This is a genomic window from Nocardioides sp. NPDC101246 (genome assembly GCF_044767415.1).
GTDB lineage: Bacteria > Actinomycetota > Actinomycetes > Propionibacteriales > Nocardioidaceae > Nocardioides.
Window position 1 is genome coordinate 54,964 of sequence record NZ_JBIWNX010000018.1, and the last position, 54,773, is coordinate 109,736.

General features: G+C 68.6%; 57 protein-coding genes (2 of these 57 only partly in view). 39 read left to right on the plus strand and 18 right to left on the minus strand.

Going from position 1 to position 54,773, the window contains the following annotated elements:
- On the minus strand, positions 1–262 hold the start of the coding sequence (locus ACIRON_RS26485; RefSeq protein WP_402997112.1) for a dolichyl-phosphate-mannose--protein mannosyltransferase. Its footprint begins 1,523 nt before the window's first position; 262 of the gene's 1,785 nt are visible here — the first part of the coding sequence; its start codon is at positions 260–262; its stop codon lies beyond the left edge, outside the window.
- Between the two features lie 33 nt (positions 263–295).
- Here ACIRON_RS26485 and rsmI point away from each other — a divergent pair, with 33 nt between their 5' ends.
- Positions 296–1,138, plus strand: a complete 843-nt coding sequence (rsmI, locus tag ACIRON_RS26490; RefSeq protein ID WP_402997115.1) for a 16S rRNA (cytidine(1402)-2'-O)-methyltransferase — start codon at positions 296–298, stop codon at positions 1,136–1,138.
- A 101-nt stretch (positions 1,139–1,239) separates the two neighbouring features.
- Positions 1,240–2,061 (plus strand): TatD family hydrolase, encoded by an 822-nt coding sequence (locus ACIRON_RS26495; protein ID WP_402997118.1) that lies wholly within the window; start codon positions 1,240–1,242, stop codon positions 2,059–2,061.
- Positions 2,062–2,131: 70 nt separating this feature from the next.
- On the opposite strand, the gene ACIRON_RS26500 is transcribed toward ACIRON_RS26495, so the two are convergent.
- Entirely contained in the window at positions 2,132–4,462 is a 2,331-nt protein-coding gene (locus ACIRON_RS26500) for an immune inhibitor A domain-containing protein (protein WP_402997120.1), read from the minus strand.
- A 480-nt stretch (positions 4,463–4,942) separates the two neighbouring features.
- On the opposite strand from ACIRON_RS26500, the gene ACIRON_RS26505 reads away from it, so the two are divergent.
- From ACIRON_RS26505 to ACIRON_RS26515, 3 genes are all read left to right on the plus strand, one after another.
- Positions 4,943–6,100, plus strand: a complete 1,158-nt coding sequence (locus tag ACIRON_RS26505) for a ubiquitin-like domain-containing protein (RefSeq protein WP_402997125.1) — start codon at positions 4,943–4,945, stop codon at positions 6,098–6,100.
- A gap of 141 nt (positions 6,101–6,241) precedes the next feature.
- Positions 6,242–7,111, plus strand: a complete 870-nt coding sequence (gene rsmA, locus ACIRON_RS26510; RefSeq protein WP_402997127.1) for a 16S rRNA (adenine(1518)-N(6)/adenine(1519)-N(6))-dimethyltransferase RsmA — start codon at positions 6,242–6,244, stop codon at positions 7,109–7,111.
- Positions 7,108–8,010 (plus strand): 4-(cytidine 5'-diphospho)-2-C-methyl-D-erythritol kinase, encoded by a 903-nt coding sequence (locus ACIRON_RS26515; RefSeq protein WP_402997129.1) that lies wholly within the window; start codon positions 7,108–7,110, stop codon positions 8,008–8,010. Before rsmA ends, ACIRON_RS26515 begins: the two co-directional genes overlap by 4 nt.
- 124 nt (positions 8,011–8,134) lie before the next feature.
- Here the strand turns inward: ACIRON_RS26515 and ACIRON_RS26520 are convergent, their stop codons facing one another.
- Positions 8,135–8,947: an IclR family transcriptional regulator gene (locus tag ACIRON_RS26520; RefSeq protein ID WP_091051548.1), complete on the minus strand. Its 813-nt coding sequence runs from the start codon at positions 8,945–8,947 to the stop codon at positions 8,135–8,137.
- Between the two features lie 218 nt (positions 8,948–9,165).
- On the minus strand, positions 9,166–10,428 hold the full coding sequence (locus tag ACIRON_RS26525; protein WP_402997132.1) for a TetR/AcrR family transcriptional regulator: 1,263 nt from the start codon (positions 10,426–10,428) through the stop codon (positions 9,166–9,168).
- 107 nt (positions 10,429–10,535) lie between these two features.
- Here ACIRON_RS26525 and ACIRON_RS26530 point away from each other — a divergent pair, with 107 nt between their 5' ends.
- The gene (locus ACIRON_RS26530; RefSeq protein WP_402997135.1) at positions 10,536–12,329 is read left to right on the plus strand and encodes an ATP-binding cassette domain-containing protein; all 1,794 of its coding nucleotides are present in this window, start codon (positions 10,536–10,538) and stop codon (positions 12,327–12,329) included.
- A 117-nt stretch (positions 12,330–12,446) separates the two neighbouring features.
- On the opposite strand, the gene ACIRON_RS26535 is transcribed toward ACIRON_RS26530, so the two are convergent.
- A complete protein-coding gene (locus ACIRON_RS26535; RefSeq protein WP_091051555.1) occupies positions 12,447–12,935 on the minus strand; it encodes a MarR family winged helix-turn-helix transcriptional regulator in 489 nt (162 codons plus the stop codon).
- Positions 12,936–13,043: 108 nt separating this feature from the next.
- Here ACIRON_RS26535 and ACIRON_RS26540 point away from each other — a divergent pair, with 108 nt between their 5' ends.
- The 4 genes from ACIRON_RS26540 to ACIRON_RS26555 all read left to right on the plus strand — a co-directional run bounded on the left by ACIRON_RS26540 (position 13,044) and on the right by ACIRON_RS26555 (position 15,151).
- Entirely contained in the window at positions 13,044–13,841 is a 798-nt protein-coding gene (locus ACIRON_RS26540) for a methyltransferase domain-containing protein (RefSeq protein ID WP_402997139.1), read from the plus strand.
- On the plus strand, positions 13,838–14,218 hold the full coding sequence (locus tag ACIRON_RS26545) for a VOC family protein (protein WP_402997141.1): 381 nt from the start codon (positions 13,838–13,840) through the stop codon (positions 14,216–14,218). The genes ACIRON_RS26540 and ACIRON_RS26545 overlap by 4 nt, the downstream gene beginning before the upstream one ends.
- A gap of 149 nt (positions 14,219–14,367) precedes the next feature.
- Positions 14,368–14,634 carry a metal-sensitive transcriptional regulator gene (locus ACIRON_RS26550; protein ID WP_008362591.1) on the plus strand — a complete coding sequence of 89 codons (267 nt, stop codon included), beginning with the start codon at positions 14,368–14,370 and terminating at the stop codon, positions 14,632–14,634.
- 49 nt (positions 14,635–14,683) lie between these two features.
- Positions 14,684–15,151 carry a hotdog fold domain-containing protein gene (locus ACIRON_RS26555; RefSeq protein ID WP_350829608.1) on the plus strand — a complete coding sequence of 156 codons (468 nt, stop codon included), beginning with the start codon at positions 14,684–14,686 and terminating at the stop codon, positions 15,149–15,151.
- 141 nt (positions 15,152–15,292) lie between these two features.
- Here ACIRON_RS26555 and ACIRON_RS26560 read toward each other — a convergent pair whose 3' ends face one another.
- The 4 genes from ACIRON_RS26560 to ACIRON_RS26575 form a co-directional block, all read right to left on the minus strand.
- Positions 15,293–16,207, minus strand: a complete 915-nt coding sequence (locus ACIRON_RS26560; protein WP_402997145.1) for an amino acid ABC transporter permease — start codon at positions 16,205–16,207, stop codon at positions 15,293–15,295.
- Entirely contained in the window at positions 16,207–16,896 is a 690-nt protein-coding gene (locus ACIRON_RS26565) for an amino acid ABC transporter permease (protein WP_402997148.1), read from the minus strand. Before ACIRON_RS26565 ends, ACIRON_RS26560 begins: the two co-directional genes overlap by 1 nt.
- A gap of 73 nt (positions 16,897–16,969) precedes the next feature.
- Positions 16,970–17,788, minus strand: coding sequence for a glutamate ABC transporter substrate-binding protein (locus ACIRON_RS26570; RefSeq protein WP_402997150.1), 819 nt, complete (start codon positions 17,786–17,788; stop codon positions 16,970–16,972).
- A 78-nt stretch (positions 17,789–17,866) separates the two neighbouring features.
- Positions 17,867–18,643 carry an amino acid ABC transporter ATP-binding protein gene (locus tag ACIRON_RS26575; RefSeq protein WP_091051573.1) on the minus strand — a complete coding sequence of 259 codons (777 nt, stop codon included), beginning with the start codon at positions 18,641–18,643 and terminating at the stop codon, positions 17,867–17,869.
- A gap of 123 nt (positions 18,644–18,766) precedes the next feature.
- Between ACIRON_RS26575 and miaB the strand changes: the two genes are divergently transcribed.
- Entirely contained in the window at positions 18,767–20,269 is a 1,503-nt protein-coding gene (gene miaB, locus ACIRON_RS26580) for a tRNA (N6-isopentenyl adenosine(37)-C2)-methylthiotransferase MiaB (protein ID WP_402997154.1), read from the plus strand.
- Positions 20,270–20,375: 106 nt separating this feature from the next.
- Positions 20,376–21,308 carry a zinc metalloprotease gene (locus tag ACIRON_RS26585; protein ID WP_402997157.1) on the plus strand — a complete coding sequence of 311 codons (933 nt, stop codon included), beginning with the start codon at positions 20,376–20,378 and terminating at the stop codon, positions 21,306–21,308.
- An 81-nt stretch (positions 21,309–21,389) separates the two neighbouring features.
- Here the strand turns inward: ACIRON_RS26585 and ACIRON_RS26590 are convergent, their stop codons facing one another.
- Together ACIRON_RS26590 and ACIRON_RS26595 are read right to left on the minus strand one after the other, a co-directional pair.
- A complete protein-coding gene (locus ACIRON_RS26590; protein ID WP_402997160.1) occupies positions 21,390–21,929 on the minus strand; it encodes a hypothetical protein in 540 nt (179 codons plus the stop codon).
- A 255-nt stretch (positions 21,930–22,184) separates the two neighbouring features.
- Entirely contained in the window at positions 22,185–22,379 is a 195-nt protein-coding gene (locus ACIRON_RS26595) for an antitoxin (protein ID WP_160025434.1), read from the minus strand.
- Positions 22,380–22,498: 119 nt separating this feature from the next.
- Here ACIRON_RS26595 and miaA point away from each other — a divergent pair, with 119 nt between their 5' ends.
- From miaA to ACIRON_RS26640, 9 genes are all read left to right on the plus strand, one after another.
- Entirely contained in the window at positions 22,499–23,431 is a 933-nt protein-coding gene (gene miaA / locus ACIRON_RS26600; RefSeq protein WP_402997273.1) for a tRNA (adenosine(37)-N6)-dimethylallyltransferase MiaA, read from the plus strand.
- Positions 23,428–24,357, plus strand: a complete 930-nt coding sequence (locus ACIRON_RS26605; RefSeq protein ID WP_402997163.1) for a helix-turn-helix transcriptional regulator — start codon at positions 23,428–23,430, stop codon at positions 24,355–24,357. Before miaA ends, ACIRON_RS26605 begins: the two co-directional genes overlap by 4 nt.
- 52 nt (positions 24,358–24,409) lie before the next feature.
- The gene (locus ACIRON_RS26610; RefSeq protein WP_091051590.1) at positions 24,410–25,039 is read left to right on the plus strand and encodes a pyridoxamine 5'-phosphate oxidase family protein; all 630 of its coding nucleotides are present in this window, start codon (positions 24,410–24,412) and stop codon (positions 25,037–25,039) included.
- Positions 25,039–25,890: a diaminopimelate epimerase gene (gene dapF, locus ACIRON_RS26615; protein WP_402997167.1), complete on the plus strand. Its 852-nt coding sequence runs from the start codon at positions 25,039–25,041 to the stop codon at positions 25,888–25,890. Before ACIRON_RS26610 ends, dapF begins: the two co-directional genes overlap by 1 nt.
- A gap of 60 nt (positions 25,891–25,950) precedes the next feature.
- On the plus strand, positions 25,951–26,727 hold the full coding sequence (locus tag ACIRON_RS26620) for an SDR family NAD(P)-dependent oxidoreductase (protein ID WP_091051594.1): 777 nt from the start codon (positions 25,951–25,953) through the stop codon (positions 26,725–26,727).
- Between the two features lie 103 nt (positions 26,728–26,830).
- Positions 26,831–28,459, plus strand: coding sequence for a VWA domain-containing protein (locus ACIRON_RS26625; RefSeq protein ID WP_402997170.1), 1,629 nt, complete (start codon positions 26,831–26,833; stop codon positions 28,457–28,459).
- A gap of 72 nt (positions 28,460–28,531) precedes the next feature.
- On the plus strand, positions 28,532–30,016 hold the full coding sequence (hflX, locus tag ACIRON_RS26630) for a GTPase HflX (RefSeq protein ID WP_402997172.1): 1,485 nt from the start codon (positions 28,532–28,534) through the stop codon (positions 30,014–30,016).
- A 165-nt stretch (positions 30,017–30,181) separates the two neighbouring features.
- Positions 30,182–30,934: an SGNH/GDSL hydrolase family protein gene (locus ACIRON_RS26635; protein ID WP_402997174.1), complete on the plus strand. Its 753-nt coding sequence runs from the start codon at positions 30,182–30,184 to the stop codon at positions 30,932–30,934.
- A gap of 10 nt (positions 30,935–30,944) precedes the next feature.
- Positions 30,945–32,939 carry an ATP-dependent DNA helicase gene (locus tag ACIRON_RS26640; RefSeq protein WP_402997177.1) on the plus strand — a complete coding sequence of 665 codons (1,995 nt, stop codon included), beginning with the start codon at positions 30,945–30,947 and terminating at the stop codon, positions 32,937–32,939.
- A gap of 27 nt (positions 32,940–32,966) precedes the next feature.
- Here ACIRON_RS26640 and ACIRON_RS26645 read toward each other — a convergent pair whose 3' ends face one another.
- Together ACIRON_RS26645 and lexA are read right to left on the minus strand one after the other, a co-directional pair.
- Positions 32,967–34,463 carry an MXAN_6640 family putative metalloprotease gene (locus tag ACIRON_RS26645; protein WP_402997180.1) on the minus strand — a complete coding sequence of 499 codons (1,497 nt, stop codon included), beginning with the start codon at positions 34,461–34,463 and terminating at the stop codon, positions 32,967–32,969.
- Between the two features lie 304 nt (positions 34,464–34,767).
- Positions 34,768–35,535: a transcriptional repressor LexA gene (gene lexA, locus ACIRON_RS26650; protein ID WP_091051610.1), complete on the minus strand. Its 768-nt coding sequence runs from the start codon at positions 35,533–35,535 to the stop codon at positions 34,768–34,770.
- 182 nt (positions 35,536–35,717) lie between these two features.
- Here lexA and ACIRON_RS26655 point away from each other — a divergent pair, with 182 nt between their 5' ends.
- Positions 35,718–36,095 carry a LysM peptidoglycan-binding domain-containing protein gene (locus tag ACIRON_RS26655; RefSeq protein ID WP_091051613.1) on the plus strand — a complete coding sequence of 126 codons (378 nt, stop codon included), beginning with the start codon at positions 35,718–35,720 and terminating at the stop codon, positions 36,093–36,095.
- 116 nt (positions 36,096–36,211) lie between these two features.
- Here the strand turns inward: ACIRON_RS26655 and ACIRON_RS26660 are convergent, their stop codons facing one another.
- Entirely contained in the window at positions 36,212–37,084 is an 873-nt protein-coding gene (locus ACIRON_RS26660; protein ID WP_402997184.1) for a hypothetical protein, read from the minus strand.
- Between the two features lie 398 nt (positions 37,085–37,482).
- On the opposite strand from ACIRON_RS26660, the gene nrdR reads away from it, so the two are divergent.
- The 4 genes from nrdR (at position 37,483) to ACIRON_RS26680 (ending at position 42,098) form a co-directional block, all read left to right on the plus strand.
- Complete coding sequence (gene nrdR / locus ACIRON_RS26665) at positions 37,483–37,983, plus strand: transcriptional regulator NrdR (RefSeq protein WP_402997186.1); 501 nt, start codon at positions 37,483–37,485, stop codon at positions 37,981–37,983.
- A gap of 175 nt (positions 37,984–38,158) precedes the next feature.
- Positions 38,159–41,080 (plus strand): vitamin B12-dependent ribonucleotide reductase, encoded by a 2,922-nt coding sequence (locus ACIRON_RS26670; RefSeq protein WP_402997189.1) that lies wholly within the window; start codon positions 38,159–38,161, stop codon positions 41,078–41,080.
- A gap of 82 nt (positions 41,081–41,162) precedes the next feature.
- Positions 41,163–41,720 carry a GrpB family protein gene (locus ACIRON_RS26675; RefSeq protein ID WP_402997192.1) on the plus strand — a complete coding sequence of 186 codons (558 nt, stop codon included), beginning with the start codon at positions 41,163–41,165 and terminating at the stop codon, positions 41,718–41,720.
- 27 nt (positions 41,721–41,747) lie between these two features.
- On the plus strand, positions 41,748–42,098 hold the full coding sequence (locus tag ACIRON_RS26680; protein ID WP_402997194.1) for an HIT family protein: 351 nt from the start codon (positions 41,748–41,750) through the stop codon (positions 42,096–42,098).
- Positions 42,099–42,135: 37 nt separating this feature from the next.
- On the opposite strand, the gene ACIRON_RS26685 is transcribed toward ACIRON_RS26680, so the two are convergent.
- The 3 genes from ACIRON_RS26685 to ACIRON_RS26695 are packed head-to-tail and all read right to left on the minus strand — an operon-like array spanning position 42,136 to position 43,764.
- Positions 42,136–43,137, minus strand: coding sequence for a hypothetical protein (locus ACIRON_RS26685; RefSeq protein ID WP_402997196.1), 1,002 nt, complete (start codon positions 43,135–43,137; stop codon positions 42,136–42,138).
- A 30-nt stretch (positions 43,138–43,167) separates the two neighbouring features.
- Positions 43,168–43,338, minus strand: a complete 171-nt coding sequence (locus ACIRON_RS26690) for a hypothetical protein (protein ID WP_402997199.1) — start codon at positions 43,336–43,338, stop codon at positions 43,168–43,170.
- A gap of 36 nt (positions 43,339–43,374) precedes the next feature.
- On the minus strand, positions 43,375–43,764 hold the full coding sequence (locus ACIRON_RS26695) for a carboxymuconolactone decarboxylase family protein (RefSeq protein ID WP_402997200.1): 390 nt from the start codon (positions 43,762–43,764) through the stop codon (positions 43,375–43,377).
- Between the two features lie 108 nt (positions 43,765–43,872).
- Here ACIRON_RS26695 and ACIRON_RS26700 point away from each other — a divergent pair, with 108 nt between their 5' ends.
- The 12 genes from ACIRON_RS26700 to ACIRON_RS26755 all read left to right on the plus strand — a co-directional run bounded on the left by ACIRON_RS26700 (position 43,873) and on the right by ACIRON_RS26755 (position 53,616).
- Entirely contained in the window at positions 43,873–44,292 is a 420-nt protein-coding gene (locus tag ACIRON_RS26700) for a DUF302 domain-containing protein (protein ID WP_402997202.1), read from the plus strand.
- Positions 44,276–44,536 (plus strand): metal-sensitive transcriptional regulator, encoded by a 261-nt coding sequence (locus tag ACIRON_RS26705; RefSeq protein ID WP_141802705.1) that lies wholly within the window; start codon positions 44,276–44,278, stop codon positions 44,534–44,536. Before ACIRON_RS26700 ends, ACIRON_RS26705 begins: the two co-directional genes overlap by 17 nt.
- 214 nt (positions 44,537–44,750) lie before the next feature.
- Entirely contained in the window at positions 44,751–45,800 is a 1,050-nt protein-coding gene (locus tag ACIRON_RS26710) for a hypothetical protein (RefSeq protein ID WP_402997205.1), read from the plus strand.
- Positions 45,801–45,872: 72 nt separating this feature from the next.
- Positions 45,873–47,885 (plus strand): MDR family MFS transporter, encoded by a 2,013-nt coding sequence (locus tag ACIRON_RS26715; protein WP_402997207.1) that lies wholly within the window; start codon positions 45,873–45,875, stop codon positions 47,883–47,885.
- Positions 47,886–47,938: 53 nt separating this feature from the next.
- Complete coding sequence (locus ACIRON_RS26720) at positions 47,939–48,241, plus strand: hypothetical protein (RefSeq protein ID WP_091051636.1); 303 nt, start codon at positions 47,939–47,941, stop codon at positions 48,239–48,241.
- On the plus strand, positions 48,241–49,443 hold the full coding sequence (locus tag ACIRON_RS26725; protein WP_402997210.1) for a WXG100 family type VII secretion target: 1,203 nt from the start codon (positions 48,241–48,243) through the stop codon (positions 49,441–49,443). Before ACIRON_RS26720 ends, ACIRON_RS26725 begins: the two co-directional genes overlap by 1 nt.
- Before the next feature lie 7 nt (positions 49,444–49,450).
- Complete coding sequence (locus tag ACIRON_RS26730; protein WP_402997213.1) at positions 49,451–49,813, plus strand: hypothetical protein; 363 nt, start codon at positions 49,451–49,453, stop codon at positions 49,811–49,813.
- Between the two features lie 2 nt (positions 49,814–49,815).
- Complete coding sequence (locus ACIRON_RS26735) at positions 49,816–50,241, plus strand: hypothetical protein (protein WP_402997215.1); 426 nt, start codon at positions 49,816–49,818, stop codon at positions 50,239–50,241.
- Positions 50,238–50,684 (plus strand): hypothetical protein, encoded by a 447-nt coding sequence (locus tag ACIRON_RS26740; protein WP_402997217.1) that lies wholly within the window; start codon positions 50,238–50,240, stop codon positions 50,682–50,684. The genes ACIRON_RS26735 and ACIRON_RS26740 overlap by 4 nt, the downstream gene beginning before the upstream one ends.
- 112 nt (positions 50,685–50,796) lie before the next feature.
- On the plus strand, positions 50,797–51,168 hold the full coding sequence (locus ACIRON_RS26745) for a hypothetical protein (RefSeq protein WP_402997218.1): 372 nt from the start codon (positions 50,797–50,799) through the stop codon (positions 51,166–51,168).
- Positions 51,168–52,934, plus strand: a complete 1,767-nt coding sequence (locus ACIRON_RS26750; RefSeq protein WP_402997221.1) for a M91 family zinc metallopeptidase — start codon at positions 51,168–51,170, stop codon at positions 52,932–52,934. Before ACIRON_RS26745 ends, ACIRON_RS26750 begins: the two co-directional genes overlap by 1 nt.
- A 4-nt stretch (positions 52,935–52,938) precedes the next feature.
- The gene (locus tag ACIRON_RS26755; RefSeq protein ID WP_402997224.1) at positions 52,939–53,616 is read left to right on the plus strand and encodes a hypothetical protein; all 678 of its coding nucleotides are present in this window, start codon (positions 52,939–52,941) and stop codon (positions 53,614–53,616) included.
- Here the strand turns inward: ACIRON_RS26755 and ACIRON_RS26760 are convergent.
- Positions 53,594–54,034 (minus strand): TY-Chap domain-containing protein, encoded by a 441-nt coding sequence (locus ACIRON_RS26760; protein WP_402997226.1) that lies wholly within the window; start codon positions 54,032–54,034, stop codon positions 53,594–53,596. The genes ACIRON_RS26755 and ACIRON_RS26760 overlap by 23 nt on opposite strands.
- A 135-nt stretch (positions 54,035–54,169) precedes the next feature.
- Between ACIRON_RS26760 and ACIRON_RS26765 the strand changes: the two genes are divergently transcribed.
- On the plus strand, positions 54,170–54,773 hold the 5' portion of the coding sequence (locus ACIRON_RS26765; RefSeq protein ID WP_402997228.1) for an NPP1 family protein. The gene runs 173 nt beyond the window's last position; only the first 604 of its 777 coding nucleotides appear in the window; it begins with the start codon at positions 54,170–54,172; its stop codon lies beyond the right edge, outside the window.

The following is a 54,773-nucleotide window of genomic DNA, read 5'->3' on the forward strand; positions in this document are numbered from 1 at the left end:
GCGCGTAGCCGAACTCGAGCAGCGCCCAGGCGTCCTTGGCGTAGTAGGTCTCGTCGAAGGCGAAGACCTTCGGGGTGCCCAGGTGCCACAGCCGCAGCAGGAACGCGAGCGCGGTGATCCCGATCGTCGCCAACCAGCCGGCGCGAGGCGAACCGCTGATGCGGCGCCGGGCGCGTTCCCAGGCGTTCGGGAGCAGGTGACCCGAGGGGGTGCTTCCCAACCCCTCCATGGGCTCATCGGCCCTGGTCACCGTCGTTGTCACGAAGGCACCTTATAGGCCTGCGACAATATCGGGGTGGTAGATCCAGAGGACGGCGTGCTCATCTTGGCGGCAACCCCGATCGGGCGTGTGGAGGATGCCCCACCCCGTTTGGCTTCGGAGCTGGCCGTCGCGGATGTCATCGCAGCTGAGGACACCCGTCGCCTGCGTCGGCTGACGACCGATCTCGGCGTCGAGATCAAGGGCCGCATCGTCTCCTACTTCGAGGGCAACGAGAGTTCACGTACGCCGACGCTGCTCGCCGATCTCCTCGACGGCAACCGGGTGCTGCTGGTCACCGATGCCGGCATGCCGTCGGTCTCCGACCCCGGCTACCGCCTGGTCGCGGCGGCGGTCGAGAAGGACGTACGCGTCACCGCGGTGCCCGGCCCCTCCGCCGTCCTGACCGCCCTGGCCGTCAGCGGCCTCCCCGTCGACCGGTTCTGCTTCGAGGGCTTCCTGCCCCGCAAGGCCGGCGAGCGCTCGAGGCGTTTGGCGAGCCTGGCCAAGGAGGAGCGCACCATGGTCTTCTTCGAGGCCCCCCACCGCACCGAGGCCGCCCTGGCCGCCATGCGCGACGCCTTCGGCGACGGCCGCGCCGCCGCCGTCTGCCGCGAGCTGACCAAGACCCACGAGGAAGTACGCCGCGGGGGACTGGCCGAGCTCGTCGACTGGGCCGCCGAGGGAGTACGCGGCGAGGTCACCATCGTCGTCACCGGCGCCGACCCGTCCGCCGAGATCGGCAGCGACCCCGAGAGCCTGCGAGCGGCGGTGGCCGACCTACAGGAAGACGGCCTGACGAAAAAGGAAGCCATTGCGGAAGCGGCCAAGCGAGCTGGCGTCCCCAAGCGCGAGGTCTACAACCTGATCCACGCCTAGCCGAGTCGGCGCATCTGCACGGCGAGCGCCAGCGAGCATCGTGCCGATGCGCCGACTCGGCGGGCTCCGAGGAGACAGCACGTGGTCCGTACGATGCTCGTGTGAGCTTTCCACCGCTTCCCGAGCCGCTGCCCGCACCGGTCGTCGACAACCACACCCACCTCGACATCGTCCGCGGCGAGGAGAGCCTCCCGGTCGCGGAGGCGCTGGCGCAGGCGGCGGCGGTGGGGGTGACCAGGGTGGTGCAGATCGGCTGCGACCTGCCCGGCGCGCGCTGGGCGGTCGAGGCGGCCCAGACGTACGACAACATGGTCGCCGGGGTGGCGCTCCATCCCAACGACGCTCCTCGCCAGCCCGATCTCGAGGCCGCGCTCGACGAGATCGAGAAGCTGGCCGGCGCGCACGACAAGGTGCGCGTGGTGGGGGAGACCGGGATGGACTTCTTCCGCACCGACGAGGAGGGCCGCGAGACCCAGGCCTACTCGTTCCGGCGCCACATCGACATCGCCAAGCGCCTCGACAAGACCCTGATGATCCACGACCGCGACGCCCACGACGCGGTGCTCGAGGTGATCGACAGCGTCGGCCCGCCGGAGCGCTGGGTGATGCACTGCTTCTCCGGTGATCCCGAGTTCGCCCGCCAGTGCCTCGACCGGGGCGCGTACCTCTCCTTCGCCGGCACCGTGACGTTCAAGAACGCGCAATACCTGCGCGACGCCCTCGCGATCACTCCGCAGGACCGCATCCTGGTCGAGACCGACGCCCCGTTCCTGACGCCCCACCCGCACCGAGGCGCGATCAACTCCAGCTACATGATCCCGGCGACGATGCGGGTGATGGCCGAAGTACGCGGCGACGACCTCGAGGCGCTCTGCAATGCCGTCAACGCCAACACCGAGACCGCCTTCGGCGGCACCTGGTGAACGACTGAGCACCAACACGGGAAGGGCCCGAGGCGATCGCCTCGGGCCCTTTCTCGTTGCTGGGATCAGGTCAGGAGACGCTGATCTTCATCGTGCCCTTGCGCTCGTCGGAGGAGAGCACCTGGATCTTCACGCCGCTACCGGCGGTCTTGGTGGAGTGCGCCGGGTTGGTCGCATCCCAGTAGGCCGTCTCGGAGCTGTCGTAGAAGGTCGGCACGCTCTTGCGCCGCGGCACGTCGAGGACGTTGTTCGGCGCACCGGCGACCTCGTTCTCGAGGTGGAGGCGGTCGGTACGGTCGACGTCGAAGGTCGAGTCGTAGCCCTGGATCCGGTTGCGCGACAGGGTGCCGTTCGACCACTTCTGGACGCCGGAGGTGGAGTCGACGACCAGCGCCTGGCCACCACCGGGGTGCTCGGAGGTGTTGTTGTCGCCGTAGGCGCCGTTCTGGTACCAGACCAGCAGGCCGTCCTGGTAGGCGTAGTGGTCCACCTTGTCAGGCGCGGTGACCCCGTAGCCGAAGTTGTACGGACCCTCGGCCAGCGTCTTGTCGTAGCCCTTGTACTGCCGGTTCTCGGCGATGTAGAAGCGCGGGTACGTCGAGGTGTAGGTGCCGTCGGTGATGCCCATGTACTCCTTGACGGTCCAGTCCGCGAAGGACGAGAAGTCCGTCGTGTAGGCCGAGCCGACCGAGAGGTCGTCGATGGCGAAGCCGTAGTAGGCGACGCCGCCGTCGTTCGCGGTGCGGAAGCGGAGCTTCACGCTCTGACCGGCGTACGCCGAGAGGTCGGCGGTCAGGTCGACGTACTCGGTCGGGTCGTGGTCGGCGCAGTTGCCCTCACAGGTGCTGTCCGAGGTGCCGTGGATGCCGTTGTTGTACTCGGCCGAGGACAGGTTCGTCGCCAGCGGGGTCGACCAGGTGGTGCCGCCGTCGGTGGAGGCCTCCAGGAAGGTGAAGTCGTACTCCGCCTCGAGGTCGTACTTCACCTTCGCCGAGAGCGTGCCACCGTCGGGCACCGTGATCGACGGGCTGACTGCGGTAGCCGTGCGGTCGTCGCCCTTGCCGGAGTAGAGGAACGACTTGCCGGACGTGCCGGAGCCGACGTCGTGGGTGGTCTCGCCGTCGGGGAGGTTGACCACGAGCGCCTGCGGCGTCTTGTTGCCGGTGTCGTGGAAGCTCGGCCCAAGCGTCAGCTTCTTCTTGTCGCCGGCGTCGACCGTGTCGTAGTTGAGCCAGCCGAGGAAGAGCTTCTCGGGAGCGCCCATGTGGTTCGGGGTGGTGCCGATGGTGCCGTCACCGTGACCGAGCCACGAACCCGAGCTCATCAGGGTCCAGAAGCCGGTGCCGTTCTCGCCGCCGGCGGTGTCGTAGAAGTCCGGCAGACCGAGGTCGTGGCCGAACTCGTGGGCGAAGACGCCCAGGCCGCCGTTCTCGGGCTCAGTGGTGTAGTCGCGGATCCAGATGTCGGTGTTACCGATCTTGACGCCGCCGGCCTTCGGGAAGTCGGCCGGGCCGTCGGAACCGGACGCGTTGGCGGCCCAGCGGTGCGACCAGATGGTCCACGGGTCGGCGCCGGCCTCCTCCCCTTCGCCGGAGTGGATCGCCTGGAAGTGGTCGATGTAGCCGTCGGCCTCGTTGAAGTTGCCGTCGCCATCGAGGTCGTAGCGGTCCCAGATGTCGTAGTCCTGGAGGTACGCGGTGATCTCGGCGTCAGTCTTGCCCGCCGCCTTCTGCGCGTCGTACCAGGCGTTGGCGCTGTCCTGGACGTAGTTCTTCATCGCGGTGGCGGTCTCGTCGCCGGTCGCGCTCTGGTAGTAGGACTCCGCGTGCGGAAGGGTCACCCAGTCGCTGACGTCACCCTGGAGGTCGAAGCGGCCGCTCGACATCTCCTTGTAGACGTTGTGGAACGACTCCTTGCCCTTCTTCTGGTTGAAGAACATGTCCATGTAGTGCTCGCGGGCGAAGTCCTCCTCCCAGTAGGTGGAGTTGTCGTCCTCGGCGGGCGGGGCGATCTCGTTGTGGAGCGGGCCCGAGGTGTTCTCGGGGAAGGCGGGGTTGCCGCCCTCGCCGAACTCGACCAGGAAGCTCAGCAGCTGGGACTTCTCGGTGGGCTCGTGCTCCACCCAGTGGGTGTTCTTGCCCGAGCCCATCTTGACGACCTGGCTGCCGTTCTTGGTGACCGTCTGCTTCTCGCCCGTGGCAACCGCGGTGGCGGCGTTGGTCTTGAGCTCGCGGCGCTTGGTGTTGAGCGCGTCGGGCTTGTCGTCGACCTTCTGCTTGACGGCCGCCGCAGCAGGGGTCCCCTCGGTCTCGACGGCGATCGCCGACGAGTGAGTGAGAACCACTGGCGTCACGCCTGCGACCGCGAGTGCGGCCAGCGCGCTGATAACGCGTCTGTTCATCGTTCCTCCGGAGTCTGGTGACATCGCGCACATCTGCCTTACCCGAGAACTGACCGGCACGACGGGCCATCACGACACAGATGGCTTCGGAGTACAACACCAAGCAACGCAGTTACCTGTAAAGGATTTGTCGCCTATTGGCCAGCGGGCACGATATTTCGTGGCGGGATTACGACATGCGCGGTGATCAACCCGCTTGACCAGCGATTTCGACGTGTTGAATCGCACACCTGTTATTCACTGCGACAGGTATTGACAGCGCTCCCTGGCCATCATTTGATGCCGAGATTGCATGCTTGTAATTGCCTGCTGATCGGTCAGGGGACTTGCATTTAACCGACCGCATTTGTTCCGCTGTCCGGCGAGATAGCCGGGATCGGGACAGATCCGGACGGTGTTGGGGGTGGGCCTCAGCGCGTAGATCACCAGATCTCGCAACACCGTTCGCCCGTGCCCGGGGACACCGAACATCGGAGCATCGTGCCCCCCAGCAGCACCAACTCGTGGTTCCGCAACATCGCTTCAACCCGACGCCGTAAGGCCGTTCTGGTCGGCGGACTCGCCGCCGCAGTGGTCGCCGCAGGCGGCGCAGCGTACGGGGTCAAGACCGCCCAGACCGATGTCATCGTCTCGGTCGACGGCAAGGCCAAGGACGTCAGCGTCAACGCCGACACGGTCGGTGAGGTCCTCGAGGCCGAAGGCATCGAGATCGGCGACCGCGACGCGGTCGCCCCATCGCTCGACACCGAGGTCGAGGACGGCAGCGCGATCAGCGTCCGCTACGCCCGTCAGCTGAGCCTCGAGGTCGACGGCAAGTCCCAGGACCACTGGGTCACCGCGACCACCGTCGGCGGCGCGCTCGCCGAGCTCGGCCGTGAGTACGACCGAGCCGAGCTCTCGACCAGCCGTGGCGCCTACATCGGCCGCGACGGGATGTCGCTCGACGTCATCACGCCGAAGGCCGTCAAGGTCGCGCTGGCGGGGAAGAAGACCAAGAAGGTCAGCGTGACCGCGCTGACCGTGGGCGATGCGCTCAAGGACCTCGGTGTCGAGCTCGAGCCTCGGGACCAGGTCTCCCCGGCCTCCGACAAGGCTCTGAGGACCGGTCAGAAGATCGTCTTCACCGACTTCTCCGCCAAGAACCGGAAGGTCGCCCGCGAGGCGGTCGAGGCTCCGGTCAAGGAGATCGAGGACTCCTCGATGGCCAAGGGCGAGACCGAGGTCGTCGAGGAAGGCTCCGACGGAGTCCGTTCGGTGACCTACCGCATCTTCTACAAGAACGGCGAGGCCGTCTCCCGCAAGGTCCTCGAGCAGAACGTCATCGAGAAGGCCGAGACCCGGGTGGTCAAGGTCGGCACCAAGGAGGAGGCCCCCGCGGCCAACTTCGCCGGCGGCAACACCGTCTGGGACCAGCTCGCGCAGTGTGAGTCCGGTGGCAACTGGGCGATCAACACCGGCAACGGCTACTACGGCGGGCTGCAGTTCAACGTGCAGACCTGGCAGGCCTACGGCGGCTCCGGCCTCCCGAGCGAGAACAGCCGCGAGACCCAGATCGCGATCGCGACCAAGGTCCGCGACGCCAACGGTGGCTACGGCTCCTGGCCGGCCTGCTCGCAGAGCCTCGGCCTGCCGCAGTAACCGCGACCCGGCGCATCTGTCCCGGAATCCGGGCTCGAGTCGGCGCGTCTGTCCCAGCAACGTGGGACAGACGCGCCGACTCGGCGTTGTGGGGCGGGACAGATGCGCCGACTCAGTGGTGTGGGGCCTACGCTGTGTGACATGACCGGCCGCACTCCGACGCGCATGTTGGGGCCCGCGGAGGTCCGGGCGCTCGCAGCCGAGCTCGACCTGCGCCCCACCAAGCAGCGTGGGCAGAACTTCGTCATCGACGCCAACACCGTGCGCCGGATCGTGCGCGAGTCCGGTGTCGGCGCCGACGACGTCGTGGTCGAGGTCGGCCCCGGCCTCGGGTCGCTCACCCTCGCCATCCTGGAGACCGGCGCGACGGTGACCGCGATCGAGATCGACGAGGTCTTGGCGCAGCGGCTGCCGAGAACCATCCAGGAGTACGCCCCCGACCAGGCCGACGCGTTCAGCCTGCTCCGCGCCGACGCCCTACGGGTCGACTCCGTCCCCGGTCCGCCGCCGACGGCGCTGGTCGCCAACCTGCCCTACAACGTCTCCGTGCCGGTCCTGCTGCACCTGATGTCCCTGCTGCCCTCGCTGCGCCACGGGCTGGTGATGGTGCAGGCCGAGGTCGCCGACCGGCTGGCCGCCAAGCCCGGCTCCAAGGTCTACGGCGTCCCGTCGGTCAAGGCCGCCTGGTACGCCGAGGTGCGCCGCGCCGGTGCGATCGGCCGCAACGTCTTCTGGCCGGCGCCGAACGTCGACTCCGGGCTCGTCTACTGGCGTCACCGCGAGCCGCCGTCGACGACGGTCTCGCGCGAAGAGGTCTTCGCGGTCATCGACGCCGCCTTCGCGCAACGTCGCAAGGCGCTGCGCGGCGTACTCAAGCCTCTGGCCGGCTCTGCCGACGCCGCCGAGAAGGCGCTGGTGGCGGCCGGGATCGACCCGCTCGCGCGGGGCGAGGCGCTGACCATCGCGGACTTCGTACGCATCACCGAATCGCTTCAAAGGGTTCCCTCATGACGATCACCGTCCGCGCCGCCGCGAAGTTCAACCTCCACCTCGGCGTGGGTCCGGTCCGTGAGGACGGGTTCCACCCGCTGGCGACCGTCTACCAGGCGATCGGGCTCTACGACGACGTCACCGTGAGCGAGGCCGCCGAGTGGCAGGTCACGCTCACCGCGGAGGACCACATCGCGCTGGCGGAGGTCCCGGCCGGTGACGACAACATCGTCGTGCGCGCAGGCAAGGCGCTCGCCGCTCACCACGGCATCGACAAGGCCGCGAAGGTCGCGATCCACAAGGGCATCCCGGTCGCCGGCGGACTCGCCGGCGGGTCCGCCGACGCCGCCGCGACGCTCGTCGCCCTGGACCGGCTGTGGTCGCTGGAGACGCCCGACGAGGATCTGCTGAGCCTGGCGGGGCAGCTTGGCTCCGACGTACCATTCGCGCTCATCGGTGCCACCGCCATCGGCGGCGGCCGTGGCGAGATCGTCGAGCCGGTCACCGACAACGGCGCCTGGTGGTGGGTCGCGGTCGGCAACGAGCAGGGACTGTCGACGCCGTCGGTCTACCGCGCCTTCGACGAGCACGCCGGGACCGGGGTCGGCGACCCGCAGGTGCCCGAGAGCCTGCTCATGGCGCTGGAGAAGGGTGATGCGGAGCTGCTCGCCGAAGCGCTCACCAACGACCTGCAGGCGCCGGCCCTGGCGCTACGTCCCGACCTCGCCCAGACCTTCGCGGACGGCGCCGAGGCAGGCGCCCTGGCCGTGCAGCTCTCCGGTTCGGGCCCGACGGTCCTGATGCTCTGCCGCGACGCCGCACATGCCCGTGAGGTCGCCGGAGCGATGCAGGCCAAGGCGTACGACCGCGTCTGGACCGCCCCGGGCCCGGTCGCCGGTGCCCACCTGGTCACCTACTGACCCACCCCGCCGAGACGTCACCCCGGTCGGTCGAGACGTCAGGTACGTCGGTCGAGACGTCAGCGCATGACTTCTCGACCGACGAAACCGACGCCTCGGCCGACGTACGTGACGTCTCGTCGGGTCAGGCGGCGCTGGAGACGACCTCGTCGGAGATCGCTGCGGCGGCACGGCGCAGGTGGCGGGTGATGCTGGCCGCGTTGAAGCCGGCGGCACCGCCGGAGACGGAGACGGCGGCGATCGCACGGCCCTCGATCATGATCGGGACCGCGGCGCAGACGATGCCGAGCTGGGCCTCCTCGCGGTCGAAGGCGATGCGCTCGCTGTTGGCGCGGCGGAGCTCGGCGAGGAACTTCGCCGGGTCGCCGTGCGAGTGGCGGGTGCGCCGCACCAGACCGGACTCGAGCACGGCCGCGATGTGGTTGCGGTCGCTGAACGAGAGGATCGCCTTGCCGAGCGCGGAGCAGGCGGCGGGAGCTCGCCCGCCGACGTACGTGTCCGGCTGGATGCCACCGCGACCGGTGATCTTCTCCAGGATGACGATGTCGGTGCCTTCGAGGATGGCGAGGTGCACGGTCTTGCCGGTCGCCACGTAGAGCTCGGCCAGATGCGGCATCGCGGTCTCGCGGATGCCCTGCGGGCGGCAGATCTGGACCGCGTTGCCGAGCTCGAAGAGCCGCCGGCCGAGTACGTAGTGGCGGCCGATGCGCTCGACGTACCCGCTCTGCTCGAGGTGACGCAGGAGGCGGAAGGCGGTCGACTTGGGAAGGCCCGCGGTGCGAGCGATCTCGCTGACACCGAGCTTCGGGCCGGCTCCGAGAAATGCCTCCAGGATCTGGAGGGCCTTCGTCGCAGACGGGGTCGCCGAAGAGGTCGTCCTCGGGGCACCTTCATGGTCGTGCTGACTAGCCAGGGTGGGGATAGCAGTGACGCTCATGGGGGGATCTCCTTAATGAGACGGAGGCACCACGAAGGGGGGATCTGGGGCCTCCAACTCTCTGTGACAGCAGTCACTGTAACGATCGTTCCGGAGGTTGTGGAGCAAATGTTGGATAAATCTCATTCCTGACCTGCGGAAATAGATGACACGGCATACAGTTCGATGCGTTTCCGCCCGTTAGCGCCGTAAACCTTCTGTGGACCTACGGTAGTAGGTCAGTGGCTGATCTGTGTATGAAACGGCGTCGCCGTCACCAGTCGCGCCAGCAGGTCCGAGGTCGTGGCCGGTGGCATGTCGGCGCTGTCGAGCGCCTCGGCAAAGAGAAGTCCGTCTGCGATCACGAGCACCAGCGCCGCCATCTCGTCGGCGTGCGCGGGCCCGTCGTCGCCGAGCGCTCCGCGGAACCATCCGGCGAAGTCGTCTCGCGACTGGCGGCGTACGGCAAGGAACCGGTCGCGGCCGGGAAGCGGCTCGGGCCGCGTCGGGAGCACCAGCATCAGGCCGATCCGCAGGAACGGGGGCAGCCGGTGCAGGCTGGCCACCAGCGGCCTCAGCAACAGGGGGAGATCAGTGGGGCAGTCGCCGTCCGCGCTCGGCGGCTGCCACGAGGACTGGGCGCTGCTCCAGGCGCGGTAGGAGTCGTCCACCGCGGCCGAGAACAGGTCGTCCTTGTTCGCGAAGTGCCAGTAGACCGAGGAGGCTGGCAGCTCCGCCGCCGCACAGATCCGGCTGATCGAGGCGCCCTCGTAGCCGCTCTCCGCGGCTACCTCCAGCGCTGCTGCGACGAGCTTTTCGCGGCTGCTGCTCCTGCCCTCGTACGTCACCGGCGGCAGGTCCACGGGCTCCGGGACGGCCGCCGGGTCCTGCTTCCGGAGATGGTCCGCGACCTCGGCCAGCCCATCGGCGAGACGTCGCCGGAGCGGCTCGAGGTCGGCCTGCTCGTCGGTCTGGGCGTGGACGAAGAGACCGTCGTGCGCGGCGAGCGTCAGCCGCGCGAGGGTCTCGATGTGCGGGGCCGGAAGGTCGACCGCCTCGGACCACCACCGCTCGAACTCGGCCATCGTCTGGGTGCGGATCTGGAGGAAGCGCTCGCGCGGACCGTCGCCGACCGTCGGGCCGGACTCGAGGGCGAGCATCAGGCCCATCCGCCACCAGTCGGCCTTGGCGCCGTGGGTGTCCGACGTCGTACGCCGCAGGTTGGCCAGCAGCCCTTTGCGCAGGTCGTTGTCGATCGGTGCCGGCTCCCACCGCGGGGCGACGTGGTGCCAGCGGGTGTAGCCGTGCTCGAGCGCCTCGGCGAGGAGCTGGTCCTTGTTGGAGAAGTGCCAGTAGAGGGAGGACGGCGGGAGGCCAGTCGCGCGGCGGACCTGCGCCATCGTCGTGCCGACATAGCCGCGCTCGGCGGCCAGCCGCAGCGCTGCTTCGAGGATCATCTGACGCGAGCCATGGGTGTGCTCGCGGAGCGTCTTCTCGGCCATTGCACCGAGTCTAAGCAGGTCAGCGGGTCTTCGTCCGCCCGGCGTGCCGCTGGATGGCCGCCGCGATGCGGCCTGCCTCACCGCCCTCGGGGACAATGGGAGGCGATATGGCGAACCTCCTCAACCTCGAGCACGTCTCCAAGGCGTACGGCATCCGGCCCCTCCTCGACGACGTCTCCCTCGGCATCAACGCCGGCGACCGGGTCGGCATCGTCGGCCGCAACGGCGACGGGAAGACGACGCTCCTGCAGGTGATGACCGGTCTCGAGGAGCCTGACTCCGGCCGCGTCTCGCGCCAGCGGGGCCTGCTCGTCGGGTTCCTGCACCAGGGTGACCAGCTGGTCGACTCCCACAGCGTCCGCGAGGCGGTGCTCGGCGGGCGGTCCGACCACGAGTGGGCCGGCGTCCCGGCGCTGCGGGAGATCGTGGAGCAGCTCCTGGCCGGGATCGACCTCGACCGGGCGGTGATGGGGCTGTCCGGTGGTGAGCGTCGGCGCTGTGCCCTGGCCGAGCTGCTGCTCGGGGAGCACGACCTGATCGTCCTCGACGAGCCGACCAACCACCTCGACGTCGAGGCCGTGGCCTGGCTCGCCGCACACCTGGCCGCGCGCTCGTCCGCTCTCGTCGTGGTCACCCACGACCGCTGGTTCCTCGACGCGGTGTGCCAGTTCACCTGGGAGGTCCACGACGGTCAGGTCGACGCCTACGAGGGTGGCTACGCCGCCTTCGTGCTCGCCAAGGCCGAGCGGTCCCGTCAGGCCGCCGCCACCGAGGTACGCCGCCAGAACCTGGTCCGCAAAGAGCTGGCCTGGCTGCGCCGCGGCGCCCCGGCGCGTACCTCCAAGCCGAAGTTCCGCATCGACGCCGCCAACCAGCTCATCGAGGACGTACCTCCGCCGCGCGACCGCTTCGAGCTGCAGAAGTTCGCCGCCCAGCGGCTCGGCAAGGACGTCATCGACGTCGAGGACGTCGACCTGTTCCGCGGGGAGCGGCAGCTGCTGTCGCACGCGACCTGGCGCATCGGTCCGGGGGACCGGATCGGCATCGTCGGCGTCAACGGCGCCGGCAAGACCTCGGTGCTCTCGCTCCTGGACGGCTCCCTCCCGCCTGCGGTGGGGAAGGTACGCCACGGCCGCACCATCGCTCTCCAGCACCTGACCCAGCAGCTCGACGACCTCGATCCGGAGGCACGGGTCCTCCCGACCGTCGAGTCGATCAAGCGGGTCACCAAGACGACCGACGGCCAGGAGCTCTCGGCGACCTCGATGCTGGAGCGCTTCGGTTTCACCGGCGACAAGCTGGTCACCCGCATCGGCGACCTCTCCGGCGGCGAGCGCCGCCGCTTCCAGCTGCTGCGCCTGCTGCTGACCGAGCCCAACGTACTGCTGCTCGACGAGCCGACCAACGACCTCGACATCGAGACCCTCAACGTCCTCGAGGACTTCCTCGACGCCTGGCCCGGCACCCTGATCGTCGTCTCCCACGACCGCTACTTCCTCGAGCGGGTCACCGACTCCGTCTGGGCCCTTCTCGGCGACGGCCAGATCTCCATGCTCCCGCGCGGTGTCGACGAGTATCTCGAGCGCCGCCTCCCCATCCCGGCCGAGACGTCAGCCCCGCAGGCCGAGGCGTCGCTCGCGTCGGCCGAGACGGCAGCGCCCGGCCCGTCGAAGGCCAAGCCCGGCTCCGCCGACGAGCGGGCGGCGAAGAAGATCATCGCCAGGATCGACAAGCAGCTCGAGCGGATCGGCGAGCAGCAGCAGAAGCTCGAGCTCGCGATGGCCGAGTCGGTCAACGACTACACCCGGCTCGCCGAGCTCAGCGCAGAGCTGGATCAGCTCGCCGCGGAGAAGGACGACCTCGAGCTCGAGTGGCTCGAAGCCGCCGAAGTCCTGGAGTAGCGTCCAGCGCGCCGAGTCGGCGCAAACTGACGAGATCAACCGCCGAGTCGGCGCGTCATGACGCGCCGACTCGGCGGGGTTTTCGGTCAAGATGAGCCGACTCGGCGCGGTTGTTGGTCAGGATGAGAAGGGGACCAGCAGACGGCGCAGCAGATCGGTGAGGTGACTCTGCTGGTCGTCGGAGAGGCTGTCTAGGAACTCCCGCTCGGCCGCGAGCAGGGCCTCGAAGGCGCTGTCGACGGTCGCCTTGCCGTCGGGCGTGAGCCGAACGAGGACACCGCGGCGGTCCGCCGGATCCGGCAGTCGCTCGACCAGTCCGCGGGAGGCGAGCCGGTCGACGCGGTTGGTCATGGTCCCGCTGGTCACCAGGGTCTCGCGCAGCAGTCTGCCGGGGGAGAGCTCGTAGGGGTCGCCCGCTCGGCGCAGGGCGGCGAGCACGTCGAACTCCCACGACTCGATCCCGGAGCCGGAGAACGCGTCGCGTCGAGCGAGGTCGAGGTGACGCGAGAGGCGGGAGAGACGCGAGAAGATCTCGACGGGCCCCAGGTCCAGGTCTGGCCGCTCGTGTGCCCAGGCCTCGCTCAGGTCGTCGACTTCGTCGCGCATGGCGAGAGCCTAGCCCAAACTCGCCTCATCGAGAATCTTGACATCGAGACAAGTCGGCGAGACGATCTGGATATCTTGACATCAAGAGAAATCGAGAGGACGTACGCCATGACCGCATGGGATCCCGAGCGCTATCTGACCTACTCCGACGAGCGGGGCCGTCCCTTCGTCGATCTCCTTCGCCGGATCGACGCGGATCGTCCGAAGACGGTGGTCGACCTCGGCTGCGGTCCCGGCAACCTGACCGCCCTCGCGGCCGGCCGCTGGCCGGAGGCCAGTGTCGTCGGACTCGACTCCAGCGCGCCGATGATCGACAAGGCACGCGCGACCATCGACGGCGTGGACTTCGCGGTGGCGGACCTGCGCGACTGGGCCGACTCGGTGGTGCCGGGATCGGTCGACGTACTCCTCTCCAACGCCACCCTCCAGTGGGTCCCCGGCCACCTGGACCTGCTCCCGTTGCTCGCCGGCGCGGTCGGGGAGGGTGGCTGGTTCGCCTTCCAGGTCCCGGGCAACTTCGACGAGCCCAGCCACAGGCTCCGCGAGGAGCTGGCCGCCGAGGAGCCCTACGCCGAGCACACCCGCCACCTCGAGGCGCCCGGGTCGCACGACCCGGCCGACTACTACGACGTGCTGGTGCGGGAGGGCTTCGAGGTCGATGCCTGGGAGACGACGTACCTCCACGTGCTGACCGGGGAGGACCCGGTCTTCACCTGGATCGCCGGAACGAGCCTCCGCCCCAATGCCGCCGCCCTGGAGAAGGCCGGTCTCTTCGAGCCCTTCGCCGAGGAGCTCAAGAACCGTCTGGCACAGGCCTATCCCGTACGAAACGATTCGGTAGGAAACAGTTTCGTCCTGCTCCCGTTCCGCCGAGTCTTCGTGGTCGCCCGCAGACTGGAGGCATGATGCGCATCCATCACGTACAGGTCGGTATGCCCGCCGGCCACGAGGACGAGGCCCGGACCTTCTACGCCGACGGCCTCGGGCTGTCCGAGGTGCCGAAGCCGGCCGAGCTGGCCAAGCGCGGTGGCGCCTGGTTCCGCTCGCCGGGCGGCGCGGAGATCCACCTCGGCGTCGAGGACCCGCACCGACCGCAGGCCAAGGCCCATCCTGCTCTGGCGGTGGAGACCGAGGCAGACCTCGAGAGCATGGGCGCGAGGTTGGCGAGCCTGGGCTTCGATGTCGACTGGAGCCAGCGCCACAACGCCGACGGATTCCAGCGCTTCCATGTCCGCGATCCGTTCGGCAACCGCGTCGAGATCGTCTGGCAGACGGGCAACTAGCACGAAGTTCGGTCTTGTGTGGGCGAAAACTGGAATCAACCAAAAAGAACCGTAACGCCCACTGGTCTGGACCGTTGTCCCCCGGGGGATACAACAACGAGCCAGGAATGATGCCAGAAACGATGGAAGGCAAGACTTTGACTGACGACGTGACCGTCCCCCAGCCTCGGGACGCGGAGACGACGAGCGTGGTCAATCGAGTCCGCCGGGCTCAGGGCCAGCTCGGCGGCGTGCTCCGCATGATCGAAGACGGCCGCGAGCTCGCCGATGTGGTCGGCCAGCTCAAGGCAGTGACCAGGGCCCTCGACAAGGCGGCCTTCGCGCTGCTCTCCAACGAGCTGCGCCGCGCGCACGCCGACGGAGATCGCCCGGAGCAGATCGAGGAGCTCGAGAAGGTCTTCCTCTCCCTCTCCTGATCTCGGGCCAGGAGAGGGGAGGAGGTTACCCTCGGGTAACCTGACTGCCATGAGCCAGCTCTACGACCTCTGGAAGTCCTTCAACCGTGTCCCCGTTGTAGGCAAGAGAGCATTCTCGGTCGCATTCGCGAAGAAGGCGCCCTACTTCGGGTCCATCCACCCGCTGGTCAACCAGCTGCGACCCAACTACGCCGAGGTCATCGTCCCGAACCGCAAGGGCAACCACAACCACATCGGCACCGTTCACGCCATCGCGCTGTGCAACGGTCTCGAGATGGCGATGGGTGCCCTTGCGGAGGTCACCATCCCGCGCGACAAGCGCTGGATCCCCAAGGGGATGACCGTCTCCTACACGGCCAAGGCCTCCACCGACATCACCTGCATCGCGGAGACCGACCAGGAGCAGTGGGACACCGCCGACGGTGACCTCGCGGTGCGCGTCAAGGGCATCCGCGAGGACGGCACGGTGGCCATCGAGGGCACGATCAACCTCTGGGTGACTCCGAAGAAGAAGTAAGGGCTGGTAGACGACTGAGCGAGGTCGAGCGGCGAGCTTGCTCGTCCGCTCGGGCCGAGCGAGGGAGTCAGCTCGCGAAGCGAGCACGCAACGGCCCGCTGCCCCGAGGAGGGGCAGCGGGCCGTTGGTATGTCCGGATTCTCAGGCGCCGGGCCCGGCGCCACCGACGTTGGCGGCGTTCGCCTTCTGAACGAGCTCGGCCTCGGCGGCGACCGGGTCGATCGCGCCGGCGTGACCGACCGGTGCCGCAGTGCGTGCCACACGCCGGGTGCGTGCTTCGGCGTAGTTCGCAGCGAGGCCGAGAAGCGTGTTGAGCGCGATGTAGATCAGCGCGACCACGATGGCCGCGGGAATCAGGTTGTCGTAGTTGCCCTCGATCTTGTTGATCTGATTGAGCAGTTCGTTGTAGGCGAGGATGTAGCCGAGCGCGGTGTCCTTGAGCAGCACCACGAGCTGAGCGATGATCGCCGGCAGCATCGAGCGCACGGCCTGCGGAAGCAGGATGGCACGCATCACCTGACCGGGCGAGAGCCCGATCGCGACACCGGCCTCCGACTGCCCTTTCGGTAGAGCGCCGACACCCGCGCGGATCACCTCGGCCAGCACCGAGCCGTTGTAGAGCATGAGGCCGAGGACGACCGCCCAGAAGACGCTGGTCTCGAGCCCGAGCGGCTGCTGCATGAAGTAGATGAACATCATCAGCAGCAGCATCGGGATGGCACGGAAGAACTCCACGATCACACCGCTGGGGACGCTGATGATCCGGCTCCGCGAGAGGCGGCCGACTGCTAGGACGAACCCGAAGGTGAGCGCGAGCACCGCACCGACGGCGAAAGCGCTCAGGGTGCCGATGAGACCGGGGATGAGGAAGTTCTCCCAGACCGGCGCCTCGAGGAATGGCTTCCACTTCTCGGCGTCCCACTGCCCGGTTTCGTCGAACTTGGAGTAGACGAACCAGGCCACCCAGGCCAGGACCAGGAGGGCGATGGCCGAGTAGATCCAGTTGAGCGCCTTGCCGCGGGGGCCGGGGGCGTCGTACAGAACTGAGGCGCTCATTATCGGATCACCGCGAATCGCTTGGCGGCCCAGCCGGCGATGAAGCCGATGGGCAGGGTCAGGATCATGAAGCCCACCGCGAAGATGATGAAGATCAGCAGGATCTGGTCGGAGTTGCGCTCCATCAGCGACTTCATCTGCCCTGACGCCTCGTTGACCATGGTGGCGGTGGTGACACCGATGGTGACGGCGACGGTCGTGTTCTTGGTCATCGCGATCAGTACGCTGGCGAGCGGGTTGATCACCGACCTCAACGCCTGGGGAAGGACGATCAGGCGAAGGTTCTGGGTGAAGGTCAGCCCGATCGCGCGCGCCGCCTCGGCCTGTCCGAGCGGCACCGTGTTGATGCCCGAGCGCAGCACCTCACACACGAAGGTCGAGGTGTAGACGCTGAGCGCGAGGACGGCCAGCCAGAAGTTGTTGCGGTAGATCAGGTCCTCGTCGAAGCTGAGGCCGAGCTGATAGCTCAGTCCGAAGAGCGTGAAGAACATGACCAGGGTCAGCGGAGTGTTGCGGAACGTGTAGACGACGGCCGAGCCGATCCAGCGCAGCACGGGAACCGGTGAGACCCGGAACGTCGCGAGCACCACGCCGAGCAGCAGCGAGAAGATGCCGCTGAAGAAGGCGAGTCTCAAGGTCAGCCCGAACGAGGTCAGGATGGCTGACCCGCTCTCGGAGATGAGGTCCATTGGTCCTTCCAAATTTCTTGCGCTGGACGCGGCGACGGGGCAGGGGAGCAGACTCCCCTGCCCCGCGGGTGCCTCAGTAGCGGTCGACGGCCGGCGGCTCCGGCAGCGCGTAGCCGGACTCACCGAGGTTGTCGTTGAACGCCTCTTCCCAGGCGCCGTCCTCGAAGGACTGCTCGATCAGGTCGTTGATCTTGTCGCGGTCCTCGCTGCCCTTGGGCAGGCCGACGCCGTAGTTCTCCTCCGAGAAGGGAGCGCCGACGATCTTGAACTTGCCCGGCGACTGCTGGGCGTAGCCCGCCAGGATGATGTCGTCGGTGGTCATGGCGTCGAGCTGGCCGCCCTCGATCGCGGTGACGCACTTGCTGTAGGTGTCGAACTCCTGCAGCTGGACGCCCTTGGAGTACTCGTCCTTGACCTTCTGGGCCGAGGTCGAGCCGGTCACCGAGCAGAGCTTCTTGCCGTCGAGCGACTCGGGGCCGGTGATGTCGGTGTTGTCGGCGGCGACCAAGAGGTCCTGGCCGGCGATGTAGTACGGGCCGGCGAAGTCGACCTCGGCCTTGCGCTCGTCGGTGATCGAGTACGTCGCCAGGATCATGTCGACGGTGCCGTCCTTGAGGAACGTCTCGCGGTTGGCGGAGACGGCCTCGACCCACTCGATCTGGTCGTCGTCGTAGCCGAGGCCCTCGGCGATGTACTCGGCCATGTCGACGTCGAAGCCGGAGTAGTCACCGTCGGCCTCCTTGAACCCGAGGCCCGGCTGGTCGAACTTGATGCCGATCTTGATCTTGTCGCCGCCGGCGTCGGAGCCGGTGTCGTCGTTGCCACCACAGGCAGCGAGCGAGCCGGCGAGCGCGAGGACGCCCGCGACCGCGGCGATCTTCTGGAACTTCATCGAATCCACCTTCTGGAATGAGTGTTGAGTGTCATGCGGGGGTCTGCGAGCCGACGGCTCACCCGAGAGACGTACGTTTCAGTGCTTGAGGATCTTGCCGAGGAAGTCCTTGGCGCGCTCGGACTGCGGGTTGTCGAAGAACTCGGCCGGGGTGTTGGACTCGACGATCTGGCCGTCGGCCATGAAGACGACACGGTCGGCGGCGACGCGAGCGAACCCCATCTCGTGGGTGACCACGATCATGGTCATGCCCTCCTTGGCGAGGCTGACCATCACGTCGAGCACCTCCTTGACCATCTCCGGGTCGAGGGCGGAGGTGGGCTCGTCGAAGAGCATCACCTGCGGCTTCATCGCCAGCGCCCGGGCGATCGCGACGCGCTGCTGCTGACCGCCGGAGAGCTGGGCCGGGTATTTCGCGGCCTGGGCGCCCACGCCGACGCGGTCGAGCAGCTTCTTGGCCTCGGCCTCAGCCTCGGACTTCTTCAGCTTGCGCACCTTCATCGGGCCCAGCGTCACGTTCTGCAGGATCGTCTTGTGGGCGAAGAGGTTGAAGCTCTGGAAGACCATCCCGACCTCGGCCCGCAGCTTGGCCAGGCCCTTGCCCTCGGCGGGCAGCTCCTTGCCGTCGAGCGTGATCGTCCCCGAGTCGATCGTCTCCAGTCGGTTGATCGTGCGGCAGAGGGTCGACTTCCCCGAACCCGAGGGCCCGATCACCACGACGACCTCGCCACGCTTGATCTCCATGTTGATGTCCTGGAGCACGTGCAGGTCGCCGTAGTGCTTGTCGACGTGGTCAAGAACCACCAGGGCGTCGCCCGAGGGTGCGCTGGCGGGTTCGGTGTCAAGCACGGTCATGCCGCAGACCTAACCACATCCTGCATTGCACATCCATGAATTGGTCCCCGGTATCGGTTACAAGCGGATAACTGGTCGGGATTTCCTGCCGTTGCACCTGATCGCCGTACTCTTGAGGACGCTATGACCGTGTCCACCGCCTCGAGCTCCGCATCGGCCCGTACGTACGAAGTCCGCACCTACGGCTGCCAGATGAACGTCCACGACTCCGAGCGCCTCTCGGGTCTGCTCGAGGATGCCGGCTACCTGAAGGCGACCGAGGGCACCCAGGCCGACGTGGTCGTGTTCAACACGTGCGCGGTCCGGGAGAACGCCGACAACAAGCTCTACGGCAACCTCTCCCACCTGGCCCCGATCAAGGAGGCCAACCCGGACCTCCAGATCGCCGTCGGCGGCTGCCTCGCGCAGAAGGACCGGGCGACGATCACGAAGAAGGCGCCGTACGTCGACGTGGTGTTCGGGACGCACAACATCGGCTCGCTCCCGGTGCTGCTCGAGCGGGCCCGGGTGCAGGAGGAGGCCCAGGTCGAGATCCTGGAGTCCCTCGAGGTCTTCCCGTCCACGCTGCCGACCAAGCGCGAGTCTGCCTACGCCGCCTGGGTGTCGGTGAGCGTGGGCTGCAACAACACCTGCACGTTCTGCATCGTCCCGAGCCTGAGGGGCAAGGAGAAGGACCGGCGCCCGGGCGAGATCCTCGCCGAGATCGAGGCGCTGGTCGCCGAGGGCGTCACCGAGGTCACCCTGCTGGGCCAGAACGTCAACGCCTACGGTGTGGAGTTCGGCGACCGGCAGGCCTTCTCGAAGCTGCTGCGCGCCTGCGGCGAGATCGAGGGCCTGGAGCGGGTCCGGTTCACCAGCCCGCACCCGGCTGAGTTCACCGACGACGTCATCGAGGCGATGGCAGAGACGCCCAACGTGATGCCGTCGCTGCACATGCCGCTGCAGTCCGGCTCCGACCGGGTGCTGAAGGCGATGCGCCGCTCCTACCGGTCGACCAAGTTCCTCGGCATCATCGAGCGCGTCCGGGCGGCGATCCCGCACGCGGCGATCACGACCGACATCATCGTCGGCTTCCCGGGGGAGACCGAGGAGGACTTCCAGGGCACCCTGGACGTGGTCCGCGAGTCGCGTTTCTCCTCCGCCTTCACGTTCCAGTACTCCAAGCGTCCGGGCACGCCGGCCGCCGATCTCCCCGACCAGATCTCGCCCGAGGTGGTCAAGGACCGCTACGGCCGGCTCGTCGACCTCGTCAACGAGATCGCCTACGAGGAGAACAAGAAGAACGTCGGACGTACGCTCGAGCTGATGGTCGCCGAGGGGGAGGGCCGCAAGGACTCCGAGACCCACCGGCTCTCCGGTCGCGCTCCCGACAACCGGCTGGTGCACTTCAACGTCGCCGGCGCCGAGGGCGTACGCCCTGGCGACATGGTCAAGGTCGAGATCACCTACGCGGCCCCGCACCACCTGGTCGCCGACAACCCTGTGCTCGAGGTACGCCGCACCCGTTCCGGCGACGCCTGGGAGGCGCGTCAGGGCCGTCCCGAGCCCGAGGCCGCTTCGGTCGGGCTCGGCATGCCGTCGGTCGGCGTACCCGCTCCGCTGCCGGCCGCCCCCGCCTGCGGCTGATCCTGCGGCACTCGGTTGCGCGAACAGCAAATTCTCCGTAACGCCGTTCCGCCCGGGGGTATTTCTGCTCTAGCCTGAGGCAACTTGTCTCAGGAAGGGATACCCAATGTCGATTCCCAAGCTGGCCGGCAGAGCAGTCGCGATGAGCGCGCTCGGAGTTCTCGTGGCATCAGGTCTGGCAGCCGCGGCGCCCGCATCCGCGATGCAGGCGGCCGCAGGAGGCGATGCCTGCTTCGACCCGCACGACGTCGGAGCCGCCCGCGTCGCCGAAGGCACCAAGCAGGTCCGTGACACGAACCACCTGACCGCGAAGCAGGCAGACGCCAAGGAGAAGGCGCTCAGCTCCGCTCTGGCCACGCAGGGGAAGAAGAGCGGCAACGCCACCCTCGGCCCGACGACGATCCCGACCTACATCCACGTCATCCAGGAGAACGCCACCACCGGCGCCGTCCCGCAGGCGAACATCGACGCCCAGATCGACGTGCTCAACGCGGCGTACGCCGGCACGCCGTTCTCCTTCGAGGTGGCCGGCCAGGAGACCACGATCAACCCGGCCTGGTATCCGATCATCTCCGGTTCGACCGGGGAGCGGGACATGAAGGCATCCCTGCGTCAGGGCGGTGACAACGCGCTCAACGTCTACATCGGCGAGATCGACGACGGTCTGCTCGGCTGGGCGACCTTCCCGACCAAGAACATCGGGTCGCAGGACGGTGTGGTCATCCTCGGCGAGTCGCTGCCGGGCGGCTCGGCGGCGCCGTACGACGAGGGCGACACGGCCACCCACGAGGTCGGCCACTGGCTGCACCTCTACCACACCTTCCAGGGTGGCTGCCGTGGCAAGGGTGACCAGGTCGCCGACACCCCGGCCGAGGCCGAGCCGGCCTTCGGCTGTCCGGAGGGTTCCGACACCTGCACCGCTCCGGGTCTCGACCCGATCCACAACTTCATGGACTACACCGAGGACGCGTGCATGGACGAGTTCACGCCGGGTCAGGTGCAGCGCATGATCGACGGTTGGGTGGCGTACCGGGCCTGATCTGATCTGATCTGAGAAAGCACCGAGCGCCGGGTCCCTCGCGGGACCCGGCGCTCGATCTGTGTGATCAGCGGAGCTGGATCAGTACTGCGACTGGCCCTGCTCGCCGCCGAAGCCGCCCTCGTTGGACTGCTCGCCGCCGCCGAAGCCACCCTCGTTCGAGCCCTGGTCGGAGCCGTAGGACGAGCCCTCGGACTGCTCGTTGCCGCCGAAGCCGCCCTCGTTGGAGGACTCCGAGCCGTAGGAGGAGCCCTCGTCGGAGTCCTGGCCGCCGCCGTAGGAGGAACCCTCGTTGGCCTGCTCGCCACCCTCGGAGCCGTAGGAGCTGCCCTCGTTGGACTGCTCGCCGTAGGAGGAACCGCCCTCGTTCGAGCCCTCGTTCGAGCCCTCGTCGGAGCCGTAGGAGGAACCCTCGGACTGCTCGCCGCCGCCGAAGCCACCCTCGTTGGAGGACTCCGAGCCGTAGCCGCCCTCGCTCTGGCCGCCGTCCTGGCCGCCGAAGCCACCCTCGTTGGACGACTCCGAGCCGTAGGAGGAGCCCTCGTTGGACTCCTGGCCGCCGAAGCCGCCCTCCTGGCCGTAGTTCTGCTGCTCGTCGCTGTTGCCGTAGTTCTCAGACATATTGGTCCACACTTCCGAGTAGTTGTGATTGGACCGGAATCGGACGTGTCACGTCCGCCCCCCGGCTGCCTCATTCGGTGAAGCACGAGAATGAGACGGTCTAGACCGTTCCACGTGACGGCACATGTCGCAACAGATTCGTAACAGTGTTTCGCAAAACGCCACGTAAAGATTCAGCTGGGTGTAGCGGACGTAAACGCGAGGCGGGGAGCAACCCGCTCTGGGTTGCTCCCCGCCTCGAAGACTGTGGATGGCTCAGTTGCCGCCGTCCAGCTTCTCCGCCTCGTTCTTGGCGGTCTCGACGCCCTGGTCGATCTGGTCGCTGAACTTGCCGCCGGTCTTCTCGTCGGCGAACTCGCCGGCCTTGTCCAGGCCCTCGCCGACCTTGTCGGCGCCGATCTTGTCGATGCCCTGCTGGGCGAGGTCCTTAGCCTTGTCCAAGAAGCTCATGCTTCCCCCTCTTGATCGGTGGCTCCCCGTTTGAGCCAACTTGCGGCCAGACTAACTGCATGGAGTACGACAGCAACAGGGGGACACGCGGCCCTGATGGGTCATCCGGGCTACGTGAACTGGGATCTTTTGCCCTGTCCGTCACCCCTATCGTGGCCGTTGTCGGAGCCACCGCGGCAGGAAAGACGTCGCTCTCCCTCGACCTCGCCGGGACACTCGGCGGCGAGGTCATCAACACCGACGCGATGCAGGTCTACCGCGGTATGGACATCGGGACGGCGAAACTGCCGGTCGCCGAGCGACGCGGGATCCCGCACCACCTCCTCGACCTCCTCGACATCGCCGAACCTGCCTCCGTCGCCGACTTCCAGACGCTGGCGCGCGAGGAGATCGCGACGCTTCGCAACGAAGGGAAGACCCCCGTGCTGGTCGGCGGCAGCGCCCTCTACACGCGAGCGATCCTGGACCGGTTCGAGTTCCCGGGGACCTCGAACGAGGTGCGGGAGCGTCTGGAGAAGGAGCTCGAAACCGCAGGTGAGAAGGCACTTCACGACCGTCTGCGAGCTCTGGACCCGGTCGCGGCCGAGCGGATCGAGATCGACAACGGTCGCCGCGTCGTACGCGCCCTGGAGGTCATCGAGCTGACCGGCGAGCCGTTCAGCGCACGGCTGCCCGAGCAGGTCTACCACGACCCCGCCTCCATCCAGATCGGCGTCGACATCTCCCGGGAGGCACTGGACGTACGCATCCGGCAGCGCGTCTCGGAGATGTTCGAGTCCGGCTTCGTCGACGAGGTGGCCCGGCTCCTGGAGGCCGGCCTGGGGCGGTCGCGGACCGCGTCGAAGGCCATCGGCTACAAGGAGGTCGCTGCCTACCTCGCGGGGGAGACGACGCTGGAGGAGGCCATGGAGCGGACGGCGATCAAGACCCGCCAGTTCGCACGACGGCAGGATGCCTGGTTCCGCAAGGATCCGCGGGTCGTGTGGGTCTCGTACGACGATCCGGCCCGTCTCGAGAAGGCGGTCGCAGCGGTGCGGGCGGTGACAGGGTGAGCGGGAACGAGCGTGACCGGCTGCGGGAGCTGCTGGACGCGGTGCTCGACGGTGCCGACGACGGAGAGCCGCGCACGCTGGCGCAGATGGCCGGCGACGCCTACACCTCGCCCTATCACTTCAACCGGCTGCTCTCCCGGGGTGCGGGCGAGCCGCCGGTCGCGATGCGGCGCCGGGTGATGCTGGAGCGGGCCGCGTGGCAGCTGCGGCAAGGTGGCACGGTGACCGATGCCGCCTGGGCGGCCGGGTACGAGTCCATGGAGGGGTTCTCGCGGGCCTATGCGAAGGCCTTCGGGCACCCGCCGAGCACCGCCGCGGTCAGCCACTGGCTGCCGGCCCCGAACGGGATCCACTTCCATCCGCCGGAGTCGCTGTGGGTCGACTCCCAGGAGCGGGTGCTCTCGCCGCTGACCGAGCAGCTCGTCATGCACGACCTCGACGACACCAGAGCCCTGCTCGACCTCGCCAAGGGCCTGCCCGCGGAGGTGCTCACCGAGGTGCGGCTGGCCGGCCACGAGGTGCTGGAGTGGGACGGTCCGGAGGAGTCGATCACGCAGGTCCTGGAGGCGACGGTGTGGGCCAAGGAGTGCTGGGTCGCCTCCATCGAGGGACTCTCCATGCCGGTCCGGAGCCGTGCCGACGCAGGTGTCGCGCTCGTCGAGCGGCACGAGGCCGTGGCCGCGCGATGGTTGGCGGTCGTGCGTGACATCGAGCGGCGCGGTGCCTGGGAGGACCGGCTCATCGACGCCCTGTGCGAGCCGCCGGAGAGCTTCCAGATCGGGTCGGTGGTCGCCCACGTCCTGACGTACGCAGCCCATCGGCGCCTGCTGGTCCGGATGATGCTCCGGATGGCCGGTGTCGAGGTCGACCGGGGCGACCCGATCGAGTGGCTGCGCGCCCGCCGGGGCGAGGTACCGACGGTCTGAGCGACGGCGAAATGATTCGGCCGCCCGCGGGCACGCCTCGTACCCTGAGCCTGTGACCCCTACCTGGACTGAGATCAGCACGCTCGAGGAGCTCGTCGACCTGGTCGGCGTGCCGAACGAGCGGGCGGTGACCAAGGGGCGCCCCGCGCTCCTCGACATCGACAGGCAGTGGCTCGCCGCGACGCCGTTCTGCGTGCTCGCGACCTCGGACGCCGCCGGCAACTGCGACGCCTCGCCCAAGGGCGACCCGGCCGGGTCGCTGGTGCACGTCATCGACGAGAAGACGATCGCGATCGCGGAGCGGCCGGGCAACAAGCGGGTCGACGGCTACCGCAACGTGCTCGCCAACCCTCACGTCGGGCTCAACTTCCTGATCCCGGGCCGCGGCGACACGCTGCGGATCAACGGCCGTGCCCGACTGGTCTCGGACGCACCGTTCTTCGACGAGATGGTCGTGAAGGGCAAGCGGCCGATCCTCGCCCTGGTCGTCGACATCGACGACATCTTCTTCCACTGCGCGAAGGCGTTCCTGCGCTCGGGTCTGTGGGACCCGGAGACGTGGGACCCCGACCACCTCCCCAAGCGTGCGGTCATCGCCAAGCAGGTCGAGAACGACCCGCGTACGCTTGCGGAGATGGAGGACTACTACCGCACCGACACCTACTCGAAGTCCCTCTACTGATGTCCTACGCCTACGTGTTGGGGCACGGCACGGAGAACGACTTCGTGCTGCTGCCCGACCTCGACGGCTCGGTGCACGGTGCCCTCTCGGACGAGGAGATGGCCGACCGGGTGCGCGCGCTGTGCGACCGCCGGGCCGGCATCGGCGGCGACGGGATCCTGCGGGTGATCCGGACCGCCGCCTACACCGGTGAGGACCGCCCGGTCAGCGACGCGGAGTGGTTCATGGACTACCGCAATGCCGACGGCACCCTGGCCGAGATGTGCGGCAACGGCACCCGGGTCTTCGCCGAGTACCTGCGCTCCGCCGGTCTCGCCGGCGACGAGGTCACCTTCGCGACGCGGGCCGGTGACAAGACCCTGCGCGCGGACGGGGACGTCTGGACCGCCGACCTGGGCTCGCCGAAGCTGCTCGGGTCGACCCAGGTCACCGTCGCCCACCACTTCTGGTCGGCCTGCAACGTCGACATGGGCAACCCGCACGCCGCCGCCGAGGTCGAGTCGATCGACCCGCACGGCCCCGTCGGTGACCTCTACGACTCCCCGGTCTTCGACGAGGCGGTCTATCCGCACGGGGTCAACGTGGAGTTCTTCGCGCGCGTCGCCGAGCGCCACGTCGCGATGCGGGTCTTCGAGCGCGGCGCCGGCGAGACCCGCTCGTGCGGCACCGGAGCGTGTGCGGTGATGGTCGCGGCAGCCGAGGCCGACGGCCTCGCGATCGCGCGCGATGCCGATGTGACGTACCGGGTCGATGTTCCCGGCGGCACGCTCCACGTCACCTGGACGACCGACGACCGCGTCCTGCTCACCGGGCCTGCGGTCCTGATCGCCGAGGGCACCACCGCGCTCTGACCGCGAGACGGTTAACGGGTATTCACCCTCGTGAGGGTGGTCACGTCTAGGGTGCTGCCCATGGAGTTGACTGATAGCACAGCGATCGTGACCGGAGCGGCCAGCGGGATCGGGGCGGCGACCGCCCGGGCGCTGGCGGCCAAGGGTGCGACGGTGATCGTCGCGGACATGCAGAAGGACAAGGGCGAGGCCCTGGCGGAGGAGATCAAGGGGCTGTTCGTGCCCGTTGATGTGACCGACACCGACCAGATCACCAACGCCGTGGAGAGGGCCGTGGAGATCGCGCCGCTGAAGGCGGTGGTCAACTCGGCCGGGATCGGCTGGGCACAGCGGACGATCGGACGCGACGGTCAGATCGGGTCGGCGCACGACCTGGACGCGTACAAGAAGGTCATCGCGATCAACCTGATCGGCACTTTCGACATGTGCCGTCAGGCGGCGACCTACATCAGCCGCAACGAGCCGGACGCCAACGGGCAGCGTGGGGCGATCGTCAACCTGGCCAGCGTGGCGGCCTTCGACGGCCAGATCGGGCAGGTGTCGTACTCCTCGTCCAAGGGTGGCGTCGTCGGCCTCACCCTCCCGCTCGCGCGCGACCTCGCCGCGGTCGGCATCCGTGTCAACACCGTCGCCCCGGGGCTGATCGACACCCCGATCTACGGCGAGGGCCCGGAGTCGGAGGCGTTCAAGGCCAAGCTCGGCGAGAGCGTGCTGTTCCCGCACCGGCTCGGTGAACCGGCGGAGCTGGCCAGCATGGTCGTGGAGTGTCTGACCAACGACTACATGAACGGCGAGACGATCCGCGTCGACGGCGGCATCCGGATGCCACCGAAGTAACTGGAGGCAAGTAGTACCCGGACGGCTGGCGCACCGCTAATGTGTGCGCCAGCCGCGGCCCGTTTCAGACCGTTCCGCGGACGTCGGAGCAAGGGGAGTTCGCATGTCCGATAAGGCGGACACCGGTACGTCGAAGGCGCTCGCGATCATCGAGCCCGACTCCGCGGGGCCGGCGGGTGCGAGCGAGCCCCCGCGCGAGCCACGACTGACGCGGGAGACGGTCAGGGTGATCGCCGGTGCGGCCGGCGTGCTGGTCGTATGCCTGATCGCGACCGCGCTGGTTGCCAGCGGCGAGTCGGCCTCGAGCGGTGAGCAGACCTGCCTCGGCCCGCAGATGACGGTCGCGGTGGCTCCCGAGGCGGCGACCGTCGTGGGCAACATCCTCGAGGACGCCGGCTGTGGCCAGTTCGACGTGGAGGCGGCCAAGACCGACCAGGTCCTTCAGCCGTTGGCGCTCGACGGCGATCTCCCCGACGTATGGATCCCCGACTCCTCGCTCTGGCTGGACCGGATCCACCCGGCCGTCGAGCCGGTGACGCTGCGGGCCTCGATGGCCTCCTCGCCGGTCGTGCTCGTCTCCGGTGACGGCCTGACGCGTACGTCCTTCGCCGAGGCCTTCGTCGAGGACGACCTGCTGATGGGTGACCCCCAGCGGATGATGAGCGCGCTCGGCACGGCCGTCGCGAGCCGGGGCAAGCCCCAGAGCGAGGCCAAGCTGGAGCCGTACGCGGAGCGGATCGCCTCCGGCGAGGAGGGCGCCGGGCCGACCGACTCAGGACGCCTGGCGGAGCTGCAGACGGTGATGAGCGGGGTGACCGCGACCAGCGAGCAGCAGTGGTCGACGTACGCGCCGGCGCTCAAGGCCAGTGCGCCGAAGGAGGGCACGGTGGTCCTCGACTACCCGGTCCTGATCACCGCTGACTCCTCGCGCCGCAACTCGATCGCCGCCTCGATCACCAGCTTCGCCCGGGTGCTCGACAGCGGCGCCGCCGACACCGCGCTGACCCAGGCCGGGTTCCGCACCAGCGGCGCCGGCAAGCCGTCCCCCAACGTGGGCGCGTACACCCGGGTCGACTCGGCGACGGTGGCGAAGACCGCCTCGGAGTGGAACGCCAGGCTTCGGCCGACCCGGGCGATCGCGGTCATGGACGTCTCGGGCTCGATGGCCTGGCCCTCTGCTCCCGACAGCGCCACCACCCGCCTCCAGCTCACCCAGGAGGCTGCGTCCGAGGCCGTGAGTCTGCTTCCCGGTAGCGCCGCGATCGGACTCTGGGCCTTCTCCGAGAAGACCGAGGGCACACTGGGCGGCGACCACAAGGTGCTCGTTCCCACCCGCCAGCTGGCCTCGAAGGACCAGCGCGCGCAGCTGACCGCGGAGATCGCCGGTCTCACCGCGCGCACCGGCGGCGGCACCTCCCTGCACGACACCGCCCTCGCGGCCTACCAGGCCGCGGTCGCCTCCTACGACCCGCTGGCCTCCAACGACGTGCTCCTCTTCACCGACGGCACCAACGACGATCCCGACTCGATGGACGTGGCAGAGCTCGTACGCCAGCTGGAGGCTGCCTCCGACCCGCGGCGGCCGGTCCGCGTCCTCGGGATCGGGATCACCGCCGACGCCGACCTCGGCACGCTGCAGGCGATCGCCGATGCGACCGGCGGGGCCGCGTACGTCGCCGAGCGGCCCGAGGACATCGGACAGGTCCTGCGAGAGGCGCTCGAGCAGCGCTGAGACCGGCCCCGGATCGAGCCCGCGGATAAGCATTGTCCCCCGGGTGGAGCGGCGCCGTATCCTTGTTGGTATATGACGAACAACGCACACGAATTCTCACTCGCTGACGAGCTCGAGGCCACCGAGGACTGGGACGCGCTCGACGACAGCTTCGAGTCGGGCTATGCCGACGAGGATCCTGAGGACACCGACCCCACCGTCGGTGCGATGGAGCTCGCCGAGCGCCACGCGCTCAAGCGCGTCGCCAGCCTGCGCACCGAGCTCGAGGACATCACCGAGGTCGAATACCGCCAGCTTCGCCTCGAGCGAGTGGTGCTCGTGGGCGTGTGGGCCGGCGGCACCCAGACCGACGCCGAGAACTCCCTGGCCGAGCTCGCGCTCCTCGCCGAGACCGCCGGCTCGGAAGTGCTCGAGGCGATCTACCAGCGTCGCCAGGCGCCGGACCCTGCGACGTACATCGGACGCGGCAAGGTCGAGGCGCTCAAGGAGATCGTCGCCGCGACCGGCGCCGACACCGTGATCGCCGACGGCGAGCTGGCGCCGAGCCAGCTCAGGAACCTCGAGGACCGCACCGGGGTCAAGGTCGTCGACCGGACCGCGCTGATCCTCGACATCTTCGCCCAGCACGCCAAGTCCCGCGAGGGTCAGGCGCAGGTGGAGCTCGCCCAGCTCAGCTACATGAAGCAGCGGCTGCGTGGTTGGGGTGGCAATCTGTCCCGCCAGGCCGGTGGCCGGGTCGCCGGCGGTGCCGGTATCGGTGGCCGTGGCCCCGGTGAGACCAAGATCGAGACCGACCGTCGCCGGATCAACACCAAGATCGCCAAGCTCAACCGTGAGCTGAAGGCGATGAAGGGCACCCGCGACACCAAGCGTGCCGACCGCAAGCGCCACCACATCCCGGCGGTCGCGATCGCCGGCTACACCAACGCCGGCAAGTCGTCGCTGCTCAACCGGCTCACCGGCGCCGGGGTGCTCGTCGAGGATGCCCTCTTCGCGACCCTGGACCCGACCACCCGGAAGACGACGACCGAGGACGGCCGCGTCTACACGATGTCCGACACCGTCGGTTTCGTGCGTCACCTGCCCCACCAGCTCGTCGAGGCCTTCCGCTCGACGCTGGAGGAGGTCGCCGACGCCGACCTGGTCGTGCACGTGGTCGACGGTTCCCACCCCGACCCCGAGGGTCAGCTGGCGGCGGTGCGTGAGGTCTTCGCCGAGATCGGTGCCAGCGAGGTGCCCGAGCTGGTCGTGATCAACAAGGCCGACATCTCCGACCCGCTGGTGATCGCCAGGCTGCTGCGCGCCGAGCCCCACTCGGTCGCGGTCTCGGCCAAGACCGGCGAGGGCATCGACGCGGCCATCAAGGCCGTCGAGACCGACCTGCCGCGGCCGGGAGTCGAGTTCTCCGCGCTGCTTCCCTACGAGCGGGGAGACCTGGTCAACCGGATCCACCAGCACGGTGAGATCGACCACCTCGAGCACACTGCCGAAGGCACCGTCGTCAAGGGCCGCGCCAACGCGGACCTGGCCGGCGAGCTGGCCGCGTACACGAACTGAGCGAGGCCGAGCGGCGAGCTTGCTCGTCCGTTCGTGCCGAGCGAAGGAGTAAGCGCGCGCAGCGCGCACTCTGCCTGATCTCGGACGCTGATCCGGCGTTGCGACATTGGCGATGCCGAGCTCGTCCCTCACACTTGGGACGATCAGTCGTCGGAGAGGGCAGGGATGCGGACAGAGGTACGCCACGCGGCACGCGCCACGGTCGTGAGCGCGCTGGCTGGTGCTGTCCTGGTGGCCGTGCTCGCAGGCTGTGGTAGCCAGGAGGAGGGCGTGCTCCCGGGGCAGAAGCCCAGCCATCAGTCCGAGGTGACCCAGGACCTGTGCACTCGACTGGCCGCCGAGTCGGTGACCCGCGCCTCCGTGGTGACCGGAGCCGGCGAGCGCGTCGTGGTGATCGGTGACTCCTGGGCCTCCGGCTTCGGGCTGGACGACCCCGGTCTGTCCTGGCCGCGCTATCTCGACGGTGAGGTGCGCGTCTCCGGTTTCGGCGGCACCGGCTACTCGCACGCGCTGATGGAGCGGTGCGGCCCGATCTCGTTCCCCGAGCGCGTCCCCGACGCGGTGGCGCAAGGGGCCGACCTGGTCGTGCTCGAGGGCGGGATCAACGACTCCAAGAGCGACCTCGACGACGTCGAGAAGGGCTTCCGGGCCACCCTGGACGAGCTGAAGGACCACGAGGTCGTCGTGCTCAGCGCGCCCAAGGTGAACTCCCGTGCCAAGGCCATCAGGGCCGTCAACAAGATGATGCGGCGGGTCTCGGCGGAGTACGGGGTGACGTACATCAACGTCTTCGACCTCGAGCTGCCCATGCTCGATGACAACACCCACCTGACGGTCGCGGGTCACATGCAGTTCGGGGAGATCGTCGCCCAGCGGATCGCGGAGAGCCGATCGGAGACTGTCCCCACGCACGGCTAAGGTTGCCCGAGTGACATCAACCGAGACCGCCTCCCAGACGCCCGTACGTGAAGCCCTGGCGGATGCGGTCGCGACCCTCGGCGGAGCCACCCGCGAGGGTCAGGTGATGATGGCCGACGCGGTCGCGCAGGCCCTGGTCGACGAGGAGCACCTGCTGGTCGAGGCCGGCACCGGCACCGGGAAGTCGCTGGCCTACCTGGTCCCCTCCTTGCTCCACGACAGTCGGGTCGTGATCGCCACCGCGACCCTGGCGCTGCAGCACCAGCTCGTCGAGCGTGACCTGCCGCGCCTGGTCAAGGCGATCGGCTCACGTCCCGGCGTCGACGCGTCCTATGCCGTCCTCAAGGGCCGTTCCAACTACGCCTGCCTCCACCGGGTGCGCGAGGGCGCTCCCGACGACCAGGGCACGCTGGTCGACGTCCCGCTGGGTCCGATGGCCGAGAAGGTCCTCGAGCTGCGCAGCTGGGCCGAGAAGGAGGCGGAGAAGGGCGGCAGCGGCGAGCGTGACTCCGCGCCCCGCCACACCGACCGCGAGTGGCGCCAGGTCTCCGTCAACCACCGCGACTGCCTCGGCGCCGCCAAGTGCCCCTTCGGCGAGGAGTGCTTCGTCGAGGTCGCTCGCGACAAGGCCCAGAAGAGCCATCTGATCGTCACCAACCACTCCCTGCTCGCGATCGACGCGATCGAGGGCGTGCCGATGATCCCGGAGTACGACGCCGTGGTGATCGACGAGGCCCACGAGCTCGTCGCCCGGGTCACCCAGGCGGCGACCGACGAGCTGACCGCGGCCGAGGTGGAGCGGGCCGCCCGGCGGGCCCAGAAGCACATCGAGGGCTCCGAGGCCGACGACCTGGCCGACGCCTCCGACGCGTTGCGGGCCGCGATCAGCGAGAGCTCACCCGGGCGGTTCGTGACCCTGCCGGAGGTCATCTCCGACGCGCTCGTGCTGGTGCGCGACGCCGCCCGGTCCGCGATCTCGGCGCTCCCGAAGCCGAAGGACTCCGACAGCGCCGACCCCGGCTTCCAGCAGGCCAAGGGCGGCCTGCAGGAGGTCTTCAACACCGCCGAGCGGATGGCCGCCGCCTCCGAACACGACGTGATCTGGCTCAACGAGGGCGGCGACAGGATCCCGCCCCGACTCTGCGTGGCGCCGCTCCAGGTCTGGGCGCAGATGCGCGAGAAGCTGCTCACCGAGAAGACCGTCGTCTTCGCCTCGGCGACCCTCAAGCTCGGCGGCGACTTCGGCCCCGTGGCCGGATCCCTCGGGCTCAAGGCGGAGGAGCGCACCGAGGTGGGCGCCGGGGCGCAGCGTACCGATGACGTGCTGCCGTGGATCGGGCTCGATGTCGGCAGCCCGTTCGACTACGGCAAGCAGGGGATCCTCTACGTCGCCCGACACCTGCCCCCTCCCGGGCGTGACGGGATGGGTGCCAAGACCCTCGACGAGATCGTCGACCTGGTCGACGCCGCCGACGGGCGTACGCTCGGGCTCTTCTCGTCCCGGCGTGCCGCCGAGGCCGCCGCCGAGGTCGTGCGCCAGAAGCTGCCTCACCTGACCACGCTGGCCCAGGGCGACGCCCAGCTGCCCGAGCTCGCCGCGCAGTTCGTCGCCGACCCGCACACGGTTCTCTTCGGCACGCTGTCGCTGTGGCAGGGCCTCGATGTCCCCGGCGACACCTGCCAGCTCGTGATCATCGACCGGATCCCGTTCCCGCGGCCCGACGACCCACTGATGTCGGCCCGGCAGCAGGCGGCCGACAAGGCCGGCGGCAACGGGTTCATGCAGGTCGCCGCCACGCATGCGGCGCTGCTGCTCGCGCAGGGTGCCGGCCGGCTGATCCGCACCACCACCGACCGTGGCGTCGTGGCCGTGCTCGACGCCCGTCTGGCCACCGCCCGCTACGGCGGATTCCTCAAGGCCAGCCTGCCGCCGATGTGGGCGACGACCGACCCCGAGGTCGTACGAAAGGCGCTCAAGCGTCTCTCGGAGATGGCCTCGGCCTGACCCCCGCCGACTCGGCGGGGAGTCGGGTCAGCGGTAGGTCTTCGCCCACCAGCGGTGGGTGGCCTTGTCGGGGGTCGCGACGCCGTGGCAGGAGAACGCGGTGCCCTGGCCACACTTGAAGTTGCTGCTCGCGTTGGCGAAGGTGACCTCGACCTTGCGGATCCGCTTCGAGGAGAAGCCCTCGATGGTCTTGGTGGCGATGCCCTTGCTGTTGGGCTTGAGGTAGTAGACGCCGCGGGTGCCGTCGGTGCGGAACACGCTGATCACGGCGGCGTTGGCGCTGGGCCGGGCCACGTCGACCTTCACGCGCAGCTTCCAGCCCTTGCCCACCTTCTTCGGGACGAGGCGCTGGGAGGCGTACGTCAGGTGCTTGAGGGTGAACTTGCCGTCGACCGTCTGTCGCTTGGCGGGCAGCGCGGTGCGGCCGTCATAGACCGGCGGGTAGTAGGCCCCGCCCTCGCTGTAGGTCTTCGAGGGGGCCAGGTTGGCGGCGGCGAAGCGGACGTACTCCTGCTTCAGCGTGGTGCCGCGGGCGGCGAGCGCCTGCCGGATGGCGGTGGTGGAGTAGGTGGAGGGCGCTCGGTTCCAGATCGAGAGGACCACCTCCGGCAGCGTCCCGCGCTCCTTGGCGAAGCGCTCGGACAGGTAGCGGAAGAAGATCCAGTTGCCGTAGATCCCGAGGTTGGAGGCGTAGGAGTTGTCCAGCGGCTTGCGCTGGTCCTCGAGCTGGCCGTAGCCGAGGTACTGCCGGTTGTCGTTGATGCTGTCGTAGACCTCGTCCTCGACCCAGGTCGCGGTGGACTCCATCATCCAGCGGTCCTCGCCGGCGTCGTAGGCGAACTGGACCGCGTGGAAGTATTCGTGCGCGGCGGTCACCCGGAGGTTCTCGGTGGGTGTGTTGTACGACCCGTACTCGCTGGTGGCGTAGTCGTTGTCCAGGACGCAGTAGGCCGTCGCGGCGGTCTTGGAGACCTTCGTCTCGGGCGCGCAGTAGCCGTAGTAGCCCTCGTCGTAGAGGTTCTCCAGGTAGATGTCGACCTTGCCCGGGGTGACCGACTTGTCGGCCGCGGGCTTGCGGTAGCCCGCCTGCACGTAGAGGTTGTGGACCTTCGTGACCACGTCACGGACCTGGGTCGCGTACGCCGTCGAGGCGCGGTCGCCGCCCTTGCCCGGCGTGTAGTGGACGCAGACCACGTCGCTGCAGGTCTGGGTCGCGGTGCGGGGGCGGGCGAGCAGCTCACGCGCGGCCGCCTTGTTGGAGCCGTCCAGGGCGTCCTTGGCGTTCCACAGGTCGGTCAGCGCGATGGTCGCGTCGGGCCGGCCGGCGATGTGCCGCCCGGGCACGACCTGGCGGGCGCCGCGCACCGACTGGTTGCGCTTGACCTTCTTGGCCGCGGCGAGCGCCTCCCGGGCCACCTTCTCCGTCACCGGCTGCTCGGCGCTGGTGTCACCGCCGGTCCTCACCGAGGTCGCCGGGGTCGAACCGGTTGCGGGCATGGTGGCGACGAATGTCGCGGCGACCATGCCTGCGATCAAGACGAGGGAGCGTTGTTTCCGGTTGATCCGGCGGACAATGTTTCGCATGAGATACCAGACGTTCGGGAAGGCAGACCTGGGCAGTCTAAGCGCAGAGCGCCGCTGTGTCCGGCGGACACGGCCTAGACCTGCTGCGTGACGCGATGGAGCCGGTTGCTTCCGGTTGCCGTGGCGGGTGGAGCGTGGGTCGAGCATGCTCGGCTCGAGCAGGTGGACGAGACGCAGCCGCCGGCCCTGACAGGGCCGGCGGCTGAAATCACGCAGTGTTCCCGGGCCGTTCCCCGGGGCGGGCTCAGAGGCTGCGCAGGACCGCAGTCACCTTGCCGAGGATCGTGGCGTGGGTGCCGTCGATCGGCTCGTACGCAGCGTTGTGCGGCAGCAGCCAGACCTTGCCGTCCTTGCGGGACAGCGTCTTGACCGTGGCCTCGCCGTCGATCAGCGCGGCCACGATCTCGCCGTTCTCGGCGGTCGGCTGCTGGCGCACGACCACGAAGTCGCCGTCGCAGATGGCCGCGTCGACCATCGAGTCACCCGAGACCGAGAGCAGGAAGAGGTCGCCGTTGCCGACCAGCTGCTTGGGCAGCGGGAAGACGTCCTCGACGCTCTGCTGGCTCGAGGTCTCCTCGGCCAGGATCGGGCCACCGGCCGCGATCCGCCCGACCAGGGGGACCATGGCTGCGTCGGGGTTGGGGTTGATGTCGGCCTCGGCGCTGATCGTCGAGTCGGGCTCCTCGCCGGACATGGCCTTGCGGTGGGCCATCACCTCGGGGAGGAAGACCTCGAGGGCGCGCGGTCGCTTCGGATCCTTGCGGATCAGACCACGCTGCTCCAGCGCACGGAGCTGGTGGGCGACGCTGCTCGTGCTGGTCAGCCCGACCGCGGCGCCGATCTCGCGCATGCTGGGCGGGTAGCCGCGCTGCTCGATGCTGTCGCGCAGGTGAGCGAGGATGCGCTGCTGACGCGGCGTGAGCCCGGTCGCGTCCGGCGGCCCGTCGGGCAACTCGCGGACGCGGCTCTTCTTCGAACCGCCTGATCCGGTGCCTGTCTTCTGCGTGGTCATGTCACCACATTAGTCCCTCTGGCACCACGACATCAAACATTTGTTCGACCTCGTGGGCGGCGCGTGTCGGCGTTCGAAAATTCTGGGCGTCGCTACTTGCGTTGTTCGAACACGTGATCTACCTTCGAACATGTGCTCGATCGAACACGTGATCGAGAGACTTGTGATCAGGAGGCCGTGAGATGAGTGCAACAGTCTATGTGCTGCCCGTAGCCGAGCCGCCCCGTCCGGTGCGGGAGGTGCGTCGCTCGACCGTTCGGCTCACCCGTCGCGGACGAGTCGTCGTGTTCGCATTCGCGCTCGTCGTGCTCTTCGGGATCGCGTTCATCGGAGCGCGGGTGGCGTTCGCCGTGGAGGGTGGTGCCGAAAAAAGCCCCGCTCCCTCCGCCCACACGATGGTCGTCAGCGATGGCGACACGCTCTGGGACATCTCCTCGAAGGCCGTCGCCGGCAGCGACGCTTCGATTCGGGAGATGGAGCAGACGATCAAGGAGCTCAACAGCCTCGAGTCCTCGATGCTCGTGTCCGGCCAGACCCTGATCATCCCGACCGCGCCGTAAGGGCCGCCATAGATGTCCGGCTGCACCTTCGACCCCTGGCAGCCGGCTACCCGGGGAAAAGAGTGAGAGTGCTGCAGACGATGGGAAGCGTCTGCAGCACTCTCGCTGTGTCTTCGTCAGTGGCGCCCGCGGTAGGGGGTGTCCGGCTCGGCCGGCGGCCACTGCTTGTTGCGCGTGCCGTGCCGCGGCGGCCACTCGTCGTCCGGCTCGACCGGCGTGCTCTGGGGCTGGCGCTGAGCGGGCATCGCCTGGGTCGCGGCGGGGTCCTGGGTCAGCCGAGCCCTCGAACCGGTCTGTTCGTAGCCGGTCGGGGTCTGGTAGGCGCCGGACTGATACTGCCCGGACCCGGCCTGCTGGGTGGGGTAGCTGTCCGTGCCGTATCCCTGCGAGCCGTACCCCGAAGTGCTCTGTGGCGTCGACGTCGGCGTCGGCGGGCTCGAGTAGTAGGGCTGCGGGGAAGGCGGCGGGGTGGTCGGCGGCAGGTAGGACGATGTGTTGTAGGCGGCCCGACTGCCGGTGTTGCCGTAGCCCTGATCGCTGCCGGGATAGCCGTAGGACGACTGGGATCCGGTGTCGCCGTAGGGCGGCTGGCTCCCGGTGTCGGTGCTGTGCCGGCCGTAGGAGCCGGTGTCGTCGTAGCCGTAGGAACCGGTGCCGTAGTAGTCCTGCTCCGGGTAGGCCTGCTCCGAGTAGACCTGCTGGTCGGAGTAGGTCGTGTCCGAGTAGTCCTGCTCCTCGACGTAGGCGTTGGAGTGGCTGCCGGTGTAGTCGTCGGTGGGTGGCGGGGTCGGGGAGCCGGAGAAGGCCCGCCAGGCCTTCCCGGCGAAGGTGAAGGTCAAGAAGAGGCAGGCGACTGCAACGACCGCCGCGACGGCGAGCTTCGCCCAGGCGCCGGAATCGCCTCCCCGTGCGTCGGCCCCGAAACCGACGGCGACCCACACGAGCACTCCCCAGATGACGAGGAAGGCCAGTGTCGCGATCGCAGGCAAGATGAAAGATGGCCGGGGACCGCTTCTGGGGCGCGTGCCTCTCCGCGACCCGACGCGATTTCCTCCGGAGATGTTTGTCACGGGGGCCATTCTTACTCATCCAGCCCAGTCCGGCGCCGCTGAACCGGAATCTTTCGGTGTTTGGCCCGCGACACGCCGGACGCGCGGGTAAACGCGTCGCTCGCTTGCATCGTCGTGGGGGCGGGCGTACGGTTACCACTACATCTAGTAGTTACACCGCTGTAGTTATCCACATCTAGTTCACATGAACAGGCGGATGGCCCACAGCGATGGGGGTGTTGTTCCACAGGGACTCACGCTCATATCCACAGGTTCCACAGGCTCGGGCCGCCGCTGAGACGGCCTGGATCCACAGGTCTCACGAGAGGGGCTCGACCGTGCACTGTCCGTTCTGCCGACACAGCGACACCAAGGTGCTCGACTCCCGCGTGGCCGAGGACGGTGGCCAGATCCGGCGCCGCCGGGTCTGCCAGGAGTGTGGGAAGCGGTTCACGACCGTCGAGCAGATGCAGCTGATGGTGGCCAAGCGCTCCGGCGCAGCGGAGCCGTTCAGCCGCGACAAGGCGGTGCACGGCGTACGCAAGGCGTGCAAGGGCCGGCCGGTCACCGAGGACCAGCTCGCCTGCCTCGGCCAGGAGGTCGAGCAGGCGCTGCGCAGCCAGGGGCTGGCCGAGGTTCCCAGCAACGAGGTGGGGCTGGCGATCCTCGCGCCCCTGCGCGAGCTCGACGAGGTGGCCTACCTGCGCTTCGCGAGCGTCTACCGGGCCTTCGGCTCGGCGGAGGACTTCGAGCGCGAGATCCAGATGCTGCGTACGGAACGGGAAGTCAAGGACTACGAGGCAGAACATCCGGTCGAGGCCCCGGTGGGCTCCGACTAGGTCCCACGGGACACACAGACCGGCCCGGGCAGGCCGTGGGGAAGCGACCTGCTCGGGCCAACCAACGAAACAGCTCAGCAAGACGTACGAAGCCCGTGAGGGCGCAACAGGAGACTCCACCATCAGCACCGACCAGCAGTACGGCACAGCGATCGATGACAACAGGGGGAACGAAATGACAGACACGGCAGCAGAGGCACAGGCATCGGCGAAGGCAGGCGCCGGGCTGAAGATCGAGCGGATCTTCAGCACCGAGGGCGTCCACCCCTACGACGAGATCACCTGGGAGCGTCGCGACGTCGTCCAGAAGAACTGGAAGACCGGCGAGACCGTCTTCGAGCAGACCGGAGTCGAGTTCCCCGACTTCTGGTCGATCAACGCCTCGACGATCGTGACGACGAAGTACTTCCGCGGTGCCATCGGCACCGACAAGCGTGAGCAGAGCCTGAAGCAGCTGATCGACCGGGTCGTGAACACCTACGTCGCCTCCGGCAAGGAGAACGACTACTTCGCCTCCGAGGCCGACGCGGACCTCTTCGGTCGCGAGCTCACCTGGCTGCTGGTCAACCAGCACTTCGCCTTCAACTCGCCGGTCTGGTTCAACGTCGGCACCGAGTCCCCCCAGCAGGTCTCGGCCTGCTTCATCCTCTCGGTCGACGACTCCATGGACTCGATCCTGAACTGGTACAAGGAGGAGGGCCTGATCTTCAAGGGCGGCTCCGGTGCCGGTCTCAACCTCTCCCGCATCCGCTCCTCCAAGGAGCTGCTGAAGTCCTCCGGCGGCACCGCCTCCGGTCCGGTCTCCTTCATGCGCGGCGCCGACGCGTCCGCGGGCACCATCAAGTCCGGTGGCGCCACCCGCCGCGCGGCCAAGATGGTCGTGCTCGACGTCGACCACCCCGACATCGAGGAGTTCGTCGAGACCAAGGCGCGCGAGGAGGACAAGATCCGCGCGCTGCGCGACGCCGGCTTCGACATGGACCTGGGCGGCAAGGACATCTCGTCCGTGCAGTACCAGAACGCCAACAACTCCGTGCGCGTCTCCGACGAGTTCATGCGCGCTGTCGAGGAGGGCAAGAAGTTCGGCCTCCGGGCGCGTACGACCGGTGAGGTCATCGAGGAGATCGACGCCCGCGACCTGTTCCGCAAGATCTCGATCGCCGCGTGGGAGTGTGCCGACCCGGGTCTGCAGTACGACGACACGATCAACGACTGGCACACCAACCCGGAGACGGGCCGGATCACCGGCTCCAACCCGTGCTCGGAGTACATGTCGCTGGACAACTCCTCCTGCAACCTGGCGTCGCTGAACCTGCTGAAGTTCCTCAAGGACGACGACACCTTCGACGCCGTGCGCTTCCAGCAGGCCTGCGAGGTCGTCTTCACCGCGATGGACATCTCCATCTGCTTCGCCGACTTCCCGACCGAGGCGATCGGCGAGACCACCCGCGACTACCGCCAGCTCGGCATCGGATACGCCAACCTCGGCGCGCTGCTGATGGCGATGGGTCTGGGCTACGACTCCGAGGGTGGCCGCACGATGGCCGCCGCCATCACCTCGCTGATGACCGGTGCCGGCTACAAGCGCTCGGCCGAGCTGGCCGCCGTCGTCGGTCCGTACGCCGGTTACGCCCGCAACGCCGAGGCCCACCAGCGGGTCATGCGCAAGCACCAGGCCGCCAACGACGCGGTCCGCTCGATCAACCCGGTCGACCGCAACATCATCGACGCCGCCACCCGCGTGTGGTCCGACGTCGTCGAGATCGGCAAGGTCAACGGCTTCCGCAACGCGCAGGCCTCGCTGCTCGCGCCGACCGGCACCATCGGCTTCATGATGGACTGCGACACCACCGGCATCGAGCCCGACTTCTCGCTGGTCAAGTTCAAGAAGCTCGTCGGTGGCGGCTCGATGCAGATCGTCAACCAGGTGATCCCGCGCGCGCTGAAGAAGATGGGCTACCAGGCCGAGCAGATCGAGGCGATCGTCGCCTACATCGCCGAGCACGGCCACGTCATCGACGCCCCGGGTCTTCGCCAGGAGCACTACGAGGTCTTCGACACCGCGATGGGCAAGCGTGCGCTGCAGCCGATGGGCCACGTACGCATGATGGCGGCGACCCAGCCGTTCCTCTCCGGTGCGATCTCCAAGACCGTCAACCTGCCCGAGACCGCGACGGTCGAGGAGATCGAGCAGGTCTACATGGAGTCGTGGAAGCTGGGCCTGAAGGCCACCGCGATCTACCGCGACAACTGCAAGGTCGGCCAGCCGCTGGCCGACGGCAAGTCGGAGAACGCCAAGAAGGACCAGGGTCTCTCCACCGCTGCCGCTGCTCCGGCCGCCGAGGCCGAGGTCGCGCCCGAGGTGGTCGAGAAGATCATCGAGAAGATCGTCTACGCGCCGACCCGCAAGCGCCTGCCGAAGTCCCGCGTCTCGCGCACCACCTCCTTCACCGTCGGTGGCGCCGAGGGCTACATGACCTCGGGTGCCCACGCCGACGGCGAGCTCGGTGAGGTCTTCCTCAAGCTCGGCAAGCAGGGCTCGACCCTGGCCGGTGTCATGGACGCCTTCTCGATCGCGGTCTCCGTCGGCCTCCAGTACGGCGTGCCCCTGGAGACGTACGTCTCCAAGTTCACCAACCTGAAGTTCGAGCCCGCCGGTCTGACCGACGACCCGGACGTACGCATGGCGCAGTCGCTCATGGACTACGTCTTCCGCCGCCTCGCGCTGGACTACATGTCCTTCGAGGACCGCTCGGCTCTCGGCATCTACTCCGCCGACGAGCGTCAGCGCTACCTCGAGACCGGCTCCTACGAGCAGCTCGGCAACGGCACCACCGCCGCCGAGCTCGTCCAGAAGCCGGCTCCGGCCCCGAAGGCCGCTCCGGTCGTCGAGGCGGTCGAGGCCGAGATCGAGGAGGAGGCCGAGGTCGTCGAGGATGCGCCGAAGGCCACCGCCCACACCACCACCGAGCTGCTCGAGTCGATCAGCGGCATGGCCATCGACAGCCCGCTCTGCTTCACCTGCGGCACCAAGATGCGCCCCGCCGGCTCCTGCTACGTCTGCGAGGGCTGCGGCTCGACCTCCGGTTGCAGCTGAGCTTCTGAGTGACTGAGTCCGGTCCCGCACCCATCTCGGGTGCGGGACCGGACTTGCTTCCGGATCGCTACAGTCATCTCCCATGATCGAGGTCTCGGACTACGACCCGGCTTGGGCTGCCCGCTTCGTGGCGCTGCGTGAGGAGTACGCCGCTGCGCTCTCCGACGCGGGAGTCCCGGTCGTCGCGATCGAGCATGTCGGGAGCACAGCGGTGCCGGGTCTCGCGGCCAAGCCGATCATCGACTGCGACATCGTGGTGCGGGCCGAGCACGTCGAAGCGGCCTCGGCGGTCCTGGTCTCGTTGGGCTTCGAGGCCCGGGGCGAGCTCGGCATTCCGCAGCGCTGGGCCTTCTGGGAGCCCGCCCGGCTCGTGGGAACGAACACCTACGTGATCGTCGAAGGGTCTCTCGCCCTCCACAATCACCTCGCCGTCCGCGACGTACTCCGCTCGGATCCGTCGTTGCGAGACGAGTACGGCGAGGTGAAGAAGAGGGTCGGTGCGACGGCCGCCGACATCTATGAGTACGGCGGGGGCAAGAACGACATGGTTCAGCGGATCCTTGCCGCGGCTGGGATGAGCGAGGCCGAGCGGGACTCGATCAACTCCAACGAGGTCCCGGTGACGCCGCGGAAGCGGTGAGATCGGGAGGTCGGAGTGAGGAGCCGAATGGTCACGGATATCCCGTACGACGGATCCGACTTCTACTGCGAACTCGCCATTCCGCATCCTGAGCGGCTCGACGTCGTTCATGATTCCGCGCGAGTGCTGGCGTTTCATCACACGAGGCCGTACTGGGCGGTCCACGTGGTGGTGGTGCCCACACGGCACATCGGGTCGCTCACTTCGGTGAGCGCTGCGGACGAGGCCGACATACGTGAACTGCTCGGTGTCGTCCAGGCGATTGCGAAGGACGTCGAGTCCGAGTACGGCGCCGCGGCGGTCCTGACCAACCTGGGTGCATACCAAGACTCCAAGCACGTCCACGTGCACGTCCACAGCGGCGGGCGCCTGGCCTGAGGGGTCGACGTGGGAGTGCTGGTGTCACTGGGTGACCTCAGGACTCCCACGTCGGGAGGTCGCAGTCCTTGCCGCAAGTCACGGGGTCACCTCGCCAGCCTTGGGCTTTCAGGACTCGGGCGATCCTGGCTGCGGTCCGGCAGGAGGTGTCGAAGACCTGGTGCCATCGGAGCCGGGCGGTGGACCGGCCGCCGAGGGCCAGGTCGTCGAGATCTCGGTCTGCGTCGCGACCCTGGGCGCTCCACGAATCGTGGTTGAGGCGGCCGTCCAGCTCGACTACCAGCCCGTACGTCTCATACTCGACGTCGCGGAACTCCATCCCCGTTGGCGTCAGTCGCCGGCTCTGGCGGTTGGCCGTCGGGAGGCCGTGGGCCCGTTCGACGCGGGTGAGATAGCCGTGCTCGAGAACCGAGCACGTGCCGGCCTCCGCGTCGGTGAGGAGATCGCGGATGAAGGCGCGGCGGGGGAGTCGTGGGTGGCGCGTCAGCGCGGTGCGTACGGCATTGGTGGTTACTCCCCGGCGGCCGATTGTGTCGGTGAGCAGGCCGATCACTTCGATCTGGGAGGCGGCGTCTCGTGCCAGGAGGAGGGCGTTGTCCTCGAGCTTGAGCCTGGGCGGGCGGGTGCCGGCGAAGATCTGTCGGGAGAGGCAGACCACGCGGTGGATGACGACACCGTTCGGTGGGACGAGGCGACGGGTGTGGTCGATGGCTACGTGGATCGGGCCGTCGGCGTCGGTGGTCCGTTGTGGCTCCAGGACGGACGGGCCGCACAGCGCCGCCGGCTCGGCGTAGAGCACCGCGGCCCACGCGCGCTGACGCCAGGTGAGCGGCCCGGTATGGGTGACGTAGACGCCGCGGTGAACCGCCTGCATCTCGCGGCGACGGATCGCGCGGCGGATGTCGTTGGGCGTGTAGCCACCCCAGGTGAGCTGTGCCCGGCTGGCCACGCCGTCCTGCAGTTCCAGCTCACGCGCAGCCCATGCTCGCCGCGCGTCCAGGTCACGCGCGGCGAGCTCGGGATCGGCGGAAGTGCTCACTTCGGGCACGATAGGCGTGACCTCCGACAGTCAGCGGCCGAGGATGCGCGCCAGCCAGGTGCCGTTGGGGTCCTTGGGGTCGGCGGAGTGCCCGGAGCACCACTGCCCGGTGGGTACGGAGGCTTTGACGGCGGCGACGTGGCGGCCGCAGCCGGCCCAGGTGGTCTTCTTGCACTTCTTGCAGCGGACGGGGCGACACATGGTTTCGGTTCCTGCTTCAGTGGATCTGGTCGGTGGTCAGGCGGGAGGTTCGCCGGCGTCGAGGGCGTCGACGAACTCGCAGAACGCGTCGAAGGCTCGCGCGCCGTGGATGGTGGCGGGGCCGCCGTGCATGAGGAAGGTGACGCCGATGGCCTCGGCTGCTTCCTGGGGGCTTGCGCCGGCTCGGGCGGCGGCTTGGCCGTGGGAGGCGATGCAGCCGTCGCAGCCCTCGACCACGCCGATCGCGAAGGCGATCAGCTCCTTGGTCTTACGGTCGAGCGCGCCGTCGGCGAAGGCAGCCTTGGAGAGCCCGCCCCATCCGGAGTAGACGTCGGGGATGGCGCGGCGCAGCTCCTGGTGGAGTGGCCCGAGGTCGCGCAGGACGCTCTTGCCGTGGGGTGAGGCCTGGTCGGTCGTGGTGGTCATGGGTGGCTCCCTTCAGTAGCCGATCGAGGTAACCCCCCGGGGGGTTACACTGACGACGGTAGCATAACCCCCTGGGGGGTTATAGAATCGCTGTGAGAAGGAGAACTGATGACCAACTTCACCCTGAGCGCCACCGTCCCCGTGCCGTACGCGGAGGCTTTGCCGCGCGTGCGAGAACTCCTCGGTGACGCCGGATTCGGCGTCCTCACCGAGATCGACCTGTCCGCCACCTTGCAGGCCAAGCTGGGCGTCGACGTCCCACAGCAGGTGATCCTCGGAGCCTGCATGCCTCAGCTCGCACATCGCGCGCTCTCGGCAGATCCGCGGATCGCGACGATGCTGCCGTGCAATGTCGTGGTCGCTGACGAGGGTGAGGAGACCCGGGTGGAGATCTTCGACCCGGCCGCGATGACCTCGTTCAGCTCGGACGCCGGCGTGGCCGAGGTCGCGGCGGACGCGCGTCGGCGCCTCGGTGGCATGTTGGAAGCACTCACTGGAAAGAAGGACGACGATGCAGCTCGAGCCTGACGAGATCAAGGCCGTCATCACCCGCCTCAAGCGGGCCAACGGACACCTCGCGTCCGTGATCCGGATGCTCGAGGAGGGCTCGGAGTGCGAGGACGCGCTGACCCAGCTCGCGGCGGTCAACAAGGCGGTCAGTCGAGGTGGCTACGCGCTGGTCGCCACCGGGCTGGAGAAGTGCCTCGCCGAGGGTGGTCGCGACAGTGTCGACACCAAGAAGATGGAGAAGCTCTTCCTCGCTCTTGCCTGAACGGCGGGCCGATCACTGTCCACAGGCGAGCTCCGGGACGGGGTTATCCACAGGCCGGTGATAGGCGCTGGCGGGGCGTACGGATCCGGGGTCTGCTGGGGTCATGCCCAAACGAAAGAAGCGCGAGAAGTCATCCCGTCCACCGAACAGATCCGGGGATCCGCGGCGGCGGTCGTTCGCCGAGAAGGTCGTCGACAGTCCTTACTGGCCGGCGATGTTCGCGGTGAACGATGCCGAGGCCCGCGGGGATGTGAAGGCTGCCCTGGAGATCATCCACACGACCAGCGCCCAGCTCGACAAGGAGCAGTTCTGGCATCCGTCGCGCGTCGAGCGGCTGGAACAGCTGCGGCTGCTCGAGGCGCTGATGCCGAGGTGGGCGCACTCGCGATGGATCCTCGCGCAGGCGATGCAGGGGACCCATGCGCGCAACCAGTGGCGGATGTCGAAAGCGATCCGTGTCGCCCTGGACGTCCGTGGCGGCCCCGACCCCGGACGTGACCGGGAGGACGCGCGGATCCAGATCCTGGATCGTGACTGGGTCTATCGCCAGACGTTCCTCTACGAGTTCGGCGGGCTCGAGGCGTTCCTGCGCCACCACGCTTCGGGCGACCTCATCGCCGGCGCCGACCGGATCTGGGAGTGGGTGCGCGCGCCGATGCGTGGCGTCCGGCTGCTGGGGCGCGCGCCGCGCCACCTGTTCTGGGAGGATCCGAGGACCGGGGAGCAGGTGACCACGATCAACATCGGCGCCGGTCTGCTCGTCGACGACGGCGATTGCGTGATCGGGCGGATCGTGCCGATCGACGAGGGTCTGATGTTCGAGACCGCGCCGCTGCGGGTGCCTGAGGAAGTGGCGTACGCCGTCGCGGACGAGCCGGAGCGGTGGGTCGACGCGCTGCGTGACAGGACCGGGGCGCCGGATCGCGAGCCGGGAGAGATCTGGACCCACCGCGGGCTGCGCGACTATGGCTTGCTCACTGACATCCCGTACGGGCTGGTCAACCTCGCCATGGACGCGGGTCTGCACGCGTTCAGGAACCCCGACGATGAAGAGCTGGACGAGCTGGACGAGCTGTTCAACCATCCGGCCGACTATCCCGCGTGCCTGGCCGCTTGGCTGGCGCGACCGGAGACGATCACGGCGCTCGGCGCCGGCGTGCCGCTCGACGGCCTCGCCGCGCTCCGCGGGTTCGCAGAATTCGTCCACGAGCCGGCCGCGAGCCTCATCCGCGACTTGGCCGACCACCACGAGGAGGCTGCCTGACACTCCGCGAGGCCTCTCGCCCAAACCTGCGGTTTGGCTTAGTTTGATCCCAGTCGAGACGTGGGGGTCGGAATGGCAGCACCGCAGGCGGCATCGGAGGCCGAGCCTCAGCTGAGCCGGCGCCGGATCAATCTCATCTTCGGCACCGTGCTCCTCGGCATGCTGCTCGCGGCTCTCGACCAGACGATCGTGTCGACCGCGCTGCCGACGATCGTGGCTGACGTCGGAGGTGCCGGCCACCTGTCGTGGGTGGTGTCGTCCTACCTTCTGGCCGAGACGGTGGCGACCGTGCTCGCCGGAAAGTTCGGTGACCTCTTCGGTCGCAAGCTGATGCTGCAGGTCTCCGCCGGGCTCTTCATCCTCGCCTCGGCCGCGTGCGGGTTCGCGACCGACATGGCCTGGCTGATCGGCGCGAGAGCAGTGCAGGGCATCGGTGCAGGTGGCCTGATGGTGACCGCGACGGCGCTGATCGGCGACATCATCCCGCTGCGCGACCGCGGGAAGTACCAGGGCGCCCTCGGGGCGGTCTTCGGTGCCACCACCGTCCTCGGGCCGCTCCTCGGCGGTCTCTTCACCGACCACCTCTCCTGGCGCTGGGCGTTCTACATCAACCTGCCGCTCGGCATCGCCGTGATCGCGATCGCCAGCCTGACGCTGCCGCAGATCGCCCGCGGCAAGCGACCCTCGATCGACTACCTCGGCATCCTCTTCGTCGGCCTCGGCGCCTCGATGCTGACGCTGGCCGTCAGCTGGGGCGGGACCGAGTACGCCTGGGGATCGGCGACCATCATCGGCCTGTTCATCGGCTCGGCGGTCGCGTTCGCGATCTTCGTCTGGGTGGAGTCGCGGGCGGTCTCTCCGATCCTGCCCCTGCGGCTGTTCCGAGACCGGGTGTTCACGGTCAGCGTCGTGCTCTCGTTCATCGTCGGCTTCGCGATGCTCGGTGCGATGACCTACCTGCCGACCTACATGCAGTACGTGCACGGCGTCTCCGCGACGTCGTCCGGGATCCGAACCCTGCCGATGGTCGTCGGCCTGCTGGTGACGTCGACGCTGGCGGGTTCGATCGTGGGCCGGACGGGCCGCTACAAGATCTTCCCGGTCGCCGGTGCGCTGATCATGGCGCTGGGGCTCTATCTGCTCTCGACCATGGATGCCGACACCAGCACCCTGATGATGTCGCTGTTCCTGCTGATCATGGGCATGGGTGTCGGCCTGAGCATGCAGATCCTGACGATCATCGTGCAGAACACCGCGGCCTATGAGGATCTCGGCGTCGCGACCTCGGGCGTGACGTTCTTCCGGACGATGGGCAGCTCGTTCGGCGCCTCGATCATGGGCACCGTATACGCCAACGGGCTCGCCGACCGGCTCCCCGCCGCTCTCACCACGGCCGGAGTCTCCCCGGAGCAGGTCGCGACACCAACTCTCCTGCACGCGCTGCCCGACGCCCAGAGCGCGCCGATCATCACTGCCTACGCGGAGACGCTGCACGTCGTCTTCCTCGCCGCGGTCCCCGTCGCCGGGCTGGCATTCTTCCTCGCGCTCTTCCTCAAGGAAGTGCCCCTGCGTGACAGCTCGAGGGCGGCCGCGACCGACCCGGGCGACGGCTTCGCCATGCCCAACTCCTCCGACAGCGCCATGCGCCTCGACGTCGCCGTCGCCCAGCTCGTCCGCCGCCAGCCGCCGGAGACCTTCACCATGATCCGGGAGTCGGCGGTCGACCTCGACGCCGCGACCGCGTGGTGCGTACGCCAGATCGGGATCCGCGAGTGGGTCGGCGGTGAGACCTCGCTGGTCGCGATCGGTCACCGCCTCGGAATGCCGGGCGCGGTGCTGGCGCCGGCGTTCGCCACCGCGGCGGCGGAGGGCTACCTCTACGGCGACGAGACGGCGTACGCACTGACGGAGGCGGGGAAGGAGGAGCTCGACAAGCTGGTCGCGGCGTTCAAGCAGTGGCTGGCGGCCGAGCTCGCCGACTGGGGTGCCGACGACGCCAAGCTCGATGAGGCGCTCGCCGTGCTCTCCCGCAAGATCGTCGAGGGCGAACAGGACGTGCGGAGCCCGGCTGAGATGGCCTTATAGAGCATTGTGGTTTCGTCATGTTTGAAATCGGCGAAAGCGGGTAGGACGAAGGCATGAGTGACGACGACATGCACGTCAATCCCGACGATCTCAGGTCCATCAAGAGCACGCTCGACACCGCCGGCGGAGACCTCTTCAAGCAGGCCAAGCCGTTGCAGAAGACGCCCGACGTGGGCGAGTCGTCCTCCGAGGTCGCGACCGCGCTCGCGTCGCTGGCGGCGGCTGTCGGCGGGATGGCGGAAGGTCTCGGGACTCTCAGCGACGGCGTACAGAACGCTCTCGACCATGCGACCACGACCGATGACGCGGCCGGCGACGCGGGCCGGCGCCACGAGCAGCGGGTGAGGGGCAACTGATGCCGGAGGCGATGGACACGAAGGTCTACGGCGACGCGTCGGAGGCCCAGACCGCGGCGGACGCGTGCACGACCGCCAAGGACGCGGTCGGCGACGCCCTCGACGATCTCGGCAAGGCGATCAAGACCGCCGGCTCGTGGAAGGGCCAGGCCGGCGCCGCCTTCGAGTCGAAGGCGGAGAGGCGCAAGAGCGACCTGCGTCAGCTGGAGTCGCGTATCGAGGCCATGGGCAAGGGCCTCTCGACCTTCTCGGGTGACCTCAAGGCGGTCGAGACCAAGATGTCGACGATCCGCACCGAGGCCGGCGGCGCGGGCCTCACGGTCAGCGGCACCATGATCTCGCCGCCGACCGACCCCGGCGACGACGCTTCCGAGGACGACGTCAACGCCCACAACACCAAGGTCGAGAAGTGGAACGACCTGGTCAGCCGGGTCGAGACGGCTCGCAAGGACGAGGACAACGCCCACGAGGACCTCGGCAAGGCGATCTCGAAGTCGACCGGCGACGGCTGGATCGAGGACCGCCTCGAGGATCTGGGCCTGCTGCCGAAGGACTTCTCCGACGGCATGCAGATCGGTGCGTACGCCCTGGGGCTGGCCGGCCTGGGAGCCGGCGCCGGCGTCGACTGGATGGTGAAGAGCCGTTACGGCACGTTCCAGCCGCGGGTGAACGGCCGGTTCGCCAGTCCCTCGAGCCTGACGAAGCTGGAGCGCGCCGCGAAGGTGCTCAACGACAAGAACTGGCACGCGAAGGCCAACAAGGCAGCCGTACGCGGCAAGTGGCTGACCGCTGGCAAGTGGGCGACCCGGGCCGGTTGGGTGGTCACGGCCGGCACCTCGGCGTGGGAGCAGTGGCAGAAGGACGCCGACGACCCGTCGCTGTCGACGACGGAGCGGGTCAGCCGGACGGTGAGCACCTCGGCCATCACGACCGCGGGCGCCGCGGGTGGGGCCTGGGTCGGCGCTCAGGCCGGTGCCGCCATCGGCAGCATCTTCCCCGGCCCGGGCACGGTCATCGGCGGTGTCGTGGGTGGCGTGATCGGTGGTGCGATCGGCTCAGGGCTGGCCGGCAAGGCGGCCGACTTCGTGGTCGACGAGGCCGGCGAGCTCGGTGAGGCAGTGGTCGACGGGGTCAGCGACTTCGCGGAGGGCGCCGGCGAGGTAGCCTCCGATGTCGGCGACGCCATCACCTTCTGGGACTAGGACCGCAATGATCTGGGCCGCACTCATCCTCGCCGTCGGCGTCATCGGCGCCGGGGTCAGCATCTGGCAACATCTCGGGCTCTCCGCTCGCGCCCGCTCCTGGGCGACCGCGTGGAACCGGGGCGGTGTGGGCGAGGACGTCGTGCTCATCCATCTGCCCTGCATCTCCGCGCTGGCCATCACCGGCTCGACGGCGTTCGGGCTGGTGCCGGAACAGACCGCGGCATGGACGATCATCGGTGGGCTCTTCCTGCTCACCTGCATCGTCTACCCGGTGCTGGTCATCGTGCCCACCCCGCCGTTCATCAAGCCGAAGTGGTATCGCGAGTCGCGCCCGGCGAAGAAGCGCACCGCGGGAAAGAAGAAGTGACCGTGTCTGATCACCGGACGACCCTGACCCTCCCGACAGGCTGGGAGAGCGTCGAGCCACCCGAGGGCGTACGTTTTCTGGCGCTCGCGCCGGAGAGCGGCACGTTCCGCTCCAACCTGACGGTGACCGCCCAGACCAACGGCGACCTGGGGTTCCGCGACTGGCAGGTCGGCTCCGAGATGGCGTTCACCGAGATGATGCCGGGCTACACGCCGATCGACCTCGAGCGCCTCACGATCGCCGGGCAGGAGGCGGGGCGGCGGTTGGCGATGTACGACGGGCCGGGCGGCTCCGCGCTGACCATGGAGCAGTGGTTCGTGGCGATCGACGGAGTCGGCCACACCCTGACCGCCACCTTCCTGACCAGCGACTATGCGACCTGGGCTGCCGAGATCGACGCCGCTGCCGCGACCTGGAGCCCGGCATGAGCGCCGCGGCGACGGAGGTCGTCTGGATCCTCGCCGGCCCCGGGGGACGCCTCGAGCACCGCGCCGCGGTCGGCCCCTCGGGCATCCACCTCGAGCTCGGCGTCGACGGCACCCGTACGCAGCCCCTCGAGGCCCCGCGAGGTCACCTCGTCCCGAGCCTGGTGCGCACGCTGAAGATCCGCCCGGTCAAGGGCGCGACCGGGTCGGTGCGCCCGTTCCCGACCGCCCGGATGGCCGAGCTCGTGGGCGAGGACCAGGAAGTTCGCGACGGGGTCCTGCAGGAGCTCGGCGCGCGCACCGCCTGGTCGGTCACGGTCGGCTCGTGGACGCTGGCCGGGATCAACGGTCCCGACGGTGTCCACCTCGCGCTGGAGGACCGGCTCACCCCGCTGACCAACACCGCGTTCTACCGGCTGCTGTGCCAGCAGCTCGGTGCCTACTGACGCCTACCGAGCGAGCCCGGATAGGTAAAATCTCGGGCAGATCGGTTTAGCCGCGGCCGGATCGGGGAAGGACCTACACGGGACCACTTCTGGCTGAACTGGGGGACACCGTATGACCATCAGCATTCCCGAGTCGCTCACCACGCTCGCCGACGACCTGCGTACCGCAGCGGACACCGCACGAGACGGCTTCACCGACAACGTGGCGGAGCTGGACATCCCGGGCACCGCGGCCGGCAACTCCTCCGGCGGGCCCGGCCTGGTCGCCGCCCACGTGAGCGTCAGTGACGCCGCGAGCACCGCCGTCGGTCGGCTGGCCGGGGTGCTCGAGCAGGACATGGACGACATCTATGCCTGCGCGTTCCTGTTCGCGACCACGGACGAGGACGCGGCCGAGCGAATGCGCTCCGACATCCCTCGCATCGGCGGCATCTTCCCCTACAACCCGACCGTCGACTGGTCCGTCTACGACGGTGGCCGCTGATGAGCAGCCTGTGGGATCTGGACGAGGACGCAGGTCAGCTGGACCGCGCGTCGGGCCGTTGGGCATCGCTCGGCACCGCCGTCACCGACTCCAGCGACGCGGTCGACGCGGGTTCCCGCCGGGTCCGGGCCGCGGACTGGGAGGGGAAGACGGCCGACTCCTACGACCAGCACCGCAAGAAGATCATGACCGATCTCGACACCGCGGCAGGCCTGGCCGAGAAGGTCGCGAGCGTGCTGGCCCGCTCCGCGGGGTCCGTACGCATCGCCCAAGGTCGTCTCGACCAGTCCTGGGCGACGGTGGTCGGCGTGCCCCATTCCAGGGGAGTCGGTGGCGAGGTGATCTTCCGGCCGACGACGCCGGAGGAGTCCCAGCAGGTCGACGACGCGATCAGCGCGGCCAACGAGATCCGCAAGGGCCTCGACACCGAGCTCGCCACCGATCGCGACGCTCTCGACGCGGCGACCACCCGCTGGCAGGAGATCGCCCGGGTGTGGCAGGCCGTGGCGGAGGGCACCGACGATGGGTTCGAGCTGCCCGCGGGGGCGCAGGGGACCGGCATCATCACCTCCGGCGACCAGACCGTGATCAGCACGGGCGACGGTGACGACGAGGTGACCGTCTTCATCGACCCCAACACCGGCGAGCAGATCGTCGTCGTGAAGAACAGCAGCGGTGAGACCGTCTACCGCGTGCCTGCCGGCCAGGAGCTGATCGTGCGCGGAGGTGGCGGCAACGACCGCATCGGCGTGCCGAAGGGGGTCGACCTGGATGTCACCCTCATCGGTGGCGAGGGCAACGACGTGCTCCACGGCGGAGACGGTGACGACAGCGCCTACGGCCTCGGCGGTCACGACTACGTCGACGCCGGCGCGGGCTCCGACCGGGTCAGTGGTGGCGCGGACCGCGACTACATCGATGGCCAGACCGGCGACGACCGGCTCTACGGCGGTGAGGGCAACGACTCGGTCTACGGCCTCGACGGCAACGACGTCGTCGCAGGTGAGAACGGCAACGACTTCCTCGAGGGTGGTGGCGGCAACGACCGGATCATCGGCGGCGCCGGGACCGACACCCTCTCCGGTGGCTCCGGCGACGACCGGATCACCGGCGGCGGCGACGATGACGTGGCGTACGCCGGGACGGGCTCGGACACGATCGCCGGCGGCTCGGGCGATGACACCGCCTACGCCGAGAGCGGCGACACCGGCACCGGCACCGAGAAGACGGTGAAGGTCGAGATCGACGAGATCCCCGAGTTCATCAAGATCGAGGGAAGCCCGGAGTTCCAGGCTCGGGTGCGGGCCGATCTGGAGCTGCTGGCGGCCTCCCCGCGCGGGCAGCAGATGCTGGCCGACTTCCAGAGGACGTACGACGACTCCGGGTTCCTGGGCTTCAACAAGCAGGGCCTGACGATCGCGGAGTACGACGACAACAGCAACAGCACCGCCGAGCCCAGCGGCGAGCGGATCAACTACTCGCCCCGCATCGACTGGATCGAGGAGGGGCCGCCGGTGGTGGTGCTGTTCCACGAGATGGCCCACGCCTACGACTTCCGCCACGATCAGTTCGACCGCACGGAGTACTCCGGGGACGACACGGCCAACCACGGCGTCGAGCAGGGCGAGCGGGTGGCCGTGGGTCTCCCGGTCGACCATGACAACGACCCCAGCACCCCGGAGCGGATCGACCCGGACCACTCCTACGATCTGACGGAGAACGGACTACGTGAGGAGATGGGTGCGCCGAACAGGCCGCACTACTGAGCCGATGAGGAAGCTCCAGATGTGCTCGATGCTCGCCGCCCTCGTCGCCGCGCTGAGCGGTTGTGGGTCGGCCGTGCCCGACTTCGAGGACGGCGGCGAGCCGCCCGACCCGAGCCCGTCGGCGACCGCTCCGGCTGTCGACTTCTCCGCCGATGTCGCGACCACCAAGGACGCGGTCACGGTGACCTACACGGTCACCAACAACGAGTCGACGGACGTGTTCGTCGCCGACCGTACGCTGGTGCCGTCCGGGGCGGGGACGGAGCTGTCGACCGCCCCCTATGTCACGGCCGAGAACGGCGAGGACGGTCCGGTCCTGGTGCTGTCCCACCGGGCGTTCCCGTGGCCACCGGGCATCAACCTGGCCGTCGCGCCCACCGGTGGCGGTCAGCTGCTCGCCCCTGGCGAGACGGTGACGGTCGAGACCGGCGTCGCCCTCCCGGCGACCCGCAACCAGCCGTTCGGTGATGACCTGGGCCACGGGAAGATCACGTTGCCCGAGGACCCGGTGGCCGTACGTTTCTGCGTCGGCGTCATCGCCTCGCCGATCCCGCCCGCGCTGCAGACGCAGGACGCGGGAGAGGGGATGCTCACCTTCGCGCACGGCAACGCCGCGCACGAGGCACAGCACCTGTTCTGCAGCCGGACCGAGCCGCTGGCTACCGATTCCGCTCGAGGGTGAGGGTGTCGAAGTCGGCGCCGAGGATGCGGAAGGCGTCGACGAGGAGCCCGGCGACGAGCTCGGCCTCCGCCCGGGGCACGGTCCGCCAGTAGTGCGGCACCCCCGGCGCAGGGGCGATCGGGTCGGTCTCGTCAGGGGTCAACCAGCCGGCTGCGCGAAGCGCCTCGTGCTGCTCGGCGGGAGCCTCCCAGGAGCCACCGATGTGCTGCGTACCCGCGAACTCGGCGGAGAGCACCCCGTCCACGCACAGCACCTGACCCCAGCGCGACGGCGCGGCCGACCGTGACGACTTCGCCCTGAGCCGGGCCAGGAAGCCCGTCGGCTCCGGCGGCGACGGCTCACTGATGATCACGAACTCCTGCTGACCGAGGCCGGCGAGCTCGGAGGTGATCCGTTCCTGCCACTGCGTTGCGTCCACCGGTCCATCCAACCAGGGCCGACGAGCAGGGCCGGCGAGCGGCGTTACCGGTGCGTTCACACGCAAGGGGTTGTCACGCGATCGTGGCACTGGTTCCATCTGTGCACCCCCTTCCCCCACGACCAAGGGACCCACATGACTCTCGGGAAACGACTCACTCGCAAGCTCGCCCTCGCGCTTCCGCTCGCCGCACTTCTCTCCCTCGTCCCGGCGGCCGCCTGGGCCGCCCCGCCCCCGGCGCTGCCGGCCGCGGCCCCGGAGGGTGACCGCACCTGGCAGCCGGCCCTCGACTTCGACACCGACGGTTGTTACAGCACCCCGGCGATCGGCCCGGACGGCACGCTCAACGGCGGCCTGGCGATGGGCGGCACGGTCAACGGCCAGTGCCGCGACCTCTCCGACCTGCAGAGCACCAACGTCTACTCCCGCTCGAAGTGCAACAACGGCTGGTGTGCGTACCTCTACGGCTACTACTTCGAGAAGGACCAGGTCTCGTGGGGTCCGGGCTCGGCCGGCCACCGGCACGACTGGGAGCACATCATCGTCTGGGTGCAGGACGGTCACGCGCGCTACATGTCCGTCTCCCAGCACTCCGGCTACCAGATCAAGCCCGAGTCGGAGCTGCAGTTCGAGGGCGGTACGCACCCCAAGGCCGTCTATCACAAGGACGGCGGCAGCACCCACTGCTTCCGCTTCCCCAAGACCGGTGGCGGGGACGAGCCGCCCGAGAACCACGAGG

Bases quoted from the DNA above. Each gene is read 5' to 3' on its own strand.
- ACIRON_RS26625 (WP_402997170.1), top strand. From the start codon at position 26,831: ATGTCCGATAAGGCGGACACCGGTACGTCGAAGGCGCTCGCGATCATC.
- ACIRON_RS26530 (WP_402997135.1), top strand. From the start codon at position 10,536: ATGGCGAACCTCCTCAACCTCGAGCACGTCTCCAAGGCGTACGGCATC.
- ACIRON_RS26655 (WP_091051613.1), top strand. From the start codon at position 35,718: ATGAGTGCAACAGTCTATGTGCTGCCCGTAGCCGAGCCGCCCCGTCCG.
- ACIRON_RS26740 (WP_402997217.1), top strand. From the start codon at position 50,238: ATGAGCGCCGCGGCGACGGAGGTCGTCTGGATCCTCGCCGGCCCCGGG.
- ACIRON_RS26575 (WP_091051573.1), bottom strand. From the start codon at position 18,643: ATGACCGTGCTTGACACCGAACCCGCCAGCGCACCCTCGGGCGACGCC.
- ACIRON_RS26680 (WP_402997194.1), top strand. From the start codon at position 41,748: ATGGTCACGGATATCCCGTACGACGGATCCGACTTCTACTGCGAACTC.
- ACIRON_RS26695 (WP_402997200.1), bottom strand. From the start codon at position 43,764: ATGACCACCACGACCGACCAGGCCTCACCCCACGGCAAGAGCGTCCTG.
- ACIRON_RS26560 (WP_402997145.1), bottom strand. From the start codon at position 16,207: ATGAGCGCCTCAGTTCTGTACGACGCCCCCGGCCCCCGCGGCAAGGCG.
- ACIRON_RS26745 (WP_402997218.1), top strand. From the start codon at position 50,797: ATGACCATCAGCATTCCCGAGTCGCTCACCACGCTCGCCGACGACCTG.
- ACIRON_RS26585 (WP_402997157.1), top strand. From the start codon at position 20,376: ATGTCGATTCCCAAGCTGGCCGGCAGAGCAGTCGCGATGAGCGCGCTC.
- ACIRON_RS26700 (WP_402997202.1), top strand. From the start codon at position 43,873: ATGACCAACTTCACCCTGAGCGCCACCGTCCCCGTGCCGTACGCGGAG.
- ACIRON_RS26750 (WP_402997221.1), top strand. From the start codon at position 51,168: ATGAGCAGCCTGTGGGATCTGGACGAGGACGCAGGTCAGCTGGACCGC.
- ACIRON_RS26520 (WP_091051548.1), bottom strand. From the start codon at position 8,947: ATGAGCGTCACTGCTATCCCCACCCTGGCTAGTCAGCACGACCATGAA.
- ACIRON_RS26540 (WP_402997139.1), top strand. From the start codon at position 13,044: ATGACCGCATGGGATCCCGAGCGCTATCTGACCTACTCCGACGAGCGG.
- ACIRON_RS26535 (WP_091051555.1), bottom strand. From the start codon at position 12,935: ATGCGCGACGAAGTCGACGACCTGAGCGAGGCCTGGGCACACGAGCGG.
- ACIRON_RS26705 (WP_141802705.1), top strand. From the start codon at position 44,276: ATGCAGCTCGAGCCTGACGAGATCAAGGCCGTCATCACCCGCCTCAAG.
- rsmA (WP_402997127.1), top strand. From the start codon at position 6,242: ATGACCGGCCGCACTCCGACGCGCATGTTGGGGCCCGCGGAGGTCCGG.
- dapF (WP_402997167.1), top strand. From the start codon at position 25,039: ATGTCCTACGCCTACGTGTTGGGGCACGGCACGGAGAACGACTTCGTG.
- ACIRON_RS26725 (WP_402997210.1), top strand. From the start codon at position 48,241: ATGCCGGAGGCGATGGACACGAAGGTCTACGGCGACGCGTCGGAGGCC.
- ACIRON_RS26675 (WP_402997192.1), top strand. From the start codon at position 41,163: ATGATCGAGGTCTCGGACTACGACCCGGCTTGGGCTGCCCGCTTCGTG.
- ACIRON_RS26515 (WP_402997129.1), top strand. From the start codon at position 7,108: ATGACGATCACCGTCCGCGCCGCCGCGAAGTTCAACCTCCACCTCGGC.
- ACIRON_RS26635 (WP_402997174.1), top strand. From the start codon at position 30,182: ATGCGGACAGAGGTACGCCACGCGGCACGCGCCACGGTCGTGAGCGCG.
- ACIRON_RS26525 (WP_402997132.1), bottom strand. From the start codon at position 10,428: ATGGCCGAGAAGACGCTCCGCGAGCACACCCATGGCTCGCGTCAGATG.
- ACIRON_RS26590 (WP_402997160.1), bottom strand. From the start codon at position 21,929: ATGTCTGAGAACTACGGCAACAGCGACGAGCAGCAGAACTACGGCCAG.
- ACIRON_RS26730 (WP_402997213.1), top strand. From the start codon at position 49,451: ATGATCTGGGCCGCACTCATCCTCGCCGTCGGCGTCATCGGCGCCGGG.
- lexA (WP_091051610.1), bottom strand. From the start codon at position 35,535: ATGACCACGCAGAAGACAGGCACCGGATCAGGCGGTTCGAAGAAGAGC.
- ACIRON_RS26500 (WP_402997120.1), bottom strand. From the start codon at position 4,462: ATGAACAGACGCGTTATCAGCGCGCTGGCCGCACTCGCGGTCGCAGGC.
- ACIRON_RS26755 (WP_402997224.1), top strand. From the start codon at position 52,939: ATGAGGAAGCTCCAGATGTGCTCGATGCTCGCCGCCCTCGTCGCCGCG.
- ACIRON_RS26710 (WP_402997205.1), top strand. From the start codon at position 44,751: ATGTTCGCGGTGAACGATGCCGAGGCCCGCGGGGATGTGAAGGCTGCC.
- ACIRON_RS26720 (WP_091051636.1), top strand. From the start codon at position 47,939: ATGAGTGACGACGACATGCACGTCAATCCCGACGATCTCAGGTCCATC.
- miaB (WP_402997154.1), top strand. From the start codon at position 18,767: ATGACCGTGTCCACCGCCTCGAGCTCCGCATCGGCCCGTACGTACGAA.
- ACIRON_RS26620 (WP_091051594.1), top strand. From the start codon at position 25,951: ATGGAGTTGACTGATAGCACAGCGATCGTGACCGGAGCGGCCAGCGGG.
- ACIRON_RS26565 (WP_402997148.1), bottom strand. From the start codon at position 16,896: ATGGACCTCATCTCCGAGAGCGGGTCAGCCATCCTGACCTCGTTCGGG.
- ACIRON_RS26595 (WP_160025434.1), bottom strand. From the start codon at position 22,379: ATGAGCTTCTTGGACAAGGCTAAGGACCTCGCCCAGCAGGGCATCGAC.
- ACIRON_RS26545 (WP_402997141.1), top strand. From the start codon at position 13,838: ATGATGCGCATCCATCACGTACAGGTCGGTATGCCCGCCGGCCACGAG.
- ACIRON_RS26555 (WP_350829608.1), top strand. From the start codon at position 14,684: ATGAGCCAGCTCTACGACCTCTGGAAGTCCTTCAACCGTGTCCCCGTT.
- hflX (WP_402997172.1), top strand. From the start codon at position 28,532: ATGACGAACAACGCACACGAATTCTCACTCGCTGACGAGCTCGAGGCC.
- ACIRON_RS26570 (WP_402997150.1), bottom strand. From the start codon at position 17,788: ATGAAGTTCCAGAAGATCGCCGCGGTCGCGGGCGTCCTCGCGCTCGCC.
- ACIRON_RS26715 (WP_402997207.1), top strand. From the start codon at position 45,873: ATGGCAGCACCGCAGGCGGCATCGGAGGCCGAGCCTCAGCTGAGCCGG.
- ACIRON_RS26645 (WP_402997180.1), bottom strand. From the start codon at position 34,463: ATGGTCGCCGCGACATTCGTCGCCACCATGCCCGCAACCGGTTCGACC.
- ACIRON_RS26670 (WP_402997189.1), top strand. From the start codon at position 38,159: ATGACAGACACGGCAGCAGAGGCACAGGCATCGGCGAAGGCAGGCGCC.
- ACIRON_RS26690 (WP_402997199.1), bottom strand. From the start codon at position 43,338: ATGTGTCGCCCCGTCCGCTGCAAGAAGTGCAAGAAGACCACCTGGGCC.